Source organism: Pseudonocardia asaccharolytica DSM 44247 = NBRC 16224 (genome assembly GCF_000423625.1).
GTDB classification, from domain to species: Bacteria; Actinomycetota; Actinomycetes; order Mycobacteriales; family Pseudonocardiaceae; genus Pseudonocardia; species Pseudonocardia asaccharolytica.
The window spans coordinates 230687-288357 of the sequence record NZ_AUII01000004.1; the positions used below are offsets into that span (position 1 = coordinate 230687).

Consider the following 57671-nt stretch of genomic DNA (forward strand, 5'->3'; position numbering starts at 1 on the left):
GCGAGACCCCGCTGTCGTCCACCGAGACCAAGATGGACGACGTCTATCTCGATCGCCAGGACCCCGCGGTCACGGTCGGGCTGCGGCTGGTCAGCGAGGACCCCGAGCTCGACGGCGCGCTGGCCCTGGTGTGGACGACCACGCCGTGGACCCTGCCGTCGAACCTCGCCGTCGCCGTCCACCCCGATATCGAGTACGTCCTCGTCGAGGCCGCCACGAAGGAAGACCAGGCTGGGGAACGCTACGTGCTGGCCGCCGCCCGGCTGGGCGCCTACGCCCGCGAGCTGGGCGAGGAACCGGCGATCCGGCGCCGGTTCACCGGCGCCGAGCTGCTCGGCACGGCCTACCTGCCGCCGTTCGACTTCTTCGCGGGCCGGGAGAACGCGCATCGCGTGCTGGCCGCGGACTATGTCACCACCGAGGACGGCACCGGGCTGGTGCATATTGCGCCGGCCTTCGGTGAGGAGGACAAGGTCGTCACCGACGCCGCGGGCATCGAGGCCGTCGTGCCGGTGGACGCGCGCGGCGAGTTCACCACCGAGGTGCCTCCGTACACCGGCATGCAGGTGTTCGACGCCAACCCGCAGATCATCCGCGACCTCAAGGACCGCGCCCCGCATGCGCGGGGCGTGCTGCTGCGGCATGAGACCTACGATCACCCGTACCCGCACTGCTGGCGCTGCGGCAACCCGCTCATCCAGCGCGCCGTCGACTCGTGGTTCGTCAAGGTCACCGAGTTCCGGGACCGCATGGTCGAGCTGAACAAGCAGATCACCTGGGTGCCCGAGCACGTGCGCGACGGGCAGTTCGGCAAGTGGCTGGAGGGCGCGCGGGACTGGTCGATCTCGCGCAACCGGTACTGGGGTTCGCCCATCCCGGTGTGGGTTTCCGACGACCCGCGCTACCCACGGGTGGACGTCTACGGCTCGCTGGACGAGCTGGAGCGCGACTTCGGGATGCGGCCCACCGATCTGCACCGCCCCTATGTCGACGAGCTGACCCGGCCCAACCCGGACGACCCCACCGGACGCTCCACGATGCGGCGGGTGCCCGAGGTGCTCGACTGCTGGTTCGAGTCGGGTTCGATGCCGTTCGCCCAGGTGCACTACCCGTTCGAGAACACCGACTGGTTCGAGCACCACTATCCGGGCGACTTCATCGTCGAGTACAACGGGCAGACCCGCGGCTGGTTCTACACCCTGCACGTACTGGCGACGGCGCTGTTCGACCGGCCGTCGTTCGCCACGTGCGTGGCGCACGGGATCGTGCTCGGCGACGACGGGCAGAAGATGTCCAAGTCCCGGCGCAACTACCCCGACGTCAACGAGGTGTTCTCCCGCGACGGCTCCGACGCCATGCGCTGGTTCCTCATGGCCTCGCCGATCCTGCGCGGCGGGAACCTGATCGTCACCGAACAGGGCATCCGGGAGGGTGTGCGCCAGGCGATCCTGCCGCTGTGGAACACCTGGTACTTCCTGTCGCTGTATGCGAACGCGGCGGGCCACCGGGGAGTGGCCCGCACCGATAGCGCCCACGTGCTCGACCGGTACGTCCTTGCCAAGACCGCGGAGCTGGTCGACCAGGTGAGCGCGGCGATGGAGGTCTACGACATCGCCGGCGCCTGCGAGCGGATCCGCGACCACGCCGAGGTGCTGACCAACTGGTACGTGCGCCGGTCGCGGGACCGGTTCTGGGCCGACGACCCGGGGATCAACACGGATGCGATCGACACGCTGCACACCGTCCTGGAGGTGACGGCGCGGGCCGCGGCCCCGCTGCTGCCGCTGACCATGGAGAAGATCTGGCAGGGGCTGACCGGCGGACGGTCGGTGCACCTGACCGACTGGCCGACGACAGGAACGGCAGCGGAAGGAACATCGGCGCAGCGCGCAGAGCTGCCGCGCGACGCCGAGCTCGTCGCGGCGATGGACCGGGTCCGGCAGGTGGCCTCGGCGGCCCTTTCCCTGCGCAAGGCGCGCGGGCTGCGGGTGCGGCTGCCGCTGGCGACGCTCACGGTCGCCGCGCCGGACGCTGCCGTGCTCGAGCCCTTCGCCGACATCCTGCGCGACGAGGTGAACGTCAAACAGGTCGTGCTGAGCGCCGACGTCGCCGCTCACGGGCGGTTCGAGGTGGCGGTCAACGCCCGCGCCTGCGGTCCCCGGCTGGGCGGGGACACCCAGAAGGCCATCCGCGCGGTCAAGGCCGGGGAGTGGAAATCCAACCCGGACGGAACCGTGGAGGCCGCCGGGATCACGCTGCTGCCTGGTGAGTTCACCGAGCGGCTGGTCGCCAAGGATCCGGAGGAGACGGCCGCGCTGCCCGGCAACACCGGCCTCGTGGTGCTCGACACGGCGGTGACCCCGCAGCTTGCGCGGGAGGGCCTGGCCCGCGACGCCGTCCGGGTCGTGCAGCAGGCCCGCCGCGATGCCGGGCTGGAGGTCTCCGATCGGATCGCGCTGACCGTGGATGCTCCCGAGCCGGTGCTCGACGCGATCCGTGCGCACGAGCGGTTCGTGGCGGGGGAGGTGCTGGCGAGGGACGTGACCTATGCGCCGGTGACCGAGCCCGTCCTCGTGGGGAAGGTCTCCGATGGCCACGAGGTCCGCGTCCGCGTCCAGCCGATCCGCCCCTGACCCGCGAGTCGCGATATTTCCGAGCGCGAGTCGGCGTATCCGCGCGGCGGTGCTGGCATGATCGCCCCATGACCGGTACCGCCGCCCGGCGCTGGGCCGAGTTGCAGTCCGGCCGCGGCGTCCCGCCCGAAATCCTCGCGCAGGCCCCGGCCGATCCCTGGGCGCACAACCCGGACGATTTCGCGGCGCCGGCCGTCGCCGCCGACACGCCGTCGCGGGACGCCGCGTTGGCGCTGCTCGGCGAGGGCGGAACACTGATCGACGTCGGTTGCGGCGGCGGCGATGCCACGTTCGCGGTCGCCGAACGCGTCAGGCACGCCACGGGGGTGGACCGCCAGCGGGACATGCTCGAGCTCTACATCGCCGACGCCGCCGCCCGCGGGCTTCCGGCGCGGACCGTGTGCGGCAGTTGGCCGGAGAGCGCGGCCGAGGCGGGCACCGCCGACGTGGTGGTCTGTCACCACGTACTGCACAACGTCGTCGACCTGCCCCCGTTCCTCAGGGCGCTCACCGCGGCGGCGCGGCGCGGGGTCGTCGTCGAGATGCTCACGCGGCATCCGATGGTCTGGCTCGACCCGCTGTGGGCGCGTTTCCACGACCTGCGCCGGCCGCCGCCCGCCACCGACGAGGACGCGGTCGCCGTGCTGCGGGAGCTCGGCGTGACGCCCGAGGTCCGGCATTGGGACCGCGAACGCCGGCCGCCGCACGACCCGGCGTGGGTGGCGCGGCGGCTGTGCCTGCCCGCCGACCGGGAGCCCGAGGTGGCCGCGGCTCTCGCGGAGGTGCCGCCCCGGTCGCGGTCGGCGGCGACGCTCATCTGGCGCGCCTGACGACCCGACGCGCGCTCGGAAATACCGCGACTCGCGGGTTATCGGGGGCGGATGGTGACGTCGCCGGAGCTGGTTGCGGCGCGGATGGTCGCGTCGGCGGCCGGGTCGGTCGGCACGAGGACCTGCTTCTCGCCGGCGTCGGTCTCGGACTCCACGCGGTAGGGCCTGCCGCCCGGAACGGTCACGTCGACGTCTCCGCTGTCGGCTCGCAGGCTCAGCTCGCGCAGCGGCGCGACCAGGCCGATGTCGAGGCTGCCCGAGGAGGTTTCGCCGCTTACCACCGCGCTGCGCAGGCCGGTGCTCGTGGTGCGGATGTCCAGCCGGGGCGCCGGCGGCGTCAGCACGCTGTCCTGGGTCGACGAGGCGCCGACGGTCTGGGACAGCAGCTGCCCGACCCCGAGCGTGACGACGCCCAGCACGAGCAGCACGGCGAGCCCCATCAGCAGGTGGCGCGGGCGGGACGAGTGCTCGACGCTCATCCGCTCAACCCCCAGGTAGCGCAGCACCGCGAGGACGCGGCGATGGTCGGTGGCGCCCGCGGGGAGCGCGAGCTTGGCGAAGATGCTGCTGATGTGCTTTTCGACGGCGCCGCCGGAGACGACGAGCGCCGCGGCGATCCCGTTGTTCGAACGACCCTCGGCCATCAGGGTCATGACCTCCCGCTCACGCGGGGTGAGTGTGGCCAGCGCGAGCGGATCACCAGCGCGGCGCGCAGCCCCTCGTCGGAATGCGTCGGGGGCATCCGTACATCGGCGACGACGATGTCGGGCGGGTCGTCGGCGACGACGAAGTAGCCGATGGCCTCGACCGTCGGCGAGGGACGGCTGGTCAGCTCGACCGTCAGCTCTACCGGGACCGCGCAGCGGGCCGCGAGGGCCGCGGGCCGAGCAGTGCGCGGGCGAGGACCACGCAACGCCCGCAGCGGGTCAGCCGGTGGGAGGCGGAGCCCGGACCGCCGAGGCGGGCTGGGTGAGCATGGGGTTCAGATTATTGAGCCCCTCGCCCGGGCCACCATGCAGCGAGTCCCCGGGTCCGGGGTGGGGGGATCCCCCGGTCCGGTGCGCCTTGGTGTGCCCCAGTGCGCATTGCAGGGCCTGCGGAGGCCGTGGTCCGGATCAGGAGGCGACGATCCACCAGGCCAGGAGCACGCCCAGCGAGTTGGTCGCCATATGCGCGAGCATCGGGGTGACCAGATGCCCGCTCCAGCGCCGCCACGCGCACATCAGCATCCCTGCCGCGAACGTGAACAACACCGCGAGCCCGGTCTGCAGCACCGCGCCCCAGCCGCCGACGGCCGCCCCGACCGCGGCGTTCGCCTCGGCCATGCCGAGTGAGGGCAGCACATGCCAGAGCCCGAACAACGCCGAGGACACCAGCGCCCCGCGCCACCAGCTCCCCGGGATCAGTGCGGGCAGCACCCCGCGGAACGCCGTCTCCTCAAGGACGACGGTGCCCAGCGGGATCCGGATCAACGCCGCGAACAGCGCGGCGCCCAGCGGCCCGGCGGCCCGGGAGTCGAGGAACGCCGCCTGGGTGGCCGGAATCGCGAGCGCGACCAGGTAGAGCATCCCGACGAGCCCGGCCGCGAGGCCGCCGATGACCAGTCCCCGTCGCAGCCGGGCGTTGGCCAACCCGAGATCGGCCCAGCTCAGACCGCTCCGCCGGGCCAAGATCAGTAGGATGGCCGCGATCGCGAGATTCCATGGGATATAGGCCTCGGGCCATATCCGATTGCTGACGACGTTGGAGGCGGCCAGGATGGTGATCGCTGAAAACAGTCCCAGCCGCCGCCGGATCGCGCGCCGGGAGCCGACCGGGGTCCCCGGGCGAGCCTCCAGGACCGCCGTCATACCGACCATCCTGCGGGACGGTACCGGATGTGCTGCAAGGGGGTCGGCGCAATGAGCGAGCCGGGGACCACCGGTCTGCCGGTGCCGCCGGCCGATCCGGCGACGATGCGGGGCGAGCTACCCGTGCAGCGGGACCGCTACATCGACTTCCTGCGCGCCTTCTCCATCCTCGTGGTGGTCCTGTGGCACTGGGCGTTCACGATCCTGATCTGGGGTCCGACCGGGCCGAGGGCCACCAGCCCACTCGGCTTCACCTCGGGGCTGTGGGTACTGACCTGGCTTTTCCAGGTGCTGCCGCTGTTCTTCTTCGTCGGCGGCCACGTGCATCTCAAGGCCTGGCAGCGCGCCCAGGTCCGCGGCGAGAGCCTCGGCCGTTTCGTCCGGCGCAACATCCGCAAGCTGTCGCTGCCCGCGCTCGTGCTGGCGGCGGTGTGGACCGGGCTCGGAGTGGGTCTGAGCGCCGCCTTCGACGTGCGGTGGATCGGCCGCGCGGTGCTGCTGGTGATCAGCCCCCTGTGGTTCATCGGGATCTACCTGGTGCTGATCGCGCTGATCCCGGTGTGGTTCGCGCTGCAGCGGCGGTTCGGCGCCGTGGTGTTCGTGTGGATGGTCGGGCTGGTCGTGATCGTCGACATCCTGCGGTTCCGCGGCGGGTACGAGGAGCTCGCCTACCTCAACATGGTGCTGGTCTGGGGAATCGCGTTCCAGGTGGGCTTCTACTACGAGGCGCTCGTGCGGGCGCACCGCCAGATCGACGCGGCGCTGATGTGGGCGGGCCTTTTCGGTCTGGTCGGTCTGGTGTTCTCCGGGCTGTACCCGGGCTCGATGGTCGGCGTGCCGGGCGAGACCTCGAACATGGCGCCGCCGACCTTGTGCATCGTCGCGCTGCTGGCCTTCCAGGTGGGGGCGGCGGAGATGGCCCGGCCGAGGGTCGAGCGCTTGCTGGAGCGGCCGCGTCCGCGGCGGTTCGTCGAGGTGATCAACCGCCTGGCGATGCCGGTGTTCCTGTTCCACACCACTGGCATGGCGATCGGGCGCGGGCTGATCTACACGTGGAACGGTGAGCTCGCCGAGAAGCAGGTGCCCGATCTGGCCTGGTGGCTGCAGCGTCCGCTGTACATCGCGGTATCGCTGCTGTGCACGCTTCCGGTGATCTGGCTGTTCGGACGGTTCGGGCACCGGCGGCCCACCTCCGCCGCCCCGCGTGTCTCGGCGGCATGAGAGGCGGTGGCGCCACGCTCGGTCACCTTCGCCTGCGCCGATAGGGTGACCCGGGGCGGAGGTTGCTATGGCGAGCCTGGAGATCCTGCTCGGCGCCATTGCCGCGGTCGTGCTGCTCGGCGTCGTCGCGGTGCGGGTCTCGGTCCGCCTCGGGCTCCCCTCGCTGCTGCTCTACCTGGGCATCGGGATGGTGCTCGGCGAGTTCGTGCTGGACCGGGCGATCTTCGACGCCGCGTTCACCGAGAGCCTCGGCCTCGCCGCGCTGGTGCTCATCCTCGTCGAGGGTGGGCTCACCACCCGGTGGGACATCGTCCGGCCGTCGCTGGGTGTGGGCATCGCGCTGTCGACGGTGTCGGTGGCGATCAGTATCGCCGTGGCCGGGACGCTGCTGCACGTCCTGCTGGATCTCGACTGGCGCGCCGCGTTCCTCTGGGGCGCGGTGCTCTCGTCCACCGACGCCGCGGCGGTGTTCAGCGTGCTGCGCGCGGCCGGGGTGTCGCGGCGGATCTCGGGCGCGCTGGAACTGGAGTCCGGGGTGAACGACGCGCCGGTGGTGCTCGCCGTTGTCCTGCTCGCCTCCGGTGAGCCGCTGAGCCTCTGGACGCTGCCGCTCGTCGCCTTCGAGTTGGTGGCTGGCGGGGTCATCGGGCTGCTGCTGGGGCTGGGCGGGGCGTGGGCGCTGCGCCGGGCGGCGCTGCCCGCGACCGGCCTCTACCCGCTGGCCGCCGTCGCGGTCTGCGTGCTGGCCTACGCCGCGGGGCAGGGCGCCCACGCCTCCGGGCTGCTGGCCACCTTCGTCGCCGCGCTCGTCCTGGGCAACGCCAAGCTGCCGCACCGCGCCGCGGTGCTGTCGTTCGCCGAGGGCACCGGGTGGCTGGCCCAGATCGGGCTGTTCGTGATGCTCGGGCTCTACGTCTCGCCGGCCAACCTCGGGGGGGCGCTGGTGCCCGCGCTCATCGCCGGCGCGGTGCTGCTGCTCGCGGCCCGGCCGGTCTCGGTCATCGCGGCAGCGGCGCCGTTCCGGATGCCATGGCGGGAGCAGGCGTTCCTGTCCTGGGCGGGGCTGCGCGGCGCGGTGCCCATCGTGCTCGCGCTCATCGCGCTCACCGAGGGCGCCGCGGACGGGAACCGGCTCGTCGACGTCGTGTTCGTGCTGGTCGTGCTGCTCACCCTGCTGCAGGGCACGACGCTGCCGTGGGTGGCGAAGCTGCTGCGGGTGGCCCGTCCCGCGGAGCCGCGCGAACTCGAGGTCGACGCCGCCCCGCTCGGCGAGCTCGGCGCCGACCTGCTGCAGGTGAGGGTGCCCGTCGGCTCCAAGATGCGCGGGGTCTACCTGCGGGAACTGCGGCTACCGGTGGGCGCGACCGTCAGCCTCGTGGTGCGCGACGAGGCCGCCTTCACCCCCGACGGCGAGACGCGGCTGCGTGAGCTCGACCAGCTCCTGGTCGTCACCACCGCCGAGGCGCGGGGGGCGACCGAGGCCCGGATCCGCGCCGTGGACCGGGCCGGACGGCTCGCGCGGTGGCGCGGCGAGGACGGCAGCGGCGGGAACCGCTGAGCGGCCGGTGATAATGGGGGGCGTGACCCAGGCCGAGGACCCCCCCGGCAGCCTGTCTGCCGCCGCCCCGCCGCGGCGAGTGCTGCTGCTCGGCGTGATCGCCGCCCTGATCCTCGCGGTCGATGTGGTGACCAAGATCGTCAGCGTCGCGCTGCTCGAGGGCCAGCCGCCGGTCCGGCTGCTCGGCGGCGCGGTGTACCTGGTGCTCGTGCGCAACTCGGGTGCGGCGTTCTCGCTGGCCACCGGCTACACCTGGGTGCTCACCCTGATCGCGATCGGCGTCGTCGTGATGATCGTGCGGATCTCCCGGCGGCTGCGCTCGCCCGGCTGGGCCGTGGCGCTGGGCCTGGTGCTCGGCGGCGCGCTGGGCAACCTCGCGGATCGGCTGTTCCGCTCGCCGGGCCCGTTGACCGGCCACGTCGTCGACATGGTCTCGCTGTTCGCCCCGGACGGGAGCGTCTGGCCCGTGTTCAACGTCGCGGACTCCGCGATCGTCAGCGGCGGGGTGCTGCTGGTGCTGCTGGCGTTGCTGGGCCGCGAGCTCGACGGTACCCGTACGGGGCGATCGGATGGGTGAACTGCGCGGACTCCCGGTGCCCGACGGGCTCGACGGGATGCGGGTCGACGCCGGGCTGTCCCGGTTGCTCGGGCTCTCCCGGACCGTCGTCGCCGCGCTCGCCGAGGATGGCAGGGTGGCCGTGGACGGCCGGGCGGCGGGTAAGTCCGACCGGCTGACAGCGGGCAGCTGGCTGGAGGTGGAGTTGCCCGAGCCGGCCAACGGATCGGCCGCGATCAGCGGGCCGCCCGAGGTCGTGGCCGGGTTGACGATCCTGCACTCCGACGACGACATCGTCGTCGTGGACAAGCCGGTCGGGGTCGCGGCGCATCCCAGCCCCGGCTGGACCGGCCCGACCGTGGTCGGCGGGCTCACCGCGTTGGGGGTGCGGGTGTCCACGTCCGGAGCGGCCGAGCGGCAGGGCATCGTGCACCGGCTCGACGCCGGCACGACCGGGGTGATGGTCGTCGCGGCGTCCGAGCGCGCGTACACGGCGTTGAAACGGGCGTTCCGGGAGCGTTCGGTCACCAAGCGCTACCACGCCGTCGTGCAGGGTCATCCGGACCCGAGCCGCGGCACGATCGACGCCCCCATCGATCGGCATCCGCGCCACGACTACAAGTTCGCGGTGGTGCAGGGCGGGAAGCCGAGCGTCACGCACTACGACACGATCGAGGCTTTCCGGTCGGCGTCGCTTCTGGACATCACGCTGGAGACGGGGCGGACCCACCAGATCCGGGTGCACTTCGCCGCGCTGCGCCACCCCTGCGTCGGGGACCTGACCTATGGCGCCGATCCCACGCTGGCGCGGCGGCTGATGCTGGACCGGCAGTGGTTGCACGCCCGCGCGCTCGGCTTCGAACACCCCGCCGACGGGCGCCGGGTCGAGTTCGTCAGCCCCTATCCGGTGGATCTGGCGCGCGCGCTGGAGCTGCTGCGGGACTGATCACCGGTGGCGGGTCGGCGGGAAGGGGAGCGGATGCGGCGGCTCGCGGTCTGGGTCGGCTGCGTCGCCGTCGCGCTGCTCGTGGCCTGGTACGCGGGGGGCCGGTTCGCGCCCGCGGCGCCGCAGCCGGCCGCGGGCTCGGTGCGACTCGGCCCCGACCCCGGAGAGCCGGTCGCCGGCTACCTCGCGCGGCTGCCCGCGCAGCTGCCCGCACCCGGGTCGAGCGCCCCGGCGCTCGTACAGCTCACCGCCGAGGTGACGACGGCCGAGGCGGCGGCGCTTGCCGGGGGACTGCGGGCCGAATCGGTGGTGCTGCGGGTGCCGCTGCCGCGGGTGCAGACGGCGCTGCACTTCGAGGCGCTCGATCCGGGGGGTGCGCTCCCGCAGGCGCTCGACATCGCCCGGCAGCGCGCCGCGCACGCCGCGGCGGCCGACGCCGCGCGCCTGCCAGGGCGGGCCGGTGCCATCGCGGCCGCCGCGCACGCCGCGCTGACCGCCCCCGGTTGCGCCTGCGTCCTCGCGCTCGTGGTCGAGGGCGACCGGGCCGCGCTGGCGGCGCTGGCCGCGCAGCCCGAGGTGCGCGCGGTGCAGGCGGCCCCGGCCGGTACGACGCCTGCGGAGCTGGCGCTGGCCCCGCTGCTGCCCGAGCAGACCGAACGGGCCGATCCGCCGCCCGACGACGGGCCGGTCCCCGGGGCCCGCTGACCGCCCCTGTGAGTGCGTAACAGTGTTCTAACACTGTTACGCACTCACAGGGGCGGGTTTCCGGGGTACCCCCGATCGGACTGGGGGGAGTTCCTGATGTCGTCCCGCCGCGCGCGCTGCGAGGGTTGATCCATGACCTTGAGGGGGAGCGAGTCGGGAGTCCTCGGCTGCGTGGTCGGTTGTGTGATCACTGCCCTGTTCCCGATCGGGTTCCTACACGTCGCGGGCTCGACCGCGGTAGACCCGCTGGCCCAGACGATCAGTGACTACATCGTGGTTCCGGGCGGATACGAGCTGCTGGGGATCAGTGCGCTGGCACTGGCCGCGGCGGGTGGGCTGCTCGCGGCCGGGCTGGTCCGGCGGCGGCTGCCGGGCGCCGTGCCGCTGGCCGGCCTGCTGGTGAGCTGGAGCGTGGCGCTGGTGCTGGTCGCGGTGTTCCCCACCAACGCTCCCGGCGCACCCGTCGACGTCGCCGCCGCCGTGCACCGCTACGCCGGGGCCTGGGTCTTCGCGGGGCTGCCGCTGGTGGTGTGGAGCCTCGCGCGGCACAGCCTGGGCGGCGCACGGGGGCTGGCCCGGCTGGCGGTGGGCGGCGGGACGCTGAGCGTGGCGTTCCTGCTGAGCCATGTCCCGATCGTTTTCTTTGGTTCACCCGGATTTCCCCTGCTGGGGCTGGTCGAGCGTGTTCTGTACGGCGTGGTGATCGTGCTGCTGCTCGCGACGGCCGGTTTCTGCGGACAGCAGGCCGGGGTCTCCGGACCGGTCCCGGCTGTGGCGGGCGCGGGAGGTTCCGGTGAGTGACGCGCTGGGTTCCCACCTACCGACCGTCCTCGCCGTCGCCCTGGCGGTGCTGGGCGCCGGTTCCTTCGCCATGGCCGCCACCCTCCAGCACCGGGCCGTCACGACCGCGGTGGCGGCGGGGGCCACGGGGACCACCGGGGGCCTGCGGCTCGAGCTGCGCCCCGTCGGTGCGCTGCTGCGCAGGCCGGGCTGGCTCGCCGGGCTCGCGCTGGCCGCGGCGGGTGCCGGACTGCACGCCGTCGCCCTGGTGCTGGCCCCCGTCTCGGTGGTGCAACCGATCGGCGTACTCGCCGTCCCGTTCGCGGTGCTGCTGGCCGCCCGCTCCAGCGGCGTCCGGCCCGTCTCCGGGGTGCTCGGCGGCGTCGCGCTGAGCGTCGCCGGCGTGGGCGGATTCGTCAGCCTCGCCGCGGGCAGCGCGGTGAGTGCTCCGGTCGACGCCACGGCATTGTTGCTGGCCGGCGCGGCCATCGGCGCCGTCGTGCTCGCCGTGACCGGGATCGCCGCGCTGACCTCGGGATCGGTCCGATGCATCGCCTGCGCGACGGCGGGAGCCATTGCGTTCGGGCTGGTCTCGGCGCTGCTGCGGGCCCTGGCGCAACAGCTCGCCGCCGGGGCCGGTGCCCTCGACGTCGCCGGGGTCCTCGCCGGCACCGTCGTGCTGCTGGTCGTGGGTGGCTGGCTCGTCCAGCAGGCGTTCGCGTCCGGCCCTCCGGAACTGGTCATCGGCTGCCTGACCGTGATCGACCCGCTGGTGGCCGTCGGGCTGGGCGTGCTGCTGCTCGGCGAGGGCGCCGCCATCGGGGTGCTCACCGCCCTCGGGATGGCCGGCTGCGCCGTCGCGGCCGCCATCGGCGTGCTCGCCCTGGCCCGCTACCACCCGGACGCGACCGCCCCCGGCCGCACGCTGAACACCGCCGCGGCGTCGGTGCAGCCCGGCCGTCCCGACTTCTGACCTGACAGAGAGGAATACCGTGCCACCGCTACGGATCGTGATCGGGGCCGACACCTACCCCCCGGACGTGAACGGGGCCGCTCGGTTCGCCGAGCGGCTGGCCACCGGGCTCGCCGGTCGCGGGCATGACGTCCACGTCGTCGCGCCGTCGCCGGACGGGCCGGCCGGCCGGGACCGCCGCGACGGTCTCACCGTGCACCGGATCCGCTCGTACCGTTACCCGCTGCACGAGAACTTCCGGATCTGCCTGCCATGGCAGGCCGGGCCCGCGACCGCCACCGTGCTCGACGACCTCGACCCGGACGTCGTGCATGTACAGGCGCATTTCGTCGTCGGGCGCGGGCTCGCGGTGGCCGCGTCCGGCGCGGGTCGTCCGCTGGTCGCGACCAACCACTTCATGCCCGAGAACCTGTTCGCCCACGCCCGCGTGCCGGGTTCGCTGCGGCAGGCCGCGGCGCGGTGGGCCTGGCGGGACCTGGCGCGGGTGTTCGGCCGCGCCGCCGTCGTCAGCGCGCCGACCCCGCGCGCGGTGCAGCTGCTCGCCGAATCCGCCGGGATCGCCGGCGCGCTGCCCGTCTCCTGCGGCATCGACGCAGACCGGTACGCCGGTGGGGTGGAGGCCGACGTGCCGACCGTGCTGTTCGTGGGCAGGCTCGACCAGGAGAAGCGGGTCGATGAGCTGCTGCGGGCGTTCGCTCTGCTGCCCGCCGGGCTGCCGGCCCGGCTGGAGATCGTCGGCGACGGGGCGCGACGCGGCGCATGGACCGCGCTCGCCGAGGAGCTCGGGCCGGCCGAACGCGTGCGCTTCGCCGGCTTCGTCAGCGAGGAGGAGCTGCTGGCCGCCTATCGGCGCTGCGCGGTGTTCTGCATGCCGGGGGTCGCGGAGCTGCAGAGCCTGGCGACGCTGGAGGCCATGTCGGCGAGCAAGCCCGTGGTGGCCGCCGACGCGATGGCCCTGCCGCACCTCGTCCGGCCGGGCCGCAACGGCTGGCTCTACCAGCCCGGAGACGTCGAGGCGCTGAGCGCGCGGCTCGCGACACTGCTCGCCGACGCCCCGCTGCGCCGCCGGATGGGCGCGGTGAGCAGGCAGATCGCGGGCTCGCACGCGCTGGGAAAGACCCTCGACCGGTTCGAGGACCTCTACCGCCGGGTGCTCGGGCACACGACCGACCGGATCGCCGCCGCCTGAGCGCCCCGCTCCGGCACGTGAACGCCTCCACACGCGGCCCGCGAGCGGCGCAGACGTCGATCAGCGGTGCGTGCGCCGCTCCTGTGCGGTCTGGCGGAGCGCGCGCCGGGACACGCCGGTCGACGGGGTGAACAGCGCGTTCGGCGACGGCGGTCCGAGGCTGCCCGGAACCGTCGGGCACCGGGGTTAGGCTGGCTCGTCCCCAGCGGACGTGGCGCGGGTGTTCTCGAGCGTCCGCGTCCGCACCGGCCGCTCGCGGAAGGGTGTGCGCAAGCCTCGATGACCAGATCGGCAGGAACCGCAGGGACGTCGGCGTCGTCTCCGGGGGGCACCGACAGCTTCGTGCACCTGCATACGCACACCGAGTTCTCCATGCTCGACGGAGCGGCGCGGCTGGACGACCTGTTCGCCGAGGCGGCCAAGATGGGGATGCCGGCGCTGGCGATGACCGACCACGGCAACGTGTACGGCGCCTACGAGTTCTGGCGCAAGGCGAAGGCCGCGGGCATCAAGCCGATCATCGGAATGGAGGGCTACCTGGCCCCGGGCAGTCGCCACGAGCGCAAGAAGGCCACGCTCGGCGGGCAGGTCGTCGGCGACGACAACCCCGACCTGATGTACACCCACATGACGCTGCTCGCCGAGAACACGGAGGGGATGCACAACCTCTTCCGGCTCTCCTCGCTGGCCTCGCTGGAGGGCTACTACTACAAGCCCCGGATGGACCGGGAACTGCTGGAGACCTACGGCAAGGGGATCATCGCCACCACCGGCTGCCCGTCCGGCGAGGTGGCCCGGCTGCTGCAGCAGGGCGACTTCGACGCCGCCTGCCAGGCCGCGTCGGACTATCGCGACATCTTCGGCAAGGACAACTTCTTCTGCGAGTTGATGGACCACGGGATCGCGATCGAGAAGCGGGTCCAGGAGGACCTCTTCGCGCTGAAGAAGAAGCTCGACCTGCCCGGGCTGGCCACCAACGACCTGCACTACACCTACCCCGGCGACGCCAAGTCGCATGAGGTCCTGCTGTGCGTGCAGACCGGCAAGACGCTGGCCGACCCGAACCGGTTCAAGTTCGACGCGCAGGACTTCTATCTCAAGTCCTCGGCCGAGATGCGCGCGCTGTGGGACCCGATCCATCCCGAGGCCTGCGACAACACGCTGCATATCGCCGAGCGGGTGAACGTCGAGTTCGTCGAGGGCCAGGACCTCATGCCGCGGTTCGCCGTCCCGGAGGGCGAGACCGAGGCGTCGTGGCTGGTCAAGGAGGTCGAGCGCGGGCTGCACCGGCGGTTCCCCGGCGGCGTGCCGGAGGCCCACCGTGTACAGGCCGAGTACGAGGTCGGCGTCATCTGCCAGATGGGCTATCCCGGTTACTTCCTGGTGACGGCCGACCTGGTGCAGTACGCCAAGCAGAACGGCATCCGGGTCGGCCCCGGCCGTGGCTCGGCGGCCGGCTGCCTGGTCGCCTACGCGATGGGGATCACCGACCTCGATCCCATCCGGCATAAGCTGATCTTCGAGCGGTTCCTCAACCCCGAGCGCGTCTCGATGCCCGACATCGACATGGACTTCGACGAACGCCGGCGCGGGGACATGATCCGCTACGTCACCGAGAAGTACGGTGAGGACCGGATCGCCCAGATCATCACGTACTCCACGATCAAGGCGAAGGCCGCGATCAAGGACTCCGCCCGGGTGCTGTACGGCCAGCCCGGCTACTCGGTGGCCGACCGGATCTCCAAGGCGATGCCCCCGGCGGTCATGGGCAAGGACATCCCGCTCTCGGGGATCTTCGACCCGGGCCACAAGCGCCACTCCGAGGCCGCCGAGGTCCGCGCGCTCTACGAGACCGACCCGCAGGTAAAGGAGATCATCGACACGGCGCGCGGGCTCGAGGGGCTCAAGCGGCAGTGGGGCGTGCACGCCGCCGGCGTGATCATGTCGGCGAAGCCGCTGATCGACGTCATCCCGATCCAGCGCCGCGAGGCCGACGGCGCGATCATCACGCAATTCGACATGGGCGCCTGCGAGACGCTCGGGCTGCTCAAGATGGACTTCCTCGGCCTGCGCAACCTCACCGTCATCGACGACGCGCTGGCCAATATCGAGGCCAACGGCAAGCCCTCGCTCGACCTCGACACCCTCGAGCTCGACGACCCGACGACCTACGAGCTGCTGGCCCGCGGCGACACGCTCGGCGTCTTCCAGCTCGACGGCGGGCCGATGCGCGACCTGCTGCGCCGGATGGAGCCGACGACGTTCGAGGACATCTCGGCGGTGCTGGCGCTCTACCGGCCGGGCCCGATGGGCGCGAACGCGCACAACGACTACGCCGACCGCAAGAACGGCCGCCAGGAGATCATCCCGATCCACCCCGAGCTGGCCGAGCCGCTCTCCGACATCCTCGGCGAGACCTACGGCCTGATCGTCTACCAGGAACAGGTCATGGCGATCGCGCAGAAGCTGGCCGGCTACAGCCTCGGCCAGGCCGACCTGCTGCGCCGCGCGATGGGCAAGAAGAAGAAGGAGATCCTCGACAAGGAATACGAGGGTTTCGCCCAGGGCATGCGCGACAACGGCTATTCTGCCGAGGCCGTCAAAACGCTCTGGGATATTCTGCTCCCGTTCTCCGACTACGCGTTCAACCGCGCGCATACCGCCGGCTACGGCCTGGTTTCCTATTGGACCGGCTATCTCAAGGCGAACTATCCGGCCGAGTACATGGCGGCGCTGCTCACGTCCGTTCGCGACGACAAGGACAAGGCCGCTGTCTACCTGGCGGAATGCCGCCGTATGGGTATCACCGTGCTCCCGCCCGACGTCAACGACTCGGTGCGCAACTTCGCGCCGGTCGGCAATGACATCCGGTTCGGGCTGGGCGGCATCCGCAATGTCGGTGCGAACGTCGTCGACGCCATTGTGGCGGCGCGCAAGGAGAAGGGGGCCTTCACCGACTTCTCCGATTTCCTGCGCAAGGTCGACGCGGTGGTCTGTAACAAGAAGGTCATCGAATCGCTGATCAAGGCAGGGGCGTTCGACTCGCTCGGCCATTCCCGCAAGGGTCTGCTGCTCGTGCACGCCGAGGCCATCGATGCGGTGATGAGCACGAAGCGGGCGGCTTCGATGGGTCAGTTCGACCTGTTCGGCTCGTTGGACGGCGGCTCCGACGGCGCTGCCGAGGAGGCCTTCGCCGGCATCTTCGACGTCAAGGTGCCCACCGAGGAATGGGACACCAAACACCGCCTCGCCGTCGAACGGGAGATGCTCGGCCTCTACGTGTCGGGACACCCGCTGTACGGCGTCGAGCACGTGCTCGCGGCGAAGGCCGACACCCCGATCCAGAACATCCTCGACGGCACGGTCGGCGACGGCGCGCAGGTCGCCGTCGGCGGCATCCTCGCGGGCGTCAACCGGCGGGTGAACAAGAACGGCGAGCCGTGGGCGTCGGCCCAGATCGAGGATCTGGCCGGTGGCATCGAGGTGCTGTTCTTCCCGCGCTGCTACCAGGTGGTCGGGATCGACGTGGCCGAGGACGCGATCGTGCTGGTCAAGGCGCGGGTGAGCAAGCGGGACGACCGTGTCTCGCTGATCGCCAACGACCTCGCGGTGCCCGATCTCCTGGCCGCGGGGGAGGAGAACAGCGCTCCGGTGGCGGTGAGCCTCGCCGCGACCCGGTGCACTCCGCCGGTGGTGGCGAAGCTCAAGGACGTCCTCACCAGCCATCCTGGCCCGCGCCCGGTCCACCTGAGCCTGATCAACGGCACCCGCACCACCGTGTTGCGGCTCGACGACGGCCTGCGGGTCACCGCCAGCTCCGCACTGATGGGTGACCTCAAGGCGTTGCTCGGGCCGGGCTGCCTGGGGTAGGCCTCACGTGCCCGGCGGCCGGTACGCCTCGCGCGTCGCCGCGGCCTTCTAGAGCGACTCGAGGCTGCCGCCGGCCCGGGACAGCAGCTCGCGCACGGGCGCGGTCCGGTGTCGAGCCGCTGCCTGGGCGAAGCCGCGCCGGAGGGTGGAGTGCGCGGCATACGCCGGAGCCCGGTCCCGCCCGGATCAGCTCGCAGCGACGATCAACTGCTGCCAGTGCTGCTGCGCCAGGCGGTCCCACCTGCGGTGCAGGGTGTCGAAAAGCTCCGCCGCCCGAGCGCCCGCCCAGCCGCGCGGCAGCAGCTCACCGGGCAGCTTCGGGTCGAGAAACGGGAAGCGCCGCCAGGCGTGGACCAGGTGAATCTGGTGGGCGAGGACGTCGGCGGGGTCGGTGGGGTCGGCGTCGCCGAACGTCGCGATGAACTCCTCGTAGGCCTTCTCCACCTCGGCCAGGTCCCAGGCCTGCCGCACGACCTCCTGTTGCGCGCCGATCGGGCCGAACGGGCCGATGAACGAGCTCGTCACCGCAGCCAGGCCGAGATCCTCGATGACCTCGGCCACCTCGTCCTTTTTGTCCGGATCAGGGGACAGCCACACCCCGGGTGACGGCGACCCGAGCCCAGCCCACGCCAGCCGCGTGCGCAACCGGTGCCGGAGCTGGCGGCGCGACTCGGGAACGCTCACGAGCAGTACGAGCCAGCGCTCGTCCCACCGCGGCGCGGCCGCGCCGAAGCCGTAGATGCGTGCGGCGCCGTCGGAGAGAAGGCGGCGGCCGGGCTCGGTGAGCGACCAGCGGACCCGGCGTCCGGCCCGGCCGGAGACGAGCAGCCCCTCGGCGGCGGTGCGGGCGAGCGCCTGGCGGGCCGACTTCGGCTCGACGCCGAGGTCGCCGAGCACGTCGAGAAGCACCTGGGTCCACACAGGCTCCCCGCGTGGCAGCACGAACTCGCCGAGCACCGTGAGCAGCAGCGAGCGCGCGCTGGTCGCGCCGAGCTCGCGGCGGCGGGACAGCGCCGGATGAGTCGGTTCGATAGCGGCGTCGCGGGCGGCGGTGCTCATGATCTGTCCAGCCTAGTCGTCGGCGTCGACGGTGCTGGCCCCTCGCCCTGCCCGCAGCCTGGTGGCTGCGGGCAGGGCGAGGGGGAGCGGCGGGCGCGCGGCGTCGTCGTCGATCGAGGTGGCCGAAAGTCACCATGCTGCGGCGGGAGAGCCGGGCGCTCCTATGCTCGCTCGGTGTGAGGGCCGATGAACTGCTGGCCATCGACCGGCGGCACGTCTGGCACCCCTACGCCCCGCTGCCGGCGCGGCAGCCCCCGCTGCCCGTCGCGGCGGCGTCGGGGGTGTGGCTGCGGCTGGCCGACGGCCGCGAACTGGTCGACGGAATGTCGTCGTGGTGGGCGGCGATCCACGGCTACCGCCACCCCGTCCTCGACGCCGCGATCACCCGCCAGCTCGGCGCGATGAGCCACGTCATGTTCGGTGGGCTCACCCACGGCCCGGCGGTCGAGCTCGCCCACCGGCTGGTCGGGATCTCCCCGGAGCCCTTGCAGCACGTGTTCCTCGCCGACTCCGGCTCGGTGTCGGTCGAGGTCGCGATCAAGATGTGCCTGCAGTACCAGCGCTCGCGAGGACGGCCTGGCAAGCACCGGTTGATGACCTGGCGGGGCGGCTACCACGGCGACACGTTCGGGGCGATGAGCGTCTGCGACCCCGAGGGCGGCATGCACTCGCTGTGGTCGGACGTGTTGCCGCGGCAGGTGTTCGCGAGCGCGCCGCCGCGGGAGTTCGAGACGGCCTACGTCGCGGAGCTCGCCGAGCTGGTCGAGACCCACGCCGGCGAGCTGGCCGCCGTGATCGTCGAACCGGTGGTGCAGGGCGCGGGCGGGATGCGCTTCCACCACCCGCGCTACCTGCATGTGCTGCGCGAGCTGTGCCTGGCCCACGACGTGCTGCTGGTCTTCGACGAGATCGCCACCGGCTTCGGCCGCAGCGGCGAGCTGTTCGCCGCGGACCATGCCGGGGTCAGCCCGGACGTCATGTGCGTCGGCAAGGCACTCACCGGCGGCTACTTGACGATGGCGGCGACGGTGTGCACGACCGACGTCGCCCGCGGGATCTCCGAGGGCGAAGCCGGCGTCCTCATGCACGGCCCGACGTTCATGGGCAACCCGCTCGCGGCGGCGGTCGCGAACGCGTCGGTGGACCTGCTGCTTTCCCAGGACTGGCGCGGCCGGGTCAAGGGGATCGAGGCGGCGTTGCGCGACGGGCTCGCGCCCGCCAGGGACCTTCCGGGGGTCGTCGACGTGCGGGTGCTCGGCGCGATCGGGGTGGTACAGCTCGACCACGACGTGGACCTGGCGGCGGCGACGGCGGCGGCGACCGACGCTGGGGTGTGGCTGCGGCCGTTCCGCGACCTCGTCTACACGATGCCGCCCTACGTGTGCACCGCCGAGGAACTCGCGATGATCACGGACGGGGTTCGTGCGGCCGCGGCCGCGAGCTCGGCGGGATCGGGCCAACCGCGGCGATCCGGGCGACATCACGTACCGGCGCCGGATCCCGGCGCATAGGGTCGCTGGTCGTGGATCCCGCACGTGAGCATCCGTTGGCCTGGATGGACCGTAACGCCGAGCGCCGTCGCGCCGACGGGCTGCGCCGCGCGCTGCGGCCCCGTCCCGCCGACGAGCCGCTGCTCGACCTGGCGGGCAACGACTACCTCGGCCTGTCCCGGGACAAGCGGGTCATCGACGGCGCGGCGGACGCACTGCGCACCTGGGGCGCGGGCTCTACGGGATCGCGGCTGGTCACCGGCAGCACGCAGCTGCACGCCCGGCTCGAGGACGCCCTCGCGGCGTTCACCGGCGCCGAGGCGGCGCTGGTGTTCTCCTCCGGCTACACGGCCAACCTCGGCGCGGTCACGGCGCTGTCCGGGCCAGGGTCGCTCATCGTCTCCGATGCGGCCAACCACGCCTCGCTGGTCGACGCCTGCCGGCTCTCCCGCGCCCGGGTCGCGGTCACGCCGCACAACGACCTCGCCGCCGTCGAGGACGCGCTGGCCCGGCGCACCGAGGAGCGCGCCGTCGTCGTCACCGACAGCGTGAACTCCGCCGAGGGCGATCTGGCGCCGTTGCGGGCACTGCACGCGGTGTGCCGGGCCCGCGGGGCGGCGCTGGTCGTCGATGAGGCACACGGGCTGGGGGTGTGCGGGCCGGGTGGGCGCGGGCACGTGGCCGCCGAGGGCCTCGCCGGGGCGGATGACGTCGTGCTGACCATGACGCTGTCCAAGTCGCTGGGCAGCCAGGGCGGTGCAGTGCTCGGCCCGCGGCGGGTGATCGACCACCTGGTCGACACCGCCCGCACGATGATCTTCGATACCGGCCTGGCGCCCGCCTGTGCCGGGGCCGCGCTGGCCGCGCTGCAGATCCTGCGCGAGGATCCGGGGCTGCCCGGGGCGGTGCTGGCCGCCGCGGCGGCGCTGGCCGAGGCGGCCGGGGTGCCCGCGCCGCCGTCGGCGGTGGTGTCGGTGGTGCTGGGGGAACCCGAGGTCGCGTTCGCGGCGGCCGGGCGCTGCGCTGAGCTGGGGCTGCGGGTCGGGTGTTTCCGCCCGCCGTCGGTGCCGGAGGGGACCAGCAGGCTGCGGCTGACGGCCCGGGCCGATCTCACCGAGCCCGATCTGGACCGCGCTCGCGCGGTGCTCGCGACGGTGCTGGCGCAGGCACGGCCGTGATCCTCGTCGTCACCGGCACCGGGACCGGCGTGGGCAAGACGATCGTCACCGCGGCCGTCGCCGCGAACGCCGTCGCCCGCGGCGAGCGGGTGGCCGTGCTCAAGCCCGCGCAGACCGGGGTCGGGCCCGCCGATGCGGGCGATCTCGCCGAGGTCGAGCGGCTGGTCCCCGGCGTGACCACGCGGGAGCTGGCGCGTTATCCGGATCCGCTTGCCCCGCTGACCGCCGCCCGACGGGCCGGGGCCGTCCCCGTCACCCCGGCCGAGGCCGCCGACGTCGCCACGAAGCTGGCCACCGACCACGACCTGGTGCTGGTGGAGGGCGCGGGCGGGTTGCTCGTGCGGTTCACCGACGAGGGCACCCTCGCCGAGGTCGCCGCGCTGCTCGACGCGCCGGTGCTCGTCGTCGCGGCGGCGGGCCTCGGCACGCTCAACCACAGCGCGCTGACCGTCGAGGCGCTGCGGGCGCACGGGCTGACCTGCGCGGGCGTCGTCGTCGGGGCGTGGCCCGCCGAGCCCGACCTCGCGGCCCGGCACAACATCGCTGACCTGCCCGTTGTCACCGGCGTCCCGCTGCTCGGCGCGCTGCCCGACGGCGCCGCGACGCTGCCCGTGGGCGAGTTCGCCGAACTCGCCCGTCACACCCTGGCCCCAGCGCTGGGGGGCGGATGGCACACTCCCCAGGCGTGACCACCGTGACCACAGAGCAGTCGGACATTCTTGCGCTCGCCCGGGCCCAGGTTCTCGAGAACGGTGAGGGCCTGTCGGAGGCCCAGGTTCTCGAGGTGCTGCGGCTGCCCGACTCCGTGCTGGAGGAGTTGCTGTCGCTGGCGCACGAGGTGCGGATGCGCTGGTGCGGGCCGGAGGTCGAGGTCGAGGGGATCATCTCGCTGAAGACCGGGGGCTGCCCGGAGGACTGTCATTTCTGCTCGCAGTCGGGGCTGTTCGACTCGCCGGTGCGCGCGGCGTGGCTGGATGTCCCGATGCTGGTGGAGGCGGCCAAGCAGACCGCGAAGACCGGGGCGACGGAGTTTTGCATCGTGGCGGCGGTGCGCGGGCCCGACGAGCGGTTGATGGCCCAGGTGGCGGCGGGGATCGCGGCGATCAAGGACGAGCTGGACATCAACATCGCCTGTTCGCTGGGCATGCTCACGCCCGAGCAGGCCGAGGCGCTGGCCGCGATGGGGGTGCACCGCTACAACCACAACCTGGAGACCGCGCGCTCGCATTTCGCCCAGGTGGTCTCCACGCATACCTGGGAGGAGCGCTGGGAGACGCTGCGGCTGGTCCGCGAGGCCGGGATGGAGGTGTGCTGCGGCGGGATCGTCGGGATGGGCGAGAGCCTGGCGCAGCGCGCGGAGTTCGCCGGGCAGCTGGCGGCGCTGGGCCCGGACGAGGTGCCGTTGAACTTCCTGAATCCGCGGCCGGGGACCCCGTTCGGGGAGCTGGAGCCGATGTCGGGGCCGGACGCGCTGCGCGCGGTGGCGGCGTTCCGGTTGGCGTTGCCGCGGGCGATCCTGCGGTTCGCCGGCGGCCGGGAGATCACCCTGGGGGATCTGGGGGCGCGCCGGGGGCTGCTGGGCGGGGTCAACGCGGTGATCGTGGGGAACTACCTGACGACGCTGGGGCGGCCGGCCGAGGCCGATATCGATCTGCTCGGGGAGCTGGCGATGCCGCTCAAGGCCCTCAACGACACGCTGTGAGCGCCCCGGTGGCCGCGGCGTTCTGTGATCAGTGCGGCCGGTCGGCCGAGGCCGGCGGGCATGTCCGGTGTGCCGTGCGGCGGGAGCTGGAGCCGCCGCGGTACTGCGCGGAGTGCGCGCGGCGGATGGTGGTGCAGGTGACCCCGATGGGCTGGACCGCCCGCTGCAGCAGGCACGGCGAGATTTTCTCACCCGAAGGGGTGTGCTGAGGACGCACCGCGGCGCGGTTCCGGCATCCTGTGGCGCATGGTGAACTGGAGGCGGTTGTTTCGCCGCACGGAGACGGCCGGGCAGGACCGGCCGTCGAAGGAGCCGACGACGATGTCGAGCACTGTGGCCACGATCGAGCGGGACGGCGGCGCACACGCCGCCCCGGCCGAGCGACGTGGTCGTGCGAAGACCGTCCCGGCCGAGGAGCGCGCTCGTCGGATCAGCTATGCACCCGACCTCGACGGTGCCGCCGACCCCGGCGAGATCGTGTGGGCCTGGGTGCCGTTCGAGGAGGACCCGGCGCAGGGCAAGGACCGTCCGATGCTCGTTGTCGGTCGCAACGACTCCGACCTGCTCGGGCTGATGCTGTCCAGCCAGGCCGACCGGGCCGACGATCCGGACTGGGCCGGGATCGGGTCCGGCGGGTGGGACCGGGAGGGCCGCGCGTCCTACGTTCGGCTGGACCGGGTGCTGGAGATCGGTGAGCACGACATCCGCCGGGAGGGTGCGGTGCTGGACCGGATCCGCTTCGACCACGTCGCCAACCAGCTGCGCGGACGGTTCGGCTGGATCTAGTTCTGGCTGTGCTCGACGGCGAAGGACCCGATCGAGGCCGGGACGGCGCGCAGCCGGGTCAGTAGTTCCGTCTCGCGGGTCAGGATCGCGCGCACCATCCGCAGCCGCTTGGCCGGGCAGGTCTGCTCGAGCAACCGCTGCCGGTCGTCGACCGGCAGCACGCAGTCGGCGGCGAGCACATGCGCCAGCGCGTCCGGCGAGACGTCCGGCCCAGGTTCGGACCAGTCGTCGTTCCGTCGTGCCGTCGCGCAGTAGCGGCGGTAGGCGGCGCGGGCCGCGGCGGCGAGCGCCGAGATCGAGGCGTCGCTCGCCGCCGCGGGGTCGTCGGGCAGGTATTCGACCGTACCCATGAGGTAGGGCCTCGACTCGGCGTCGAGCTCCCGCAACCGGAACCGGCGCGCGCCCCGGGTGACGATGTTGAACCGGCCGTCCGGCAGCCGCCGGGCGTCGAGCAGTTCGGCGGTGCACCCGACCTCGTGCAACCCGGCCATGCCGTGCGTGTCGGGGGCCCACCCGTCGCGCATCGCGACGATGCCGAACTGCTTGTCCGGCACGACCCCGGTGACCAGGTCGAACGTCAGCTGGCGGTAGCGCGGCTCGAAGATGTGCAGCGGCAGCGGGGCGCCGGGCAGCAGAACCGTTCCCAGCGGGAACAACGGGAGCGACGCGGCCACGGCGCCTACGGTACGACGGTCCGTCCCTGGTCGCCCGGCGGCCGCAGCACGGCGAAGGCGTCGGTGACCCGCAGCATCCGGCTCGCGAACCGGAACAGCGCCGCGGGCCGCCCGCCGGCCGGGCCCGGGGGAGCGACCTCGCCGGTCGGCTCCAGCTGCCCGCGCCGGGTCAGGACCCGCTGCAGGTTGGTCGCCGATACCGGGTGCCCGAGCGCGGCGGCGTACAGCTCGCGCAGCGCGGAGATCGTGAACGTCGCCGGGGCCAGTGCGAACCCGAGGTTGGTGTAGGACAGCTTGGCCCGCAGCCGGTCCCGGGCGGCGGCGATGATCTCGGCGTGGTCGAAGGCCGTCGGCGGCAGCGCGGCGACCCGGTGCCAGGCGGTGTCGGCGGGAACGGCCGGGTCGGCGTCGGCGGGCACCAGCCCGAGGAACGCCGTCGCGACCAGGCGCTCGCCCGGCACCCGGTCCGGGGCGCTGAAGACCCCGAGCTGCTCGACATGGGTGACCCCGCGGACGTCGACCTTCTCGGCGAGCTGGCGGCGCACCGAGGCCTCGACGTCCTCGTCGTCCGGTAGCCGGCCACCCGGCAACGCCCAGCGTCGCGCGTCCGGCTCGAAGGCCCGCTGCCAGGCCAGGACCTGCAGCGCGCCGTCGCGAACCTGCAGCACGGCGGCGAGCACCTCGTGACCCGTCGGACGAGCGAGGTGGATGCCGGACATGGGAGGAAGCCTAAGCCCAGGTACGGGCCGCATCCGGCGCACCCCGTTGATCATGAGCGGATGGGTGCCCGGCAAACTCCGGGTGTCGGGAACCTGACTTGTCGGTGAGGTGCCGGTCACGGTCGCGGTGTCCGGCGGGGCGGCCTGCTGCTACGATCGGGCCCGTTTTCGATTGGGAGTCGAAAACAGGGATGGAGGTACCCGATGAGCCTGCCCGAGGTTCTCCCGCGGGTGTCGCGGACCGTCGACACCGAGTGGGCAGACCAGGTCCGCGCTCTGGCCGAGCGGCGCAACGCCGTCGTGCTCGCCCACAACTACCAGCTGCCCGAGATCCAGGACGTGGCGCATCATGTCGGCGACTCGCTGGCGCTGTCGCGAATCGCGGCCGAGTCCGAGGCCGACACGATCGTCTTCTGCGGCGTGCACTTCATGGCCGAGACGGCCAAGATCCTCGCCCCCGACAAGACCGTGCTCATCCCCGACGCGCGCGCCGGTTGTTCGCTGGCCGACTCGATCACCGCCGACGAGCTGCGTGCCTGGAAGGCCGAGCACCCCGGCGCCGTCGTGGTCTCCTATGTCAACACCACCGCGGCCGTGAAGGCCGAGACCGACATCTGCTGCACCTCGTCGAACGCGGTCGAGGTCGTCGAGTCGATCCCGGCCGACCGCGAGGTGCTGTTCCTGCCCGACCAGTTCCTCGGCGCGCATGTCCGCCGGATCACCGGCCGGGAGAACATGCACGTCTGGGCCGGCGAATGCCACGTGCACGCGGGAATCAACGGCACCGAGCTCACCGCGCAGGTGCAGGCCGATCCCGACGCGGAGCTGTTCGTGCACCCGGAATGCGGCTGCGCCACCTCCGCGCTCTACCTGGCAGGCACCGGAATCGTGCCCGAGGACCGGGTGAAGATCCTCTCGACCGGCGGGATGCTCGACGCCGCCCGCTCCGTCGGCGCGCGTTCGGTGCTGGTCGCCACCGAGGTCGGAATGCTGTACCAGCTGCGCAGGGCCGCCCCCGAGGTGGACTTTCGCGCGGTGAACGACCGCGCCTCCTGCCGGTTCATGAAGATGATCACCCCGGCGAAGCTGCTGCGCGCGCTGCACGACGGCGTCGACGAGGTGCACGTCGACCCCGAGCTCGGGGCCCGCGCCCGCGCCGCGGTCCAGCGGATGATCGAGATCGGCCGCCCCGGAGGCGGTGAGTGAGCGGGCCGAAAGACGCGGCGGTGCCGAGGCGCGAGGCCGCGGGCGGCCTCGCGATGGCCTGGGCGGCGAGCGCCGACGTCGTCGTCGTCGGCAGCGGCGTTGCCGGTCTGACCGCCGCGCTCGATGCGGCCGAGGCGGGTCTGCGCGTCGTCGTCGTCACCAAGGACGCGCCCGAGGCCGGATGCACCCGCTTTGCCCAGGGCGGGGTCGCCGTCGTGGTCGGTGACGTGCCGGGAGACAGCGTCGACGCCCACGTCGCCGACACCCTCGCGGCGGGCGGGGGTCTGTGCGATCCCGCCGCCGTCGCGTCGATCGTCGCCGAGGGCCCGGCCGCGATGCGCAGGCTGCAGGCCTGCGGCGCCGTCTTCGATCGGGGTCCGGACGGCAGGCCGGCGCGGGCCCGCGAGGGCGGGCATTCGGCGTTTCGCGTCGTGCACGCGGGCGGGGACGCGACCGGGGCGGAGATCGAACGCGCGCTGCTCGCCTCGGCCGACGGGCTGCCGATGCTCGCCGGGTACGTGGCGCTCGACGCGCTGCGCGACGACACCGGCCGGGTCGTCGGGCTCGCGGTCCTCGACGAGCGGGGCGTTGCGGGGATGCTGCACGCCCCCGCGGTGCTACTGGCCAGCGGCGGCTACGGGCATCTGTACGCGAGCACGACCAACCCGGAGACGGCCACCGGCGACGGGATCGCGCTCGCGCTGCGGGCCGGCGCCACCGTGGCCGATGTGGAGTTCGTGCAGTTCCACCCCACCGTGCTGTGGATGCCCGGCGCCGGCGGTCGGCGCCCGTTGGTCACCGAGGCCGTGCGCGGTGAGGGCGCGCTGCTGATCGACCGCGCCGGACGGCGGTTCATGACCGGGGTGCATCCGCTGGCCGAGCTCGCGCCCCGCGACGTCGTCGCCGCCGCGATCACCCGTCGTCTCGCCGAGACCGGCGCCGACTGCGTCTGGCTCGAGGCCACCGGGATCGAGGACTTCACCATTCGCTTCCCGACGGTGTCCGCGGCGTGCCGCGCGGCGGGCGTCGATCCGGTGCGGGAACCGATCCCGGTCGCCCCGGCGGCGCACTACGCCTGCGGCGGCGTCGTCACCGACGTGGACGGACGGACCGCGGTGCCGGGTCTGTACGCGGCCGGTGAGATCGCCCGGACCGGGCTGCACGGGGCCAACCGGCTGGCGTCGAACAGCCTGCTGGAGGGGCTGGTCGTCGGCGGCCGGGCGGCCCGCGCGGTCGCCGCGGACCTGTCCGGGCCGCGCCGCGCCGCCGGTGCCGCCGTTCTCGGGTCGCCCGCGACCGGGATCGCGGATCGGGCGACGGTGCAGCGGGCGATGAGCGTGAACGCGGGCATCGGGCGCGACGCCGCGGGGCTGGCCGCGGCCTCGGACGCGGTGGAGGCCGCAACCCTGTTCGGGGCGCCGGTCGACCGGTCCGGCGTGGAGGACGCGGCACTGACGCTGCTCGCCCAGGCGGTGCTCGTCGCCGCGGGCACCCGGACCGAGACCCGCGGCTGCCACGTCCGCACCGACTTCCCCGAGCGCGACGACCTGTGGCAGCGTGCCAGCCTGGTCATCGGCCTGGACGCGGCGGGCGCCCCGGTGGTGCGCACCGAGCTCGCGACGGCGGGGGCGGCATGACCGTCACCACCGGCCCCGACCTGCACGATCTGCGCCGCGTCGTGGACACCGCGCTGGCCGAGGACCTGCGCTACGGCCCCGACGCGACGAGCGCGGCGACCGTCGCGGCCGACGCGGTCGCGGTGGCGGAGCTCACCCCGCGCCGCGACGGCGTCCTGGCCGGGCTGCCCGCGGCCCGCGCGGTGCTCGACACCGTGCTGGGACCCGGGGGGTACGAGGTGCTCGCCGCACTGTCCGACGGCGACCGGCTGGTGGCGGGCGAGCCCGCGCTCGTCGTCCGGGCGCCGGTGCGGGGCCTGCTCACCGCCGAGCGGACCGCGCTCAACCTGTTGTGCCATCTGTCCGGGGTCGCGTCCGCGACCCGGGCGTGGGTCGACGCGGTGGCCGGCACCGGCGCGGCGATCCGAGATACCCGTAAGACCCTGCCGGGGCTGCGGCTGCTGGAGAAGTATGCGGTGCGCTGCGGCGGCGGGGTCAACCACCGGCTCGGGCTCGGCGACGCCGTCCTGATCAAGGACAACCACGTCGCCGCGGCGGGTTCGGTGGGCGCGGCGCTGGCCGCGGTGCGCGCGCAGGCGCCGCAGCTGCCGTGCGAGGTGGAGGTCGACTCCCTCGGCCAGCTCGACGAGGTGCTGGCACTGGACGCGCAACTGGTGCTGTTGGACAACTTCTCGGTGGCCGACACCGCGGAGGCGGTCCGGCGCCGGGGTGGGCGGGCGACGCTGCTGGAGTCCAGCGGCGGGCTCGCACTGGACAACGCCCGCGCCTACGCCGAGACGGGCGTCGACTATCTGGCGGTCGGTGCGCTGACCCATTCGGTCACCGCCCTGGACCTCGGCCTCGACCTCCTGTGAGTGCGTAACAGTGCTTTAACACTGTTACGCACTCACAGGCCTCGCTGACCTGCGGCGAAACGGGTCGGGGCGCCCGGCGAGGCTGACCGCCAGCACCGCGACCGAGTTCGGACCGGCGAACAGGGGCGCGGTTCGATGCGGTCCGCGAGCGCACCCGCCGGGGGCGAGCCTGCAGCCATGGTCCCGCCACCGCGGCTACCCCGGCCAGCGCGCCGCCGACCGTGCGCCGCCGCCGGGGCGGCCCCGCCACCCCCGTACTCTGGGGACCATGCTCCGCCGTACTGACCTGCGCTCCGATGGCCTGCCCGGTCCCGCCGCGCTGCGCGGGCTGCTCCCGCGCGCCGAGGTGGACGTCGATGCGGTGCTCGAGCAGGTCCGGCCGATCGTCGAGGCGGTCCGCGACCGCGGGGCCGAGGCCGCGCTGGAGTACACCGAGCGCTTCGACCGGGTCCGGCCAGTCGGCATCCGGGTTCCGCCGCAGACCCTGCGCGGCGCGCTCGCCGCGCTCGACCCGGGTGTGCGCGCCGCGCTGGAGACCTCCATCGAGCGGGCCCGCCGGGTGCACGCCGACCAGCGGCGCACCGACATCGTCACCGACGTGGTGCCGGGCGGCACGGTGACCGAGCGGTTCGTCCCGGTCCGCCGGGTCGGCCTCTACGCCCCGGGCGGGCTGGCGGTCTACCCGTCGAGCGTGGTGATGAACGTCGTGCCGGCGCAGGAGGCGGGCGTCGAGTCGCTGGTCGTCGCGTCGCCGCCGCAGGCCGAGCACGGCGGGCTGCCGCATCCGACGATCCTGGCCGCCGCCGGGCTCCTGGGCGTCGAGGAGGTCTGGGCCGTCGGCGGCGCGCAGGCCGTCGCGCTGCTCGCCCACGGTGGCACCGACACCGACGGCGCCGAGCTGGAGCCGGTCGACATGGTCACCGGGCCCGGCAACATCTACCTCACCGCCGCCAAGCGGTTGCTGCGCGGGTTGATCGGGATCGACGCCGAGGCGGGGCCCACCGAGATCGCGGTGCTGGCCGACGACAGCGCCGATGCGGTGCACGTCGCCGCCGACCTCATCTCCCAGGCCGAGCACGATCCGTCGGCCGCGTCGGTCCTGGTCACCACGAGCGACGCGCTGGTCGACGCCGTCGACGCGGAGCTGGAACGTCAGGTCGCGGTCACCAAGCACGTCGAGCGGATCCGTACCGCGCTCGGTGGCCCGCAGTCGGGCACGGTCCTGGTCCGCGACCTCGACGACGGTGTCGCGGTGGTCGACGCCTACGCCGCCGAGCACCTGGAGATCCAGACCGTGGACGCCCGCGCGGTCGCGCTGCGGGTGCGCAACGCCGGGGCGATCTTCATCGGGCCGTTCGCGCCGGTCTCGCTGGGCGACTACTGCGCGGGCTCCAACCACGTGTTGCCCACCGGCGGTTGTGCGCGGCATTCCGCCGGGCTGTCGGTGCAGACGTTCCTGCGGGGGGTGCAGCTCGTCGAGTACACCGAGGACGCCCTGCGCGAGGTGGCCGGCCAGGTCGTCACGCTGGCCACCGCGGAGGATCTCCCCGCGCACGGCGCCGCGGTGACCGCCCGGTTCGGCCGGTGACCGCGACGACGCCCGCCGTCGGCGGCGAGGTCGGCATCGAGGAGCTCCCGCTGCGCGCGGACCTGCGCGGCAAGAGCCCCTACGGCGCCCCGCAGCTCGACGTCGCCGTGCGGCTGAACACCAACGAGAACCCGTATCCACCGCCCCCGGAGCTGGTCGCCGACGTGACGGCGGCCGTCGGTGCGGCGGCGGCGGCGCTCAACCGCTATCCGGACCGGGACGCCGTCGCGCTGCGCACCGATCTCGCCGCCTACCTCGGCGCCGCCACCGGCGTGCCGCTCACCGTCGCGAACCTCTGGGCGGCCAACGGATCCAACGAGATCCTGCAGCAGATCCTGCAGGCCTTCGGCGGGCCGGGCCGCACGGCGCTCGGGTTCGAGCCCTCCTACTCGATGCATCCGATCATCGCTGCGGGCACCCGCACCGAGTGGCTGGCGGCCCCGCGGCGCGCCGACTTCTCCATCGACGTCGACGCCGCCGCGGCGCTGCTACGCGACCGGGCGCCGGACGTCACGTTCCTGACCAGCCCGAACAACCCCACCGGGCAGTCGCTGGAACCCGCCGAGCTGGCCACGCTGATCGAGGCCGCGCCCGGCCTCGTCGTCGTCGACGAGGCGTACGCCGAGTTCTCCGACCGGTCAAGTGCGATCACGCTGCTGGGAACGCTCGGCCACAAGCTGCTGGTGTCGCGCACGATGAGCAAGGCGTTCGCGTTCGCCGGGGGGCGGCTGGGCTACCTGGCCGCGGCGCCCGCCGTCGTCGACGCGCTGCAGCTCGTCCGGCTGCCCTACCATCTGTCGGCGCTGACCCAGGCCGCCGCGCGGGCGGCGTTGCGGCATGCGGACGCGACGCTGGGCTCGGTGGCGGCGCTGCGCGCCGAACGCGAGCGGGTGGTGTCGGCACTGGCCGCGGCCGGGTACGACGTCGTGCCCAGCGACGCCAACTTCGTGCTGTTCGGCCGCTTCGCCGACGCGCCCCGGGCCTGGCGGGCGTTCCTGGCGCGCGGGGTGCTGATCCGGGACGTGGGCATCGCGGGGCGGCTGCGGGTCACCATCGGCACGCCCGGGGAGAACGACGCGTTCCTGAAGGTGGCCGCCGATGTGGCGCGGACGGAGGTTGTGCAGTGAGTCGGATCGGCCGCGTCGAGCGGGTCACCAAGGAGTCGAAGGTCCTCGTCGAGATCGATCTCGACGGAACCGGGGTCACCGAGATCTCCACCGGGGTCCCGTTCTTCGATCACATGCTCGATGCGCTGGGCAAGCACGGGGCGTTCGACCTGACGGTGCGCGCGGCGGGCGATGTGGAACTCGATGCGCACCACACGGTCGAGGACGTCGCGATCGTGCTCGGGCAGGCGATCCGCCAGGCGCTCGGGGACAAGAAGGGGATCCGCCGCTTCGGCGACGCCTGGATCCCGATGGACGAGGCGCTGGCCCAGGCCGTCGTCGACGTCTCGGGGAGGCCCTACACCGTGCACACCGGCGAGCCGGAGTTCATGCAGGGCTTCGTCGTCGGTGGGCACTATCCGACGGTGCTCAACCGGCACGTGTTCGAGTCGCTGGCCTTCCACGGCCAGCTCGCGCTGCACGTGCGGGTGGTGGGCGGGCGCGACCCGCACCACATCACCGAGGCCGAGTTCAAGGCGGTGGCGCGCGCGCTGCGGGCGGCGGTGGCGCCGGACGAGAAGATCACCGGGATCGCGTCCACCAAGGGCACGCTCTGATCCGGATCCGGCGTGCCACCCCGACTGCTTGAGCCAGCCCGGGGACGCCAGCGGCCGCGTCGGTAGCCGACCCGGGCGTGTCGGTTCCGCGGGGGAGAGCCATGCCCGGCCGATTGTTCGCACTGCTCGTTGGAATCGACGACTCCCGCCCTCCGGTTCCCCGGCTCAGCGGGGGATGCCGCAACGACGTCGAGGCGGTCGCGCGGCTGCTGGCCGACCGCGTCCCGGCGGCCGACCTGGACGTCGCAGTCCTGCTCGACGCGGACGCGACCCGGGACCGGATGATCGACGCGTTCCGCGCGCACCTCGGTCGGGCGGGCGCGGATGATGTGGCCCTGTTCTGGTTCAGCGGGCACGGCAGCCAGGAACTCGCGCCGCAGGAGTTCTGGCCCGTCGAGCCGGACCACCTGGATGAAACGCTGGTCTGCCACGACAGCCGCGACGAGGGGGTGCTCGACTGCTGCCATTCCGGCAGCGGCACCCGGGCGCCTGACGATGGTGGCGTCACGGTGCGGCGGGCGCCCACCGATCGGCGGGTCCGCCCGCTGTCCACGCTGCTCGGCGCGCCGGCCGTCGGCGCGGCAGGAGCGGATGCCTCGGGTAGCGGCTGGCTGGCGGTCGCGCAGGGGCGGCACGTGTTGCTCGCCGCCTGCCGCTCGGACGAGACCGCCAAGGAGGTTCTCGCCGGCGGCCACCGTCGGGGTGCGATGCCGGTCGCCCTGGAGCGGGCGGTGCGGGAGTCCGCCCAGCTCGCGTCGTACCGCGCCGTCATGGCTTCGGCGAGCAGCGCGGTCCGCGCCGCCGTCTCCCACCAGAACCCGCAGCTGGAGTACACCCGTGCCGAGGATGTGGACCGGCGTCGCGATCGGTGGCGCGCGCACGCGTCTGCCATCGTCGCAGGTCGTCGTCGCCGAGCACCCGGCTTTGCGCGCGACGGCCCTGCTGACGACCGAGTCGGTCACGCGGGCCGCGGCCGCCGCGCTGCTCCCGCCGCCGCTGCGCGACGACCCCGTGGTGTCCGAGCCGTTCGTGCTGGCCGCCGGCCGAGGCGGGATGGCCGAGCTGACCGTGCTGGAGCTGCGCGACGTCGAGCACTGGGAGGCGGTCACGCCGGTCGACCCGCTGCGGTTGCGCGTGCCCGTGCCGCTCGGCCGGACGAGCTCGTGCTGCCGGTCGCGGCGGGCGCGGTCGCCGGGACCGATCGAGTGCTGCTGCACCTGCACGGCATCGTCGGCGACACGCGCGGGATGGTGGCGAACAGCTTCGCCGACGGCGTGGCGGGCGCCTACGGCGCGGTGCTCGCGTTCGACTACGAGAACCTCCACACCCGGATCGACGAGACGGCGCTGATGCTGCAGGAGCGGCTCACCGCCGTCGGGCTCGGCCCCGGGCACGGCAAGACGCTGGACGTCGTCGCCCACTCGATGGGCGGGCTGGTCGCCCGCTGGATGATCGAGCATCTGGACGGCGCCCGCATCGTCAGCCACCTGGTCACCCTCGGCGCCCCGAACGACGGTTCGCCGTGGCCGCGGGTGCAGGACTGGGCGTTCACCGCGCTCACGTTTCGGCCTGAAGCCCTGGCGTCGGCGTTCTGGCCGGCGGGGACGCCGCCGGCCTGGCGAAGCTCACGGAGAGCAAGGATCACGCCCTCGACGATCTGGCGCCGGGGTCCGACCGGCTGCGGAAGCTGTTCGACGCCGCGGATCCGCACGTGCCGTACTCGGTGGTGGTGGGCGATCGCTCGCTGATCGTCCGCCAGACCCCGACGGGGCCGTCGCCCCCGCGACCTCGCCCGCTGAGCCCGGTCCCCCGCCGCTCCGCGTGCTGCTCGTGTCCGGCGGCTCCCAGGAGCCCGGGGAGGAGGCCGGGCGGCTGGCGGAGATCGCGGCGGCCGCGGGCTTCGAGCGGTCTCTCGCGATCTGCGTCCTCAACCAGCCCGGGACCGCCGACACGACCGCGCAGCTGGCGCACTACGTCCCGCTCGTGGTCGGCTGGGCCGGGCACGGCCCCGGACCGGTCGGCCTCGCCTTCGCCGAGGGGCCTCTTCCGGTCCGTGCTCGCCGGCCGCTCGGTGCAGTCGTCGATCTCGGCCGCGCGCCGGGAGGCCGACTACGCCCACCCGGGTGGCCGGCAGTGGGCGTCCGCGGTCTGCTACCTGAACGGCGGCGGCCCGCTGCTCGTCCCGGACCAGGCCCCGGCGGTGAGCGACGCCGCGGCCGCCGGCGAGGGCGACGATTACGCCGCGCTCCGCACGATGATCGCGCAGCGCAACCTCGAGGCGCTGCGGATGCAGTCCGAACGGCTCGGTGCCGCCGCACCCGACACGCTCGCCCGGCAGATCGCCGAGTGGGAGCAGGCAGATCCGGGGGCGCCGGCGTGACCGGCACGGTCGCCGACCCGCAGCGGACCGAGCCGCGGCCGCGGCGCGAGCCTGCGGAGCCGCTGCGCCGGCTCGCCCAGCGCGTGGCCCTGCCGCACCGGCGCCGTCAGCTGTGCACCCGGCTGGCACAGAAGCTCGAGCCGTTGCGGACGGGCGGGCTGATCGCCGTCGCCGGCGAGACCGAGGTGCTCGCCCAGCTCGAGCAGCGGTTGCTCCGGGCCGAGAACCTCGTGGCGCAGATCGGCGGCGCGGTGGGCGCCGCCGAGCTGGACACCGAGCTCGCCCGCAAGTTCACCGAGCAGGACCAGCTCGTCGAGCAGCTGAGGGGAGGGCTGCTGACCTGGCAGAATCGCATGTCTCCGGTCCAGAGGGCACTCGACGAGGCCACCCTCGCCCGGTTCCGGCTCGACAACCCCGACCAGGCCCTCGCACCGGCAAGCGCGGTCAGCACCGTCCAGGAGGAACCCGACCGGCGGTCCCCGGAGCAGCTGGTCGCCGACATCGAACGCCACACCGCCGGGCTGCGCGAACTCAGCCGCCGCGCCGAGCTGATGTTGATGCGCGGCCCGATCGGTGCGCGCGTCGGCACCGGCGGCGGTCTCGGCGGCCACGTGCTGGTCGGCGTTGCGGGGTCGTCGTCCGCGACCGGGTAGGCGAGCAGGTGGGCGATGATCTGGCCGCGGGTGAGGTGGCGCAGGGTGTCGTCGAGCAGCCCGGCGACGATGTCGACACGGATCTGGTCCAGGCTCGACGCGTGCCCGGCGCGGCGGGCGGCGTGCGCGAGGGTGTCGATGCGCTCCAGCGTGGCCGTGGCCTGGCCGTTGACACCCCGGCGCTCGTCACGCCGCCGGGCACGGCACCCGAGAGATCCCGTCACGGCGCTCACTCCGCCGCCGACGCCGACCGCAACTCGCGCGCCCGCAGGCCCCGCCACCCAGCTCAGGCTGAGCTGAGACGGCGTCGCAACGGCCCACGAGCAGCCACGGGCCGGATGCGGCCGTCGACGGCGGCGTCGGTACGGACACGAGGGTCTTGCGAACCATTCGTGAGCGGAGGATTCTCGTCCATCGCGAGCGTCGGGGGTGCCGCTCGCGAGGCGAGGTCCAGAGGGGGTCAGGGTGGACCGCCAGCTGCTGTCGATCGAGTCGTCCGACCGCGGGCTGCTGCAGACGGTCTCGGGTCTCGCGGCCGCCCTCGACGGCAGGGGAACCGTCTTCACCCCGCTCCCGGTGGTTCGCCCGGAGGCCCGGATGGCGCCGGTGGCGCCGCCGGTCGTGGTCGTCGCGTTCGACGACTCGTCGGCCGCTCCCGTCGTCGCCGACTGGGCCTCGCAGTATCTAGGCCGGTACCCGGACGCGGTGCTCACCTGCGCGTGCGAGGGTCGGTCCGTGCGGCTGGACGCCGCGAACCGGGACACCGCGCGGGAGGAGCTCGCGCGGCTGATCCCCGAATAACCGAAGAGAAGGGGAGCGCCGCGATGGAGCTCCTGACGACCACGCTCGCATCGCTGGAGTCCCACCGCGCAGCGGGGGTGCACTGGACGGCGCTGGGGAACCAGGTGGTGCTGTGGGGCCCGGACGGGTCGCTGTCCGCCCACCCCGGGGTGCGGCGGAGCCCCGGCGAGCTGCGGCTGGTCACCCAGCTCGGGCGGCTGTTCCGGGACGAGCACCCGGACGTGCCGGTGCTGGTCGACGCGGGGCGCTACCTGGTCGTGTCCGGGCCGACCGAACCGCCGCCCGGTCGGGACTGCTGCTACCGGGTGCAGCCGCTGCCGGTCGACGGCGTCGTCTACGCGACCCTGATCCGGGACGTCGCAGCCCGACGTGCCCCGCTGGCCTGGGTGCGGGACCTCGTCGGCCGAACCGACCCGGCCGGCTTCGCGGCGGACCTCACCACGCTCGCCGTGCACCCGACGCGGCATTCGACGAGCGCGGGCTTCGCGGCCGCCGCGGCCTGGGCCCGCGATCGCCTCGCCGCGCTCGGCTACCGCACGTCCGAGATGGCGGTCCGGCTCCCGGACGGCGGGTCCACGTCGAACGTCATCGGCGAGCGCGACGGGGCCGGTCCCGGGCCGCGCCAGGTCGTGCTCGTCACCGCGCACCTCGACTCGGTGAACACCGCGGGCGGCCCGTCCGCCCCGGCCCCCGGCGCGGACGACAACGCCTCCGGAGGTGCCGCCCTGCTGCAGGTCGCGGTGGCGCTTCGCGGCCATCGCGGTAGCCACGACCTGCGGCTGATCCTGTTCGGCGGGGAGGAGCAGGGCCTGCACGGCAGCCGGGCCTACGTCGCCGGCCTGCCCGCGGCGGAGCGGGCGCGCATCGCCGCCGTGGTCAACATGGACATGGTCGGCTGCCGGAACACGCCGGCCCCGACCGTGCTGCTCGAGGGCGCCCCGCTGTCCCAACCGGTGATCGACCGGCTGGCCGGCGCGGCCGCCACCTACACCGGCCTGACCGTGCAGACGTCGCTGAGCCCGTTCGCCAGCGACCACGTCCCGTTCCTCGACGCCGGGATCCCCGCGGTCCTCACGATCGAGGGTGCGGACGGCACGAACAGCGCGATCCACACCGCGGGCGACACGCTCGACCGCATCGACCACCAGCTCGCCCTGGAGATCATCCGGATGAACGCCGCCGCCGTGGCGACGGCGATCGGACGCGAGGAGGGAACCGTCGTGAGTGGCCCCATCGAACTCGACCTGCCCGAACTCGAGCCGATCCTCCCGCACCTGCGGCGGCGGCTGTCGGGCCGCTACGTGTTCAACGGCGGCGCCGGCGGCCGCGGCGACGATCTCGAGGCCGCCGCCGACCCCACGGACCCGGTCCTCACCCCGCTGCCCCCGGTCACCACCCTCACACCGGAGATCCTCGAGGCGCTGCGGCGCCCGCGCTTCACCCTGCACGTCGACATCGACGGCACCGACCCGCTCGGGGTGGTCAGCGCGACCGTCCGGCCCAGCCCGCTGATCGTCGGCACCGCCGCGCACGTCATCGGCCGCGTCACGGCGAACACCGGAACGCTGCTGCGCCGCGACCTCGTCGCCGACGACATCGTGCTGCCCTGGGGGACGGTGACCGTCGACCGGCTGGAGATCACGATCGAGCGCCCGGGCCTGCTCGGCACCCCGCAGGCCGACGTCACGTTCGTCGCCACCGCGGCGAACCGGCGGTTCGGCCCGTACCGGGCGGCGCAGGAGTCGATCTGGTTCCGGGAGGTCGAGGTCGAGGTCGACGTCGAGGACGGCGCGGTGAGCCCCGAGCCCTACGACACCCAGCTGCACCCCGACCGGCCCGGCGACCTGCCACGGGAGACCCTCACGCTCGAGTCGGCCTTCGCGAAGGCGGGGATCCGCATCACGCGCTCGAACAGCTCGAACACGATCGACACCTCGGCGGCCGGGGCGAACCGGCGCTGGAACTTCCAGGAGCTGCACGACGCGATGGCCGACCACTGGAACGCGTTCGCGAACGTGCCGCAGTGGAAGATGTGGCTGTTCAACGCCGAGCTGGCCGACAGCGACACCCTCGGCGGCGTGATGTTCGACGGGGACATCGACGAGCCCGGCGGCGTCGACCGCCAGGGCACGGCGCTGTTCACGCTGTCCCCGCACTTCCACACCGCGGGCGGCGCCTACCCGCAGGCCAACCCGCCCGCCGCCGAGGCCGCCCGGCGGGAGCTGTTCTTCGATCTCGTCCACGAGACCGGGCACGCGTTCAACCTCGCGCACTCGTTCCAGAAGCAGGCGGTGCTCGCCGATCCGGGGTCCGGCGCGTGGCCGGCGCCGGCCTGGATGCCGCTGCGGAACAACGCCCAGGCGCTGTCCTGGATGAACTACCCGGACGAGGCGAGCCCGGGATCGGGACTGTCCGCGGAGTGGTTCTACGACCGGTTCCGGTTCCGGTTCGACGACGGCGAGAACCTGTTCCTGCGCCACGCCCCGGCCCGGTTCGTCCAGATGGGCAACGAGGCGTGGTTCCACAACCACGGCCGCGCCGGCCGGGGCACCCTCGACCGGCGGCTCGAACTGGTGGTCCGCACCCGCAGCCAGGCGGTCGAGTTCGGCGAGCCGGTGTTCTGCGAGCTGCGGCTGCGCAACGTCAGCGACCAGCCCGTCCTGGCCGTGACCAACCTCGACCCCGCCGAGGGCGTGGTCGAGCTGACCGTCACCACCCCGAGCGGGCGGCGGCGCCCGTTCCTGTCGTTCTACCGCACGTGCGCCCGCCCCCAGCTCGAGGTGCTCGCGCCGGGGGAGTCCCGGTACCAGGAGGTGAACCTGACCATGGGCATGTTCGGGTTCCCGTTCACGGAGCCGGGCGGGTACCGGATCGAGGCCTGCTGGACCAACGCCGACGGCTCCACCGCGCCCGCAGCCATGATCCAGCACGTCCGGCCGGCGGCCTCCGACCACGACCGCAGCACGGCGAGGGAGCTGTTCGCCGCCCCGGTCGGTCGGGTGCTGGCGGTGGGCGGCACGCGCACGCTGGGCGAGGTCAACGAACGCATCGCGTTCGTCACCCGCGAGCTCGGCGCGCGGCACCCGGCGGCGGTGTACCTGACCGCGGCGCGCGCCCTGCCGCTGGCCGGCCCGCACAAGGTGCTCGCCGCCGACGCGACGGCGCTGCGGGTGCTCGACGCCGAGCCCGACGTCGTGGAGCGGGAGCTCGCGCCGATCGTGGAGCAGTCCAAGGTGGCGGCGGACGCCCTGGGGCACATCGGCTACGAGCGGGTGATGGACGCCTACACCGACTGCGCGCTGAAGGTGCGAAAGAAGGCCAAGGCGCGTGCGGCGCAGCGGGAGATGCTGAGCCTGTTCGAGGCCCGCAAGGTCATCGAGCCGGTGGTCGAGAAGGTCCGCGACCGGGTCCGGGAACTGGCGTAGCCATGCCGACCATCGACGAGCTGCGCGCGCGCAGCAACGGGCTGTTCACCGATCTGGGCGCGCGGGCTGCGGCCCGCGCGGCCCACGCCTTCTCCTGGTTCGACCCGGACGACGCGACCGCGGCCGTCGCGCTCGCGGCGCAGCTGGCGCTCACCACCGCGACGGCACCCACCGCGGACGAGGGCCTGGCGCGCGCCCTCGACCTCGCCGAGGCCCGCGCCGACGAGCTCGGCCCGGACCTCGTCGCGCAGGCCATGGCGATCTTCGTGACGCACCACACGCCGGCCCGGCGGCTCGGCAAGCCGCGCACGGTCCGGGTCCGGCCCGAGCTGTTCGCGCCGTCGCGCTCGCCGGGGGCGCGGGCGAGCACCCCGGGTCCGGAGCCGGCGCTGGACTACTGGCGCGAGGACCCGTTCGCCAACGAGCACCACGACCACTGGCACCAGGTCTATCCGTGGCCCGGGCTGCCGCTGTTCGGCGACCTGCTCGTCTGGGCCGAGGCGTCCGACCGGGCCGGGCTCGCTGCCCTGTTCGCCGCGCTTGACCCGGCGCCGGACTGGCCCGCGTTCCTCGCCGCGGCGTCCCCGACCGAGATCCGCGACCGGTTCCTCGAGCTGGTGCAGCCGGTGATCCCCACCTGGGCCGCCTTCACCGCCGGGCTGCCGGACGCGGCCTACCGGGTGCTGTTCCGGCTGAACGACCGGCAGGGCGAGCTGTTCTTCTACATGCACAGCCAGATGCTGGCCCGCTACGACGCCGAGCGGCTGTCCAACGGGCGCGCCCGGGTGGTGGCGTTCGGGCCCGATCAGTTCGCGACGCCCATCCCGGAGGGCTACGTGCCCAACCTGGCGCCGTTCACCGACCGGCCGGCCAACGAGAAGCTGCCGCAGCGCGACGTCGACCGGCTCACCCGGTGGCAGGCGGCGCTGGACGCCGCGATCGCGACCCAGCAGCTGCTCCGCGAGGTGGGCTCGCCGCGCGCCGTCGACAGCGACACCCTCGGCGACGCCGTCGAGGCGTCGGGGCCCCAGCTGACCGGCCTGTCCCGGCAGAGCTATCCCGGGATCCACAACCGCGGCCACGGGATGTTCGCGCGGCTTCCCGCCGACCAGGGCAACGGGGTGATGAACGCGCCCTCGGTGGCGATCCGCGACCCCGTCTTCTGGCGCTGGCACAAGCACATCGACGACGTCAACACCGCCTGGCAGGACACTCAGCCGCCGTACGACTTCTCCGACGCCCCGCGGGTCGTGCTGCGCGACGCGCTGGCCGGCGCCGCCGTGCCGTGGGCCAGCCCGGACGTCCTGCTCGTGTCCACCGCGGGCCTGCCCGCGGACGCCGACCCGGCCGCGCTCGCCGCCGCCGCCGCCGGCGGCGCGGTGTTCGACTCACCGATCGGCCCGGGCCCGCTGCCCGGCGGCCTCGTCGTCGTCGACGAGCTGACGACCCGGATGGCACAGAGCACGCTGTCGAACGGCCAGGCGATCGCCCACCTCACGCACGACCCGTTCGCCCTGGTCGTGCGCGTGCGCAACCTGAACCCGCGGCCGACGCCGGTCACGCTGCGGGTCTACATGGCCCCGGCCGACCTGGCCGAGGACCGCACGGCGTGGATGGAGCTGGACAAGATGCTCGTCGAGCTGCCCGCCACCGGGCGCGCCGTCGTCTACCGCCCGGACACCGAGTTCGCCGTCGTGAAGAAGCCCGCCGAGACCGACCCGCAGACCGTCCTGGATGGGGAGACCGACCCGAACGACCCGAACTACTGCGACTGCGGCTGGCCCTACACCCTGCTGCTGCCGCGCGGGACGGCGGACGGGATGGCCTTCCGGCTCGCCGTGTTCTGCACCGACGCCTCGCGCGACCTGGTCCGCCCCTCCGCCGAGTGCGGCTCACTGAGCTTCTGCGGCGCCGTCGAGCGCTACCCGGACATCCGCGACATGGGCTACCCCTTCTCCCGTCCGTTCGCGGCACCCGTCGCCGACACCGTCCTCGGGCTGCCGTCCGCGGCGGGGCGAACGGTGAACATCCGTCACGAGGAGGCCTGATTCGAACAGCCGCCCCACGATAGCTGACTCGGCCCGACCAGTTGTCACCCATCGATGCGACCAACTGTAAAGTAGAAGGCCGACCAGTTGTAATGTAAGGCCGTGGACGAGTACCTTCGACGCACCGTCGATGACGAGCTCGACGAGCTCCTGCCGGAGCTCCCCGCGATCGCCATCGATGGGCCGAAGGGTGTCGGGAAGACCGCGACGGCCCTGCGGCGTGCCGCGACCGTCCACCGCCTGGACGACCCGCGGCAGCGCGAGGTGCTCGCCGCGGACCCGGACCGCCTCGTGGCCGGCGCGCCACCGGTGCTGATCGACGAGTGGCAGCGGTTCCCGTACGGCTGGGATCTCGTGCACCGCGCGGTCGACGCAGGCGCCGGGGGCGGCCGTTACCTGCTCACCGGCTCGGCGGTACCGCTGGAGCAGCCGACACATTGGGGCGCGGGCCGGATCGTGACCTTGCGGATGAGGCCGTTGAGCCTTGCCGAGCGCGGACTCGTCCCGCCGACCGTGAGCCTCGCAGAACTGCTCAGCGGAGCGCGTCCGCCCGTGGCAGGGTCGTCGCCGCTCGGACTCGCCGACTACGCGGAGGAGATCGTCGGATCGGGCCTGCCCGATCTGCGCGGCAAGGCGGGCCGCGCCAGGCGTGCCCGGCTCGACGGCTACCTCGACCGCATCGTCGAGCGGGACTTTGCCGATCAGGGACGGCCGTTGCGGGATCCGCGCGGCCTGCGGCGGTGGCTGGCGGCATACGCCGCTGCCACGGCGACCACGGCGTCCCTGGAGACGATCAGGGGGGCCGCCGCCGGCGCCAACGATGCGGTCCCGAGCCGGCCGACGACGCTCCACTACCGGCAGGTCCTGGAGCAGTTGTGGATCCTTGACCCGGTGGAGGCCTGGCTGCCCACCCGCAACCATCTGGCGCGGCTGGCGGCGCCGCCCAAGCACCACCTCGCCGACCCCGCGCTCGCCGCCCGGCTGCTCGGCGCCGACGTCGACGCGCTGCTGCAGGCCGATCCGCTCGGGCCGCCGGTGCCGCGCGACGGTCCGCTGCTGGGCAAGCTGTTCGAGTCGCTGGTCGCGCTCGGGGTGCGGGTGGCCGCCCAGGCGGCCGAGGCCAGGGTCCGGCACCTGCGGACCAAGGGTGGTGAGCGGGAGATCGACCTGATCGTCGAGCGGGCCGAGGGACGGGTGGTGGCGATCGAGGTCAAGCTCGGCGCGATCGTCGACGACCGCGACGTGCGGCATCTGCACTGGCTCGCCGGGGCGTTGGGCCCCGACCTGCTCGACGCCGTCATCGTCACCACCGGCTGGGAGGCCTACCGGCGAACCGACGGCATCGCGATCGTCCCCGCGGCGCTGCTTGGGCCCTGACGTCCGAGCGCCGCCGGGTGGGTGATCGCCGCGAGCCGCTCGGCGATCGTCTCGACGTCGCCGAGGCTGCCGTCGGCCGCCGCCATCACGAGGTCGAACAGATCGTCGTCGGGAGCGTCCACGTCGTATCCGTTGAGCCACAGGAATACCGCGGTCGCCTGCCAGGCCAGCCGCTTGTCGCCGTCGACCAGCGCGTGGTTGCGGACCAGGGAGTGCAGCAGCGCGGCCGCCTTGCCGTGCAGGCTCGGGTAGGCGTCGGCACCGAACACGGTGGCCTGCGGCCGGGCCAGAGCCGACTCCAGCAGCCCGTAGTCGCGCACCGCTACCTCGGACCCGACGGCGCGCGCGGCGATGAGCAGCAACGAGTCCAGCGTCAGGTACTCGGTCACGCCCGACCGAGCCGGTCCAGCAGATCGGCGTATCGGGGGGTGAGCACGTCGAGCGCCTCCTCGACCCGCGCGAGGTGCCCGCGGCGGCTCACGTACTCGCGCACCGCCTGCCGGGCCACGTCCTGCATCGAACGGTGCTCGGCCTCGGCCTGCCGGCGCAGCGCCTCGGCCTCCTCGTCGGTGAGCCGCAGGGTCATCGCCATCGCCGCATGATACCGAACTGATACCGGATCGGAGAGGTTGATCCGGGGCCGACGCCGCGGGCCGGCGGCCGGGGTACGGGCGGGTACGCAACCTCCGCACTCACCGCAGCGGCGGCAGGTTGGACAGCACGGCTTCGACCATCCTGCGGGAGCGCTCGCAGGGGTCGGGCAGGGGCCGGCCGGCGAGGTTGCCGTCCGCGGAGAGCAGTTGGTACTCGGCCACGGCGACGTAGAGCGAACAGCGGCCGTCGGCGTTGCCGTCGGCCCGGACGGCGGGATGGCCGGCGACCTCGCGGGATTCGAACACCGCGAACGTGTCCCGGAGCCGGTAGATGTGCTCCAGGCCGCGGACCTCGATATCGTCCGCGATCGTGATCCCGGCGGGTTCGCCCACCGTGGTGGACCTCCAGGTGCAGAGCCGCCCGGTGCCGACGGCCTTTGACTCGGCCGTCTCGGGCCGCAGCCCCAGCGCGGTGAGCTGGGCCGGGGTGAGCAGCTCGCAGGTTCCGATGCCGCGCGCGTCCTTGGGACGCGGCACCCGCGGGGCCTCGTCGCCGGACCGTGCGGCCGAGGGCGCCGAGGCCGGGGCCGGGGAGGCCGCGGCGGGCGGGGCCGGCGCGCCGCGGTCGGCGGAGGCCGGGGCGGCGCAGCCGGCCAGGGCCGCCGTGCACGTCATCAACGCTACGACCGCGGCGCCGCGGCCGCGCCTCACCCGCGCCGTCCGGCGTTCGCCTCGTCCGCGGCCCGATAGGCCGCCAGCTGCCGGGACAATGCGTCGCGGGTCTGCTCCAGCTGCCCTAGCCACGCCGCCACATAGGTCTCCGCCCGCCGGCCCATGAGCGCGGCGTTGCGGGCCACGTTCCGGCTCACCTCGTCCTCGCTGGGCGGGACGAGCAGCGACCCCTGAAGCGGTAGCAGCCCCAGCCGCAGGTCGTCGATGATCCTCCCCAGATCGTCGATACACCGCTGCGCCCGCTCGGGATCGACCACGAACGCTCCCGCCGGCACCGCGTCGGGGACCGACGCCGCCGACGCGACCAAGATCGCGCGCTGGACCTCCCGGCCCGTCGCCCGCCCCAGCCCGAACACCCGGTCGATCGCGACACCCCGCGGCCCCGTCATGGCGGACATCCTGGCAGGGCGAACCCGGATCCCGGGCCGTTTCGCGCCAACCCATCCGTCGACAACGAACTTGTGGTGATCCACAAGCCCTTTTGATCAGCGCAAGTTCGTTGTCGACGCGATCGGGGACGGGGCGGCCGGGCGCATATCCTGACCTCGTGACGCGGATCGTCGTGCTGGACTACGGATCGGGCAACCTGCGCTCCGCGGAACGCGCGCTGCGCCGCGTCGGCGCCGAGGTGACGGTGACGGCCGACGCCGGCGCCGCGCTCGCGGCCGACGGCCTGGTCGTTCCGGGGGTCGGCGCGTTCGCCGCCTGCATGGCCGGCCTCGCCGGTGTCGACGGGCCGCGGATCATCGAACGCAGGCTCGCCGGGGGCCGCCCGGTCCTCGGGATCTGCGTGGGCATGCAGGTGCTGTTCGACCACGGGGTCGAATGGGGCGAGCACACCGATGGCTGCGGGCAGTGGCCCGGAACCGTCGAGCGGATCAAGGCCGGCGTGCTCCCGCACATGGGCTGGAACACCGTGCGGGCCCCGAGCGGCTCCGTCCTGTTCTCCGGCCTGGACGCCGACACGCGCTTCTACTTCGTGCACTCGTTCGGGGTGCGGCGCTGGGAGCCGGCGGCGTCGAGCGTGCTCCGTCCGCCGCTGGTCGCCTGGGCCCACCACGGCGAGGACTTCGTCGCCGCCGTCGAGAACGGTGCGCTCGCGGCCACCCAGTTCCACCCCGAGAAGTCCGGCGACGCGGGCGCGACGGTGCTGCGGAACTGGCTGCGCGACGTCGTCGGCTAGGCGCCATCACACCGTCGGTAGGCTGCCCGACGTGAGCTTCACGTTGCTGCCCGCGGTCGACGTCGCCGACGGCCAGGCCGTCCGCCTGGTACAGGGCGAGGCCGGCACCGAGACCGGCTACGGCGACCCGCTCGAGGCCGCCCTGACCTGGCAGCGCGACGGCGCCGAATGGATTCACCTCGTCGACCTCGACGCGGCGTTCGGCCGCGGTTCCAACGCCGAGCTGCTGGCCGGCGTGGTCGGACAGCTCGACGTGGCCGTCGAGCTGTCCGGCGGCATCCGCGACGACGAGTCGCTGCGGCGCGCGCTGGCCACCGGATGCGCCAGGGTCAACCTCGGCACCGCCGCGCTGGAAGACCCCGACTGGTGCGCCCGGGCGATCGCCGCGCACGGCGAGCGCATCGCCGTCGGCCTCGACGTCCGGATCACCGAGCGTGGCCATCGGCTCGCCGCCCGGGGCTGGACCACCGACGGCGGCGACCTCTGGGAGGTCCTCGCCCGCCTCGACCGCGACGGCTGCGCCCGCTACGTCGTCACCGACGTCAGCAAGGACGGTACGCTGCGCGGCCCGAACGTCGAGCTGCTGCGCGACGTGTCGAAGGCGACCCCCGCGCCGATCATCGCGTCCGGCGGCGTCGCCGAGGTGTCCGACCTGGTCACGCTGGCCGAGACGGCCGCGGCGGGAGCCAACATCGAGGGCTCGATCGTCGGCAAGGCGCTGTATGCCGGCCGGTTCACGCTGCCCGAGGCGCTGGCCGCGGTACGGGCGGCGGGCTGAGATGGGCGTCGCGGTCCGCGTCATCCCCTGCCTGGACGTGGACGCGGGCCGGGTGGTCAAAGGCGTCAACTTCCGGGAGCTGCGCGACGCGGGCGACCCGGTCGAGATGGCCGCCGTCTACGACGCGGAGGGCGCGGACGAGCTGACCTTCCTCGATGTCACCGCGTCGTCGGGGGAGCGGGAGACGATGTACGACGTCGTCCGGCGCACCGCCGAGCAGGTGTTCATCCCGCTCACGGTCGGCGGCGGCGTCCGCTCGTGCGACGACGTCGACACCCTGCTGCGCTCCGGTGCGGACAAGGTCAGCATCAACACCGCGGCGATCGCCCGCCCCGAGCTGCTGGGCGAGGCGGCCCGTCGGTTCGGTTCGCAGTGCATCGTGCTGTCGGTCGACGCCCGCCGGGTCACGGGCGGCGCGCCCACCCCGTCGGGCTTCGAGGTCACCACCCACGGCGGGCGGCGCGGCACCGGCATCGACGCCATCGAATGGGCCGCGCGCGGCCAGGAGCTCGGGGTCGGGGAGATCCTGCTCAACTCGATGGACGCCGACGGCACCCGCGCGGGGTTCGACCTGGAGATGATCGAGCGGGTGCGCACGGTCGTGGACGTCCCGGTGATCGCGAGCGGTGGCGCCGGGAAGGTCGAGGATTTCGTGCCGGCCGTGCGGGCCGGGGCCGACGCCGTGCTCGCGGCGAGCGTGTTCCACTTCGGGGTGCTGCGCATCGGTGAGGTCAAGGACGCGCTGCGGGCCGGCGGCGTGGAGGTCCGGTGAGCGAGTCGTCGGCACCCAGTGCCAGGGTCGAGCGGTCGCGGCTGGACCCGGCGATCGCCGCCCGGCTCAAACGCAACGCCGAGGGGCTGGTCTGCGCGGTCGTGCAGGCTCGGGACACTGGTGAGGTGCTGATGGTCGCCTGGATGGACGACGAGGCGCTGCACCGCACGCTCACCACCGGCCGCGCGACGTACTGGTCGCGTTCGCGCGGGGAGTACTGGGTCAAGGGCGCCACCTCCGGTCACGTGCAGCACGTGCACGAGGTGCGCCTGGACTGCGACGGCGACGCGCTGCTCGTCCTCGTCGACCAGACCGGGCCCGCCTGCCACACCGGCGCCCGTACCTGCTTCCGGGCGGCTGCACCGCTCGTGAGCGGCGAGTAACGCTGCAGCGTTACTCGCCGCTCACGGGGCGCGTCAGCGCCAGCAGAGCGGCGACGGCCAGGGCGAACCCGCCGAGCAGCCCGGTGAGCTGGGCCATTCCCGTCAGTGGGGCCCCGGCGACGGACAGCGTGGTCGCGCCCATCGTCGTCACCGCCGCCCACAACCCCCAGGAGAACATCGCCGCGCTGCCGGTCCACGCGCCCACCGCCGCGAGCCAGCGCCGTCGCGCCGTACCGCGCACGAGTGCCAGCACACCAGCCGAACCGGCCACGGCGAGCCCGGCATTGATCGTCTGCACCCCCATGGTGATCACGTCCGCGGAGATCACTCCGTTGATCAGGTGCAGGCCCGCGCTCAGCCCCGCCAGCACCGCACCACCCCAGGCCGCGCTGCGCGCCGGCGGAGCCTGCGCCGCGGCCACCCCGCCGCGCTCGACCTCGGCCGACCAGCGATCCCGCGCGTAGAGCACGAACGCGAGCAGCAGGAACACACCCTGCCAGGCGAATCCCCCGTAGACCATGGGCCGCACCCAGCCCTCCAGCGGGAGGTCCTGGGCTGCGACCGGCGGTGAGGTCAGCGCCGACAGCAGGGTGGCCGGGAGGATCGCCGCGACCATCGGCAGCAGGAACCCCGTCCCGACCCACGTCGGGAGGAGGATCGCGACGCCCGGTACCCGCCGTCCCCACCGCTGCGTGAGCGCGAGCGCCAGCGCGATCACCGCCAGGTCCATCGCGACGGTGACGGCGTTGAGCACCACGATCGACCGGTCGTGCAGGAGCGCCGGGTCGCGCACGCCGACGGTGCTGCCCGTCAGCCACAGCGTCTTCAGACTCAGGTAAGGGACGGTGCCCGCGATCGCGGCCCAGCCGAGCGCCCGCCGAACCGGCTCGGGCGCCGTCGCCTCAGGGTGCCTCGTCGTCGTCATGCCGGAAACTGTCATGCCGGAAACGCTCGTCCGCGCGCGCCCGGGCGACTCCCGCCGCCGGAGGATCCGGCTCCCTCCCGCGGGGGAGCGGCGCCCGCCCCGTCTCTGCCACGATCGGGGAGTGCCGGTCCTGCGCCGCCTCGCCGCGCCGATCACCAGCGGGCGGACGTACCGACGGTACGTGCACCTGCTGCTCGGCGCGGTGCTTGCGTTGCCCTATCTCGCGCTGACCTGGCTGTTCGTCACCTCGGTGAGCTCGGATGGGCTGGACGCGGCGGCGCTCGGACCGCTGCTCGCGCTGGCCGCCGCGGCGGCGGTGGCGGTCGTGCTGGTGCCCGGAGTCCGGGCACTGGAGGTGACCGCGGCCCGCGCGCTGCTGGACGTCGACCTTCCGGACCCGGATCCCGAATCGCTCACCTCCTGGTCGGGGCGGCGCCGCGCGGTGGTGTGGCTGCTGCTGAACATGCTGCTCGGCGTGCTGATCGCGGTGCTCACCCTGATCGCGGCGCCGAGCCTCGTGGGCTTCCTGCTGGCGCCGTGGCGGGACCTCCCCACGCTGCCCACGGGCCCCGCCGCGGCGTGGACCCCCGTCGTCGGGCTGCTGTTCGTTCCGGCGTTGCTCTACGCCGTCGCCGGGGCGGGGGAGATGCTGGCCCGGCTCGCGCCCCGGCTGCTCGGCCCGACGACCGAAGAGCGGCTCGCGGGCGAGCTCGCCGACGCCCTGCACGCCGCCGACGCGCTGGCCGAACGCAACCGGCTGGCCCGCGAACTGCACGACTCGGTGGGGCATGCGCTCACCGTGACCACCCTGCAGGCCGGGGCGGCCGCCCGGCTGCTCGACTCCGATCCCGAGTTCGTCCGGCGCGCGCTGGAGGCCATCGCCGACGCCGGGCGCGCGGCCCTGGACGATCTCGACCACGTCCTCGGGCTGCTCCGCGAGGGCGGTGACGGGGGCGGGGGCGGGGGCGCACCCGCCCCGCAGCCCGACCTCACCGACCTCGCCCGCCTGCTCGACGGCGCCCGCTCGGCGGGCGTGGACATCGACGTGACGACCGCGGGCGACCTCGCGACGGTGCCCGCGGTGGTGTCCCGGGAGGCCTACCGGATCATCCAGGAGGGGCTGACCAACGCGTTGCGCCACGCCGGCCCGGTTCCGGTGGCCGTGCGGATCGACGCCGCTGTCGACGTCCTGGCGCTCACCGTGAGCAATCCCTTGCGTCGCAAAGGTTCCACGGCCGGCGGGGGACGGGGGCTGCGGGGCATGGCCGAGCGGGTCCGGGTGCTGCGCGGCGAGCTGTCGGCCGGACCCGCCGACGGCTGCTGGCGTGTCACGGCGCGGCTGCCGCTGTCGGTGAGACGATGATCGAACGGTGAGCTCCGGGAACCCGCCGATCGGTCTGCTGCTCGTCGACGACGAGGCCCTCGTCCGCGCCGGGCTGCGGGCGATCCTGGATGCCGAGCCGGACCTCGAGGTGCTCGGCGAGGCCGCCGACGGCGCGGAGGTGCCCGGCCTGGTGCGCAGGCTGTGCCCGGACGTCGTGCTGATGGACGTGCGGATGCCTGCGGTCGACGGCATCACCGCGACGCGGGCGCTGCTGCGCGGCGAGCACCCGCCGCGGGTGCTCATCCTCACCACGTTCGGCAACGACGGCTACGTCTACGAGGCGCTGCGCGCCGGGGCGACCGGCTTCCTGTTGAAACGGGCCCGGCCCGCGGAGATCGTGCAGGCCGTGCGCACGGTGGCGGCGGGGGAGTCGCTGCTGTTCCCGGCCGCGGTGCGCGAGCTGGTCGCGACCCGTGGCCCGGTGGGCGGGGACGCGCTGCGCACCGCCGGGCTCACCGACCGCGAGGCCGAGGTGCTGCGGTACATGGCGCGCGGGCTGTCGAACGCGGAGATCGCCGCGGAGCTCATCGTCGGGGTGGAGACGGTGAAGACCCACGTCGGGAACGTGCTGGCCAAGCTGGGTGTGCGGGACCGTACGCAGGCCGTGGTGCGCGCCTACGAGTCCGGGTTCATCGACCCGCGCCGCCCGGCCTGAATCCTTCCGTGGTTGACCCGGGCGGTGCCCGTCCATCACATCACTGATTCATCAGGGTGCGGCTCCCGCAGAGGGTTCACGCAGCCCTGGGGATGAACCACGCTGGGCGAGGAGACGGTGGAAGCGGGGCTGGCTGCGATCCCCGGGGCGCATACCGGCTGGTGGCGCGACCGGGTGCATCTGGTGCTCGAGGCCGCTGGCCAACTGGGCCGCCCACTTCGCCGTCTGGGATGCCGCCCGGGCCGAGCAGGCCGCCACCGTCGACCTCACCGCCGCCCTCTTCGAGGAGCTGCGGAAGCTGCGCGGTCAGGTCGCGACCTGGAAGGAGCTCGCGGCAGTCCGGGAGACCGGCTTGATGTGGGCGAAGAGGCTGCGAGCGTTCCAGGTGGGGAAGGCCCGTACGAGCCACGAGGGACCGTGGAGTTGGATGCGGCGGTTCCGGGTGGCTTCGGCCCAGGTGAGCTGGCCGGCGTGCCATTTGACGAAGGCGTCGGCTTCCGCCGTGATGTAGAGGTCCTCGTCGAGGCCGGGGTACGTCTTGCAGATCTCGGTGTCTCCGTGCTCGATCAGCAGCCAGAACCGCTCGCGGCGCCGACGGCCGGTGAAGTCGAAGCGGATGACGACGCGTCGATCCGGGAGCCGGTCTCGGCGGAGTGCGTTGCACATCGACCACAGAGCCACAAAGGGATCGAGATGCTCGGGGGCGATCTCGAGCCAGCGGGCACCCCACTCGCCGAGCGACCCGCAGACCTTGAAGAGGTCGCGACCCGCGGGCGTGAGCTCGTAGCGGAACCCGCGCCCGTCGGGCTTGGGTGCCGACTCGACGATGGCGAGCCGTTCGAGCTGCTTGAGCCGCTGCGAGAGCAGGGTGCGGGAGAGCCCGGGCGCGCCCTCCAGGATCTCGCTGAAGCTTCCGCAGCCCAGGTACAGGTTGCGGATGATCAGTGGCGTCCAGCGCTCGGCGAAGATCTCGGCGCCACGGGCGATGGGACAGTACTGGCCGTACGTCCTCACGACGCCAGTGTCGCGCGCCTGCCTTCGGCTGTGAAGTCCAGATTGTTGACTTCACGGCCGCCGTCCATGGTGGTGCCATGGGGCCCTCGCGAGAAGGACCGATGACCGACCAGCGAGCAGGTCGGCCACCTGAGCGAGGAGGTAACCGCGATGGAGATCGACGGGTTCCGGGGCCAACTGATCACCGCTGACCACGCCGACTACGACACCGCCCGAGCCGTGTGGAACGGCGCCGTCGACCGGCGCCCCCGGCTGATCGCCCGCTGCGGCGGGACCGCCGACGTGGCCGCGGCCGTGCGCTTCGCTCGCGACCACGACCTGGAGATCGCGGTACGGGGCGGGGGCCACAACGTGGCCGGCACCGCGGTCTGCGACGACGGGATCGGCATCGACCTCTCGGGGATGCGGGCCGTGTGGGTCGACCCCGCCGGCCGCACGGCCCGGGTACAGGGTGGTGCGCTGTGGGGCGACGTCGACCACGAGACGCAGGCCCACGGTCTGGCCACCACCGGCGGCATCGTGAGCCACACCGGCGTCGCCGGGCTCACCCTCGGCGGTGGCATCGGCTTCCTGATGCGCAGACACGGGCTCGCCGTCGACAACCTGCTTGCCGCCGAGGTGGTCACCGCCGAGGGCAGCATCGTACGGGCGTCGGCCGACGAACATCCAGATCTGTTCTGGGCGCTGCGAGGCGGCGGCGGCAACTTCGGCGTCGTCACCACGTTCCAGTTCACTCTGCACCCCGTCGGCCCGAGCGTGATGGCCGGACCCGTCTTCTGGGCGGCCGACGACACCACCGACGTGCTGCGCTTCTACCGGGACTTCGTTTCCGAAGCGCCCGATGAGCTCGGCACCGTCATCAGGCTCGGCACCGTCCCCCCGCTGACGGTCATCCCTGAGGATCTGCACTGGCGGCCGGCCATCGCCGTCGCCTGCTGCCACGCCGGCGCCGTCGAGGACGGCGAGCGGGCGGTGCGGGCGCTGCGCCGGCTCGGGACGCCGCTCGTGGACCTGCTCGCGCCCTCGCCGTATGCCGCCTTCCAGGGCGCCCTCAACGACACCGTCCCCCACGGATGGCACTACTACTGGAAGGCGACGAACCTCGCCGGTCTCACCGACGACGTCATCGCCGTCATCGCCGATCACGCCTACACTGCCGGCTCGCCCCGGTCGTACGCGGCGATGTTCCACATGGGTGGCGTCGTCGCCCGAGTCCCCCACGAAGCCACCGCCTACGCCGGGCGCGACGTGGCCCACACCATGAGCATCGACGGCGTGTGGCTCCCTGACGAGTCCGGCGAGCACGCCGCGGCCGAGACCGCTTGGGCGCGGCGGTTCCTCCAAGCCCTCCAACCGCACCGCGCCGGCGTCTACGTCAACTTCCTTGATTCCGACGACGACACCAGCCGCGTTCGAGAGGCCTACGGCGATCACATCTACCGGCGACTCGCCGAGGTCAAGGCCAAGTACGACCCCGACAACGCCTTCCACCACAACAAGAACATCCGCCCCGGTTGAGCGGGGCCGGCGACGCTCGAGGCAGACGCCTTCTACGCCACGATCGAGCGGGAACCGGCCGCCGACGGCGACGTGGTGGGCAGAGTCTTCGCCGAGGCCGACCGGCGGGACCCGGACCACGAACTCCAGTGGGTGGCCCTGGTGGACGGCAATAAGCACCAGATCGACTGCATCGAGGCCAGGCCGAGAAGCGGAAGGTGAGCGTCACCGTCGTCGTCGACCTCATCCACGTCCTCGAGTACCTGTGGGGCGCGGTGTGGTGCTTCTTCACCGAGGGCGACGGCGCCGCCGGCAGCGCGCGGCCTGGCGCACTGATCCGAGGCGACCGTCACACCCTCTTATCTGAACAGTTATTCATATATATGCTCCGGCCCGAGTTCGACGATCGGGTGTGAAGGAGTGCCGGTGAATCGGTGGTGGCGGCGTGCCGCGGTACTGATCGGGTTCGTCGTGGTGCTGGTGACGTCGGCCTGCTCCACGGCGACGCCGGTGGCCGAACGGGCCGGTGCCGCGGCGGCCGGCTGCATCAGCGACTTCGACCCGGCGGCGGACTACTTCCCGGTCAAGTCCCGCATCGAGCACGCGACGAACTTCTCGCTGCGCTACGAGCGCAGCTACCAGGTCCTCACCGTGAACCAGCCCTATCCGGGCGGGGCGCCCGAGTCGTATGTGCTCCTCACGTGCGGGGCGCCGGCGCCGCAGTTGCCGCCCGACCTGGCCGGCGCCCCGATGATCGAGACCCCGGTGCGCAGCCTGTACTCGGAGTCGACCACCCAGCTCTCGCTGATCGTCGATCTCGGCACGCTCGACGTGCTGACCGGTGTCGGGAACCCCGACTTCGTCTCCGGAGCCGAGGTCCGGACCAGGATCGCCGACGGCAGCGTCGCCAGGTTCGCCGAGAACCAGCAGCTCAACACCGAACAGGTGATCACCGCGGACCCGGACGTCCTGCTCAGCCAGGGCACCGACAACCCCGCCTTCCCGACCCTGCGCAACGCCGGGATCCCGGTGATCGGCTGGGCCGAGTATCTGGACAGCGGCCCGCTGGCCAAGGCCGAATGGATCAAGGCGATGGCCGCGCTGACCGGCCAGGAGGAACGGGCTGCCGCGGTGTTCGGCGAGATCGAGAGCCGCTACCGGGAGATCACGGCCACGGCGGCGGCCGCGCCGGCGGTGCCGGTCGTGCTCGGCAACCTCTACCAGGGCACCTGGTCGGTTCCGGCGGGTGGCAGCACCACGGGCACCCTGGTCCGCGACGCCGGCGGCACCTACTCCGAGGCCGGCAACTCGGCGGCGGGCAGCGTGCAGCGCGACTTCGAGACCGTCTACGCGACCGACGGCGCCGCTGCGGTCTGGCTGGTGACCACGCAGTGGACGAGCATGGCCGACGTGACCGCGGCCGACCCGCGGTACGCCGAGCTGGCCGCCGTGAAGTCCGGGCAGGTCTGGAACGCCAACAAGCGCCTCGGCCCCACCGGCGGCAACGAGTTCTATGAACGCGGTGTCACCCACCCGGACGAGGTGCTGGCCGATCTGATCGCGATCCTGCATCCCGACCTGCTGCCCGGCCACGAGTTCGTCTACTTCCAGCGGCTCGGATCCTGATGACGCTGCTGACCGACCGCGACCCGCCCGCCGCGGAAACCGCCGGGCCGGTCCCCGGCCGCCGCCGGTTCCTGTTGCCGGCGCTGGTCGCGGCCGGCCTGGCCGGGCTGGTGCTCGCGGTCGCTCTCGGGCCGGTCACCGTGCCGATGGCCGACACCGTGCGGGTCCTGGTCGGCGCTGAGCCCACCGATCCCCGCTGGGAGGTGGTGATCGGCACCGTCCGGTTCCCGCGGGCACTGACCGCGGTCCTCGCCGGGGCGGCCCTGGGCGTGGCGGGCCTGATGATGCAGACCCTGTTCCGCAACCCGCTGGCCGACCCCTACGTCCTCGGCGTGAGCTCCGGGGCCGGCCTCGGCGTGGCGATCTTCGTCGCGGCGACCACCGCGGCGGCGTTCGGCGGCTCGTTCGGTGCCGGGCTGGTGGGTCTGGGCCGGGTCGGCGCGGTGGGTGCGGCGGCGGCCGGCGCGGGCGCCGTGCTGGTCCTGGTGCTGGCGCTGTCGCGGTGGGTGCGCTCCGCGGTGACGCTCCTGATCGTCGGGGTGATGGTCGGCTCGGTGACCACCGCGGTGGTCAGCCTGGTGCTGGTGTGGACCGATCCGCGGATCGCGCAGCAGTTCCTCGTCTGGGGCCTGGGCAGCTTCGACGCGACCAACTGGGCAGACCTGGCGATCTTCGCCCCGTGCGGGGCGGTCGGGCTGATGACGGCGGTGCTGCTGATCAAGCCGCTGAACGCGATGCTGCTGGGCGACGGCTACGCGCGCAGCATGGGCGTGAACGTGCGCCGGGTCCAAATGTCGATCATGATGAGCGCAGCGCTGCTGGCCGGAGCGGTCACCGCCTTCTGCGGCCCGATCGGGTTCATCGGCATCGCGATCCCGCACCTGGCGCGGATCCTGCTGGGCACCTCCGACCACCGCGTCCTGCTGCCCGCCACGCTGCTGGTCGGCTCGCTCACGGCGCTGGCCTGCACCATCGCGAGCCACCCCCCGGGCACCGAGACGGTGATTCCGCTCAACGTGGTGACCTCACTGGTCGGGGCACCCGTGGTGATCGGGGTGCTGCTGCGCGGCAGGCGGATGGCGGCGGGAGCGCTGACATGAGCGGACCGGACGGGCTGCGGCTCGACGCGCTGACGGTCGGCTACCGCACGGGCCGGCGCCGCGTCGCCGAGGTGCTGACCGGGCTGGCGGCAGCGGCGGCCCGCGGTGAGCTGACCGTGCTGCTCGGGCCGAACGGCGCGGGCAAGTCCACCTTGCTGCGAACGGTCGCCGGCCTGCACCCCCCGCTGGCCGGGACGGTCACCCTGGACGGAGCGGACCTGCCCCGGATGCCGGCGGCGCGCCGCGCGCGCCGGCTCGCGGTGGTGCTCACCGAGCGGGTCGACGCCGGGCTGCTCTCGGCCCGGGAGCTGATCGAGCTGGGCCGGCATCCGCACACCGGCTCGGGCGGGACGTTGCGCCGCGGCGACCACGCGGCGGTGGGCGCGGCGATCGCCGCGGCGCGTGCCGGTCACCTGGCCGGGCGGCGGGTCGCCGAGCTGTCCGACGGCGAACGCCAGCGGGTGCTCACCGCCCGCGCGCTGGCGCAGCAGCCCTCGGTGCTGCTGCTCGACGAGCCCGGCGCGTTCCTCGATGCGACCTCGCGGGTCGAGCTGCTCGGCCTGCTGCGGCGGCTGGCGCGCGAGCAGAACCTGTGCGTGCTGCTCTCCACGCACGACCTCGAGCTCGCGCTGCGGCTGGCCGACCACGTCTGGCTGGTCGACCGCCACCGGCGGCTGCGCACCGGCGCCCCCGAACAGCTCGTCGCCGACGGGGCGGTGTCGGCGGTGTTCGACACCGCCGAGCTGTCATTCGACCCGCGGTCGGGCGGCTTCGCGCTCCTCGGATCCGCGACCGGCACCGCCCACGTGCACGGGCCGCGCGCGACGACCCCGCTCCTCGCGCGGGCCCTGAGCCGCCATGGCTGGACGGTGGTGACCGACGGGCCCGCCGACGTCGACGTCACGGCCATCGGCAGCGGATTCCTGGCCCGCGCCGACGGCCGCACCACCCGGCTGCCGGGCTGGAGCGATCTCGCCGGCTGGGCCCGGGACCGGCACACCCGGCGCCCGGCCGAGGGCTGGCCGCTGCGCCGGGCCGCGCCGTCGGACGTGGCGGACTGCCTGCGCGCCGCGGCGTCGATCGGGGCCTACTTCGCGGTGGAGAGCGGCTGGGACGACGCCGACCCGGCCGGCTGGCGGCCGCTCGACGAGCTCTACCGCGACGGCGGGAAGACGCTGGCCGGCGTGGTCGAGACCGTCGGGCAGCGGCTGGGCACCGACGAGCTGCGCGTCGCGGTGTCGGTGCTCCAGCTGGGCTTCGCGGCCCGGCTGGCATCCCCGATGCTGGCCGGTCTGGCGCGCGGCGTCGTGCTGGATCTCGACCCGGCCGACGTCGCGGTCCAGAGCCGGTTCGGCGAGGCGCCCGGGCTACGCTGCGGATCGCCCGGCGGCTGGGCCGGGACCGAGCGGCTGCACGGTGCGGCACCGGCCGACCTGCTCGGTGAGCTGTTGGTCGACGCCCACCTCGCGCCGATGATCGCGGTGCTGCGCCGGATCAGCCCGGTCTCGGAGCGGCTGCTGTGGGGCAACGCGGCCTCGGCGCTGGCCGGAGCGCTGCGCATGCTCGAAACCAACCTGGGCACGGCGGCCACCAGGCGGGTGCGCATCGTGGTCGAGCAGCTGCTGGAGCGGCCGCCGCTGGCCGGCACCGGCGCACTGGCCGCACCCGGGGTGACACCGTTGTTCCGGCGCCGCTCCTGCTGCCTGTACTACCGCACCGCCGTCGGTGGACACTGCGCCGACTGTGCCCTGCTTCCCGCAGCCCGGCGCCCGTCCCGGGTCGCCGATCCGCACCCGTAGGCCCCGAACCCGGGACCCGAGGAATGGAGGACCCATGACCCCGTCACCCGCCGAACCGCAGGTCGTCGACGAGCCGGGAGACGGCCTGCTGCACATCTGGCCGGTGCCCACCGACGAGGAGATCCTGCTCGCGCTGCTCACCGACGTGTTCACCGACCACTGGGAGCACATCTTCTTCGGGGTGCTGATCCCGGGCTCGGCGCTGGAGGTGGCCGCCCCCAACGCGCCGAAGCGGATCAGCATGTACGACGGCTACGTGACCGTCGACTTCGGACGCTGGCACTTCCACCTGTGCATCGGCGAGCACACCGCCAGCGGGCCCGAGCTGGGCAGGCAGCGCCGCTGCGCGCGCGCCGAGTTCTACCGCCGGATCTCCGGCGAGTCGCCGACGTCCTGGGGTATCCGGTTGTTCAACGGAGTCGGCGACCAGCAGATGACCGTCATGCTGCCCAACCCGTTCCTCGACGACCGCCAGCAGATCCTGCCCGAACCGGACTTCGGCAGGCTGGCGGCCTGGGACGCGCTGCGCCGGACGTTCCTCGGGATCGGGCCCGATCCGCTGGACCGCACCGGCAAGGGCTTCGCCCACGGCTGACACACTCGCCGGCCGGCGCGTTGTGGAGCCATGACGTTGCCGGGAGCCGCCTCCTCAGCGCGTTCTGGCTCCATGACGTGCTGCCAGGCGGTGCGCTGACGACGTCAGTCGAGGGGGCCGGTCAGGTAGCGCTGCAGGTTGGGGGCGATCGCCGCGATGACGGTCGGGTGGTCGGCGGAGGCGAGCGGCTCCAGTGCCAGCACGTAGCGGACCATCCCGAGGCC

General features: G+C 73.4%; 54 protein-coding genes and 1 pseudogene (2 of these 55 running past the window's edge). 42 read left to right on the forward strand and 13 right to left on the reverse strand.

The window, feature by feature from the left end; all coding sequences use genetic code 11:
* On the forward strand, positions 1–2633 hold the 3' portion of the coding sequence (ileS, locus tag G567_RS0106995; RefSeq protein WP_028929420.1) for an isoleucine--tRNA ligase. It extends 586 nt beyond the left edge of the window; the window shows 2633 of its 3219 coding nt (coding positions 587–3219); the start codon falls outside the window, past its left edge; the stop codon is at positions 2631–2633.
* 68 nt (positions 2634–2701) lie between these two features.
* Complete coding sequence (locus tag G567_RS27240; RefSeq protein ID WP_051232463.1) at positions 2702–3463, forward strand: class I SAM-dependent methyltransferase; 762 nt, start codon at positions 2702–2704, stop codon at positions 3461–3463.
* Between the two features lie 488 nt (positions 3464–3951).
* Here the strand turns inward: G567_RS27240 and G567_RS37070 are convergent.
* The 3 genes and pseudogenes from G567_RS37070 to G567_RS0107015 all read right to left on the reverse strand — a co-directional run.
* A pseudogene (locus tag G567_RS37070) lies at positions 3952–4152 on the reverse strand (response regulator transcription factor); the annotation flags it as partial.
* Entirely contained in the window at positions 4113–4376 is a 264-nt protein-coding gene (locus tag G567_RS37075) for a hypothetical protein (RefSeq protein WP_028929422.1), read from the reverse strand. The pseudogene G567_RS37070 and the gene G567_RS37075, both read right to left, overlap by 40 nt.
* 202 nt (positions 4377–4578) lie before the next feature.
* Positions 4579–5313: a CPBP family intramembrane glutamic endopeptidase gene (locus tag G567_RS0107015; protein ID WP_051232465.1), complete on the reverse strand. Its 735-nt coding sequence runs from the start codon at positions 5311–5313 to the stop codon at positions 4579–4581.
* Positions 5314–5364: 51 nt separating this feature from the next.
* On the opposite strand from G567_RS0107015, the gene G567_RS27250 reads away from it, so the two are divergent.
* From G567_RS27250 to dnaE, 9 genes are all read left to right on the forward strand, one after another.
* Positions 5365–6534: an acyltransferase family protein gene (locus tag G567_RS27250; RefSeq protein WP_147201174.1), complete on the forward strand. Its 1170-nt coding sequence runs from the start codon at positions 5365–5367 to the stop codon at positions 6532–6534.
* Between the two features lie 67 nt (positions 6535–6601).
* Complete coding sequence (locus G567_RS0107025; RefSeq protein WP_028929424.1) at positions 6602–8092, forward strand: potassium/proton antiporter; 1491 nt, start codon at positions 6602–6604, stop codon at positions 8090–8092.
* Between the two features lie 13 nt (positions 8093–8105).
* Positions 8106–8669 carry a signal peptidase II gene (gene lspA, locus G567_RS27255; protein ID WP_051232467.1) on the forward strand — a complete coding sequence of 188 codons (564 nt, stop codon included), beginning with the start codon at positions 8106–8108 and terminating at the stop codon, positions 8667–8669.
* Complete coding sequence (locus G567_RS0107035) at positions 8662–9594, forward strand: RluA family pseudouridine synthase (RefSeq protein WP_028929425.1); 933 nt, start codon at positions 8662–8664, stop codon at positions 9592–9594. Before lspA ends, G567_RS0107035 begins: the two co-directional genes overlap by 8 nt.
* A 33-nt stretch (positions 9595–9627) precedes the next feature.
* Complete coding sequence (locus tag G567_RS0107040) at positions 9628–10299, forward strand: hypothetical protein (protein WP_028929426.1); 672 nt, start codon at positions 9628–9630, stop codon at positions 10297–10299.
* Between the two features lie 132 nt (positions 10300–10431).
* Positions 10432–11100, forward strand: coding sequence for a DUF998 domain-containing protein (locus G567_RS27260; RefSeq protein WP_084795937.1), 669 nt, complete (start codon positions 10432–10434; stop codon positions 11098–11100).
* Positions 11093–12052, forward strand: a complete 960-nt coding sequence (locus tag G567_RS27265; protein WP_051232471.1) for a hypothetical protein — start codon at positions 11093–11095, stop codon at positions 12050–12052. Before G567_RS27260 ends, G567_RS27265 begins: the two co-directional genes overlap by 8 nt.
* A 19-nt stretch (positions 12053–12071) precedes the next feature.
* On the forward strand, positions 12072–13241 hold the full coding sequence (locus tag G567_RS27270) for a glycosyltransferase (RefSeq protein WP_037056105.1): 1170 nt from the start codon (positions 12072–12074) through the stop codon (positions 13239–13241).
* Between the two features lie 279 nt (positions 13242–13520).
* Positions 13521–17111, forward strand: coding sequence for a DNA polymerase III subunit alpha (gene dnaE / locus G567_RS0107065; RefSeq protein WP_051232473.1), 3591 nt, complete (start codon positions 13521–13523; stop codon positions 17109–17111).
* 186 nt (positions 17112–17297) lie between these two features.
* Here the strand turns inward: dnaE and G567_RS0107070 are convergent, their stop codons facing one another.
* On the reverse strand, positions 17298–18170 hold the full coding sequence (locus tag G567_RS0107070; RefSeq protein WP_028929428.1) for a PaaX family transcriptional regulator: 873 nt from the start codon (positions 18168–18170) through the stop codon (positions 17298–17300).
* A 176-nt stretch (positions 18171–18346) separates the two neighbouring features.
* On the opposite strand from G567_RS0107070, the gene G567_RS27275 reads away from it, so the two are divergent.
* From G567_RS27275 to G567_RS27280, 6 genes are read left to right on the forward strand one after another with little or no spacing between them, the layout of a single operon-like run.
* Entirely contained in the window at positions 18347–19681 is a 1335-nt protein-coding gene (locus G567_RS27275) for an adenosylmethionine--8-amino-7-oxononanoate transaminase (RefSeq protein WP_186814223.1), read from the forward strand.
* Positions 19682–19725: 44 nt separating this feature from the next.
* A complete protein-coding gene (locus tag G567_RS0107085; protein WP_037056106.1) occupies positions 19726–20838 on the forward strand; it encodes an 8-amino-7-oxononanoate synthase in 1113 nt (370 codons plus the stop codon).
* Positions 20835–21527, forward strand: coding sequence for a dethiobiotin synthase (gene bioD / locus G567_RS0107090; RefSeq protein ID WP_028929430.1), 693 nt, complete (start codon positions 20835–20837; stop codon positions 21525–21527). Before G567_RS0107085 ends, bioD begins: the two co-directional genes overlap by 4 nt.
* Positions 21524–22540: a biotin synthase BioB gene (bioB, locus tag G567_RS0107095; protein ID WP_028929431.1), complete on the forward strand. Its 1017-nt coding sequence runs from the start codon at positions 21524–21526 to the stop codon at positions 22538–22540. Before bioD ends, bioB begins: the two co-directional genes overlap by 4 nt.
* On the forward strand, positions 22537–22749 hold the full coding sequence (gene bsaP, locus G567_RS0107100) for a biotin synthase auxiliary protein BsaP (RefSeq protein ID WP_028929432.1): 213 nt from the start codon (positions 22537–22539) through the stop codon (positions 22747–22749). The genes bioB and bsaP overlap by 4 nt, the downstream gene beginning before the upstream one ends.
* A gap of 37 nt (positions 22750–22786) precedes the next feature.
* On the forward strand, positions 22787–23326 hold the full coding sequence (locus tag G567_RS27280) for a type II toxin-antitoxin system PemK/MazF family toxin (RefSeq protein WP_084795938.1): 540 nt from the start codon (positions 22787–22789) through the stop codon (positions 23324–23326).
* On the opposite strand, the gene G567_RS0107110 is transcribed toward G567_RS27280, so the two are convergent.
* Both G567_RS0107110 and G567_RS0107115 read right to left on the reverse strand, forming a co-directional pair.
* A complete protein-coding gene (locus G567_RS0107110) occupies positions 23323–24000 on the reverse strand; it encodes an LON peptidase substrate-binding domain-containing protein (RefSeq protein WP_028929433.1) in 678 nt (225 codons plus the stop codon). The two genes, G567_RS27280 and G567_RS0107110, sit on opposite strands and share 4 nt — an antisense overlap.
* A 5-nt stretch (positions 24001–24005) precedes the next feature.
* The gene (locus G567_RS0107115) at positions 24006–24719 is read right to left on the reverse strand and encodes an NUDIX hydrolase (RefSeq protein WP_028929434.1); all 714 of its coding nucleotides are present in this window, start codon (positions 24717–24719) and stop codon (positions 24006–24008) included.
* 204 nt (positions 24720–24923) lie between these two features.
* Between G567_RS0107115 and nadA the strand changes: the two genes are divergently transcribed.
* The 13 genes from nadA (at position 24924) to G567_RS0107180 (ending at position 42411) form a co-directional block, all read left to right on the forward strand.
* Complete coding sequence (gene nadA / locus G567_RS0107120; RefSeq protein ID WP_051232478.1) at positions 24924–25925, forward strand: quinolinate synthase NadA; 1002 nt, start codon at positions 24924–24926, stop codon at positions 25923–25925.
* Between the two features lie 53 nt (positions 25926–25978).
* Positions 25979–27562: an L-aspartate oxidase gene (locus G567_RS0107125; protein WP_028929436.1), complete on the forward strand. Its 1584-nt coding sequence runs from the start codon at positions 25979–25981 to the stop codon at positions 27560–27562.
* On the forward strand, positions 27559–28416 hold the full coding sequence (gene nadC / locus G567_RS0107130; protein ID WP_028929437.1) for a carboxylating nicotinate-nucleotide diphosphorylase: 858 nt from the start codon (positions 27559–27561) through the stop codon (positions 28414–28416). The genes G567_RS0107125 and nadC overlap by 4 nt, the downstream gene beginning before the upstream one ends.
* 268 nt (positions 28417–28684) lie before the next feature.
* Complete coding sequence (hisD, locus tag G567_RS0107135) at positions 28685–30004, forward strand: histidinol dehydrogenase (RefSeq protein WP_028929438.1); 1320 nt, start codon at positions 28685–28687, stop codon at positions 30002–30004.
* Complete coding sequence (locus G567_RS0107140) at positions 30001–31131, forward strand: histidinol-phosphate transaminase (protein WP_028929439.1); 1131 nt, start codon at positions 30001–30003, stop codon at positions 31129–31131. Before hisD ends, G567_RS0107140 begins: the two co-directional genes overlap by 4 nt.
* Entirely contained in the window at positions 31128–31727 is a 600-nt protein-coding gene (hisB, locus tag G567_RS0107145) for an imidazoleglycerol-phosphate dehydratase HisB (RefSeq protein ID WP_028929440.1), read from the forward strand. Before G567_RS0107140 ends, hisB begins: the two co-directional genes overlap by 4 nt.
* A 101-nt stretch (positions 31728–31828) precedes the next feature.
* Positions 31829–33475, forward strand: coding sequence for a DUF7379 domain-containing protein (locus G567_RS31860; protein WP_028929441.1), 1647 nt, complete (start codon positions 31829–31831; stop codon positions 33473–33475).
* Between the two features lie 305 nt (positions 33476–33780).
* The gene (locus tag G567_RS33995; RefSeq protein WP_028929442.1) at positions 33781–34107 is read left to right on the forward strand and encodes a hypothetical protein; all 327 of its coding nucleotides are present in this window, start codon (positions 33781–33783) and stop codon (positions 34105–34107) included.
* On the forward strand, positions 34104–34760 hold the full coding sequence (locus G567_RS34000) for a hypothetical protein (RefSeq protein WP_028929443.1): 657 nt from the start codon (positions 34104–34106) through the stop codon (positions 34758–34760). Before G567_RS33995 ends, G567_RS34000 begins: the two co-directional genes overlap by 4 nt.
* 465 nt (positions 34761–35225) lie before the next feature.
* Complete coding sequence (locus G567_RS0107165) at positions 35226–35561, forward strand: hypothetical protein (RefSeq protein ID WP_028929444.1); 336 nt, start codon at positions 35226–35228, stop codon at positions 35559–35561.
* 23 nt (positions 35562–35584) lie between these two features.
* Complete coding sequence (locus tag G567_RS35415; protein ID WP_211223861.1) at positions 35585–38986, forward strand: M28 family metallopeptidase; 3402 nt, start codon at positions 35585–35587, stop codon at positions 38984–38986.
* 2 nt (positions 38987–38988) lie between these two features.
* Positions 38989–41034 (forward strand): tyrosinase family protein, encoded by a 2046-nt coding sequence (locus G567_RS0107175; protein ID WP_028929445.1) that lies wholly within the window; start codon positions 38989–38991, stop codon positions 41032–41034.
* Between the two features lie 102 nt (positions 41035–41136).
* Entirely contained in the window at positions 41137–42411 is a 1275-nt protein-coding gene (locus G567_RS0107180) for an ATP-binding protein (protein ID WP_028929446.1), read from the forward strand.
* Here G567_RS0107180 and G567_RS27300 read toward each other — a convergent pair.
* The 4 genes from G567_RS27300 to G567_RS31870 form a co-directional block, all read right to left on the reverse strand.
* Positions 42357–42800 carry a type II toxin-antitoxin system death-on-curing family toxin gene (locus tag G567_RS27300; protein ID WP_084795940.1) on the reverse strand — a complete coding sequence of 148 codons (444 nt, stop codon included), beginning with the start codon at positions 42798–42800 and terminating at the stop codon, positions 42357–42359. The genes G567_RS0107180 and G567_RS27300 overlap by 55 nt on opposite strands.
* On the reverse strand, positions 42797–43003 hold the full coding sequence (locus G567_RS0107190; protein ID WP_028929447.1) for a ribbon-helix-helix protein, CopG family: 207 nt from the start codon (positions 43001–43003) through the stop codon (positions 42797–42799). Before G567_RS0107190 ends, G567_RS27300 begins: the two co-directional genes overlap by 4 nt.
* 100 nt (positions 43004–43103) lie before the next feature.
* A complete protein-coding gene (locus G567_RS27305) occupies positions 43104–43679 on the reverse strand; it encodes a DUF3558 domain-containing protein (RefSeq protein ID WP_154667127.1) in 576 nt (191 codons plus the stop codon).
* A gap of 32 nt (positions 43680–43711) precedes the next feature.
* Positions 43712–44125, reverse strand: coding sequence for a PE domain-containing protein (locus G567_RS31870; protein ID WP_028929449.1), 414 nt, complete (start codon positions 44123–44125; stop codon positions 43712–43714).
* A 158-nt stretch (positions 44126–44283) separates the two neighbouring features.
* Here G567_RS31870 and hisH point away from each other — a divergent pair, with 158 nt between their 5' ends.
* The 4 genes from hisH to hisI are packed head-to-tail and all read left to right on the forward strand — an operon-like array spanning position 44284 to position 46852.
* On the forward strand, positions 44284–44919 hold the full coding sequence (hisH, locus tag G567_RS0107205) for an imidazole glycerol phosphate synthase subunit HisH (RefSeq protein WP_028929450.1): 636 nt from the start codon (positions 44284–44286) through the stop codon (positions 44917–44919).
* 31 nt (positions 44920–44950) lie between these two features.
* Entirely contained in the window at positions 44951–45697 is a 747-nt protein-coding gene (priA, locus tag G567_RS0107210) for a bifunctional 1-(5-phosphoribosyl)-5-((5-phosphoribosylamino)methylideneamino)imidazole-4-carboxamide isomerase/phosphoribosylanthranilate isomerase PriA (protein ID WP_028929451.1), read from the forward strand.
* A gap of 1 nt (position 45698) precedes the next feature.
* On the forward strand, positions 45699–46469 hold the full coding sequence (hisF, locus tag G567_RS0107215) for an imidazole glycerol phosphate synthase subunit HisF (RefSeq protein ID WP_028929452.1): 771 nt from the start codon (positions 45699–45701) through the stop codon (positions 46467–46469).
* Positions 46466–46852: a phosphoribosyl-AMP cyclohydrolase gene (gene hisI / locus G567_RS0107220; RefSeq protein WP_028929453.1), complete on the forward strand. Its 387-nt coding sequence runs from the start codon at positions 46466–46468 to the stop codon at positions 46850–46852. The genes hisF and hisI overlap by 4 nt, the downstream gene beginning before the upstream one ends.
* A 10-nt stretch (positions 46853–46862) precedes the next feature.
* On the opposite strand, the gene G567_RS31875 is transcribed toward hisI, so the two are convergent.
* A complete protein-coding gene (locus tag G567_RS31875) occupies positions 46863–47777 on the reverse strand; it encodes a hypothetical protein (protein WP_051232480.1) in 915 nt (304 codons plus the stop codon).
* A gap of 121 nt (positions 47778–47898) precedes the next feature.
* Here G567_RS31875 and G567_RS0107230 point away from each other — a divergent pair, with 121 nt between their 5' ends.
* Together G567_RS0107230 and G567_RS0107235 are read left to right on the forward strand one after the other, a co-directional pair.
* On the forward strand, positions 47899–49140 hold the full coding sequence (locus G567_RS0107230) for a sensor histidine kinase (protein WP_028929454.1): 1242 nt from the start codon (positions 47899–47901) through the stop codon (positions 49138–49140).
* A gap of 7 nt (positions 49141–49147) precedes the next feature.
* Positions 49148–49816: a response regulator transcription factor gene (locus tag G567_RS0107235; RefSeq protein WP_028929455.1), complete on the forward strand. Its 669-nt coding sequence runs from the start codon at positions 49148–49150 to the stop codon at positions 49814–49816.
* Between the two features lie 306 nt (positions 49817–50122).
* On the opposite strand, the gene G567_RS0107240 is transcribed toward G567_RS0107235, so the two are convergent.
* A complete protein-coding gene (locus G567_RS0107240; RefSeq protein ID WP_028929456.1) occupies positions 50123–50830 on the reverse strand; it encodes a winged helix-turn-helix transcriptional regulator in 708 nt (235 codons plus the stop codon).
* Between the two features lie 150 nt (positions 50831–50980).
* Between G567_RS0107240 and G567_RS0107245 the strand changes: the two genes are divergently transcribed.
* The 6 genes from G567_RS0107245 (at position 50981) to G567_RS0107275 (ending at position 57447) form a co-directional block, all read left to right on the forward strand.
* Positions 50981–52348: an FAD-binding oxidoreductase gene (locus G567_RS0107245; RefSeq protein ID WP_051232482.1), complete on the forward strand. Its 1368-nt coding sequence runs from the start codon at positions 50981–50983 to the stop codon at positions 52346–52348.
* A 197-nt stretch (positions 52349–52545) separates the two neighbouring features.
* Complete coding sequence (locus G567_RS37080; protein ID WP_028929458.1) at positions 52546–52743, forward strand: hypothetical protein; 198 nt, start codon at positions 52546–52548, stop codon at positions 52741–52743.
* 10 nt (positions 52744–52753) lie between these two features.
* Positions 52754–53953 (forward strand): ABC transporter substrate-binding protein, encoded by a 1200-nt coding sequence (locus G567_RS0107260; RefSeq protein WP_051232507.1) that lies wholly within the window; start codon positions 52754–52756, stop codon positions 53951–53953.
* Positions 53953–55053 carry a FecCD family ABC transporter permease gene (locus tag G567_RS0107265; protein ID WP_028929460.1) on the forward strand — a complete coding sequence of 367 codons (1101 nt, stop codon included), beginning with the start codon at positions 53953–53955 and terminating at the stop codon, positions 55051–55053. The genes G567_RS0107260 and G567_RS0107265 overlap by 1 nt, the downstream gene beginning before the upstream one ends.
* Positions 55050–56852: an ATP-binding cassette domain-containing protein gene (locus tag G567_RS32905; RefSeq protein ID WP_084795942.1), complete on the forward strand. Its 1803-nt coding sequence runs from the start codon at positions 55050–55052 to the stop codon at positions 56850–56852. Before G567_RS0107265 ends, G567_RS32905 begins: the two co-directional genes overlap by 4 nt.
* Positions 56853–56886: 34 nt before the next feature.
* Positions 56887–57447, forward strand: coding sequence for a DUF7676 family protein (locus G567_RS0107275; protein ID WP_028929461.1), 561 nt, complete (start codon positions 56887–56889; stop codon positions 57445–57447).
* A gap of 104 nt (positions 57448–57551) precedes the next feature.
* Here the strand turns inward: G567_RS0107275 and G567_RS0107280 are convergent, their stop codons facing one another.
* Positions 57552–57671, reverse strand: partial view of a TetR/AcrR family transcriptional regulator gene (locus G567_RS0107280; RefSeq protein ID WP_028929462.1) — the end only. It continues 492 nt past the right edge of the window; 120 of the gene's 612 nt are visible here — the last part of the coding sequence; its start codon lies off the right edge, out of view — the gene reads right to left on this strand; its stop codon occupies positions 57552–57554.

What these genes read in the sequence shown, in the direction of transcription:
- nadA (WP_051232478.1), top strand. Translation starts at nt 24,924, where the DNA reads ATGAGCCTGCCCGAGGTTCTCCCGCGGGTGTCGCGGACCGTCGACACC.
- G567_RS35415 (WP_211223861.1), top strand. Translation starts at nt 35,585, where the DNA reads ATGGAGCTCCTGACGACCACGCTCGCATCGCTGGAGTCCCACCGCGCA.
- G567_RS0107035 (WP_028929425.1), top strand. Translation starts at nt 8,662, where the DNA reads ATGGGTGAACTGCGCGGACTCCCGGTGCCCGACGGGCTCGACGGGATG.
- G567_RS27305 (WP_154667127.1), bottom strand. Translation starts at nt 43,679, where the DNA reads ATGACGTGCACGGCGGCCCTGGCCGGCTGCGCCGCCCCGGCCTCCGCC.
- G567_RS31875 (WP_051232480.1), bottom strand. Translation starts at nt 47,777, where the DNA reads ATGACGACGACGAGGCACCCTGAGGCGACGGCGCCCGAGCCGGTTCGG.
- lspA (WP_051232467.1), top strand. Translation starts at nt 8,106, where the DNA reads ATGGGGGGCGTGACCCAGGCCGAGGACCCCCCCGGCAGCCTGTCTGCC.
- nadC (WP_028929437.1), top strand. Translation starts at nt 27,559, where the DNA reads ATGACCGTCACCACCGGCCCCGACCTGCACGATCTGCGCCGCGTCGTG.
- G567_RS0107175 (WP_028929445.1), top strand. Translation starts at nt 38,989, where the DNA reads ATGCCGACCATCGACGAGCTGCGCGCGCGCAGCAACGGGCTGTTCACC.
- G567_RS32905 (WP_084795942.1), top strand. Translation starts at nt 55,050, where the DNA reads ATGAGCGGACCGGACGGGCTGCGGCTCGACGCGCTGACGGTCGGCTAC.
- G567_RS0107085 (WP_037056106.1), top strand. Translation starts at nt 19,726, where the DNA reads ATGGACCGTAACGCCGAGCGCCGTCGCGCCGACGGGCTGCGCCGCGCG.
- G567_RS0107070 (WP_028929428.1), bottom strand. Translation starts at nt 18,170, where the DNA reads ATGAGCACCGCCGCCCGCGACGCCGCTATCGAACCGACTCATCCGGCG.
- G567_RS0107125 (WP_028929436.1), top strand. Translation starts at nt 25,979, where the DNA reads ATGGCCTGGGCGGCGAGCGCCGACGTCGTCGTCGTCGGCAGCGGCGTT.
- G567_RS27250 (WP_147201174.1), top strand. Translation starts at nt 5,365, where the DNA reads ATGAGCGAGCCGGGGACCACCGGTCTGCCGGTGCCGCCGGCCGATCCG.
- G567_RS0107025 (WP_028929424.1), top strand. Translation starts at nt 6,602, where the DNA reads ATGGCGAGCCTGGAGATCCTGCTCGGCGCCATTGCCGCGGTCGTGCTG.
- G567_RS0107245 (WP_051232482.1), top strand. Translation starts at nt 50,981, where the DNA reads ATGGAGATCGACGGGTTCCGGGGCCAACTGATCACCGCTGACCACGCC.
- hisF (WP_028929452.1), top strand. Translation starts at nt 45,699, where the DNA reads ATGGGCGTCGCGGTCCGCGTCATCCCCTGCCTGGACGTGGACGCGGGC.
- G567_RS27260 (WP_084795937.1), top strand. Translation starts at nt 10,432, where the DNA reads ATGACCTTGAGGGGGAGCGAGTCGGGAGTCCTCGGCTGCGTGGTCGGT.
- G567_RS27280 (WP_084795938.1), top strand. Translation starts at nt 22,787, where the DNA reads ATGGTGAACTGGAGGCGGTTGTTTCGCCGCACGGAGACGGCCGGGCAG.
- G567_RS27240 (WP_051232463.1), top strand. Translation starts at nt 2,702, where the DNA reads ATGACCGGTACCGCCGCCCGGCGCTGGGCCGAGTTGCAGTCCGGCCGC.
- G567_RS31870 (WP_028929449.1), bottom strand. Translation starts at nt 44,125, where the DNA reads ATGACGGGGCCGCGGGGTGTCGCGATCGACCGGGTGTTCGGGCTGGGG.
- G567_RS0107040 (WP_028929426.1), top strand. Translation starts at nt 9,628, where the DNA reads ATGCGGCGGCTCGCGGTCTGGGTCGGCTGCGTCGCCGTCGCGCTGCTC.
- G567_RS0107115 (WP_028929434.1), bottom strand. Translation starts at nt 24,719, where the DNA reads ATGTCCGGCATCCACCTCGCTCGTCCGACGGGTCACGAGGTGCTCGCC.
- dnaE (WP_051232473.1), top strand. Translation starts at nt 13,521, where the DNA reads ATGACCAGATCGGCAGGAACCGCAGGGACGTCGGCGTCGTCTCCGGGG.
- G567_RS0107190 (WP_028929447.1), bottom strand. Translation starts at nt 43,003, where the DNA reads ATGGCGATGACCCTGCGGCTCACCGACGAGGAGGCCGAGGCGCTGCGC.
- hisD (WP_028929438.1), top strand. Translation starts at nt 28,685, where the DNA reads ATGCTCCGCCGTACTGACCTGCGCTCCGATGGCCTGCCCGGTCCCGCC.
- G567_RS0107275 (WP_028929461.1), top strand. Translation starts at nt 56,887, where the DNA reads ATGACCCCGTCACCCGCCGAACCGCAGGTCGTCGACGAGCCGGGAGAC.
- G567_RS0107015 (WP_051232465.1), bottom strand. Translation starts at nt 5,313, where the DNA reads ATGACGGCGGTCCTGGAGGCTCGCCCGGGGACCCCGGTCGGCTCCCGG.
- G567_RS31860 (WP_028929441.1), top strand. Translation starts at nt 31,829, where the DNA reads ATGCCCGGCCGATTGTTCGCACTGCTCGTTGGAATCGACGACTCCCGC.
- G567_RS0107265 (WP_028929460.1), top strand. Translation starts at nt 53,953, where the DNA reads ATGACGCTGCTGACCGACCGCGACCCGCCCGCCGCGGAAACCGCCGGG.